40 protein-coding genes (1 of these 40 running past the window's edge) are annotated in these 57,671 nt (G+C 41.7%); 28 read left to right on the top strand and 12 right to left on the bottom strand.

From position 1 onward, the window contains the following. From ACUNWA_RS16425 to ACUNWA_RS16435, 3 genes are all read right to left on the bottom strand, one after another. The coding region (locus ACUNWA_RS16425; RefSeq protein ID WP_445593017.1) for an ISL3 family transposase at window positions 1–383 on the bottom strand (383 nt) is incomplete at its 3' end. A gap of 179 nt (window positions 384–562) precedes the next feature. Beyond that, window positions 563–1,813 carry an ROK family protein gene (locus tag ACUNWA_RS16430; protein ID WP_445593018.1) on the bottom strand — a complete coding sequence of 417 codons (1,251 nt, stop codon included), beginning with the start codon at window positions 1,811–1,813 and terminating at the stop codon, window positions 563–565. Between the two features lie 352 nt (window positions 1,814–2,165). Continuing rightward, window positions 2,166–2,549 (bottom strand): VOC family protein, encoded by a 384-nt coding sequence (locus tag ACUNWA_RS16435; protein WP_445593019.1) that lies wholly within the window; start codon window positions 2,547–2,549, stop codon window positions 2,166–2,168. 138 nt (window positions 2,550–2,687) lie between these two features. Here ACUNWA_RS16435 and surE point away from each other — a divergent pair, with 138 nt between their 5' ends. The 7 genes from surE (at window position 2,688) to ACUNWA_RS16470 (ending at window position 10,219) form a co-directional block, all read left to right on the top strand. After that, on the top strand, window positions 2,688–3,449 hold the full coding sequence (gene surE, locus ACUNWA_RS16440) for a 5'/3'-nucleotidase SurE (protein WP_445593020.1): 762 nt from the start codon (window positions 2,688–2,690) through the stop codon (window positions 3,447–3,449). Continuing rightward, complete coding sequence (locus tag ACUNWA_RS16445) at window positions 3,450–3,749, top strand: hypothetical protein (protein WP_445593021.1); 300 nt, start codon at window positions 3,450–3,452, stop codon at window positions 3,747–3,749. Between the two features lie 3 nt (window positions 3,750–3,752). Beyond that, window positions 3,753–4,886 (top strand): lipid-A-disaccharide synthase, encoded by a 1,134-nt coding sequence (lpxB, locus tag ACUNWA_RS16450; RefSeq protein ID WP_445593022.1) that lies wholly within the window; start codon window positions 3,753–3,755, stop codon window positions 4,884–4,886. Between the two features lie 39 nt (window positions 4,887–4,925). After that, a complete protein-coding gene (gene gldG / locus ACUNWA_RS16455) occupies window positions 4,926–7,340 on the top strand; it encodes a gliding motility-associated ABC transporter substrate-binding protein GldG (protein ID WP_445593023.1) in 2,415 nt (804 codons plus the stop codon). 130 nt (window positions 7,341–7,470) lie between these two features. Next, window positions 7,471–8,601 (top strand): DNA polymerase III subunit beta, encoded by a 1,131-nt coding sequence (dnaN, locus tag ACUNWA_RS16460; RefSeq protein ID WP_445593024.1) that lies wholly within the window; start codon window positions 7,471–7,473, stop codon window positions 8,599–8,601. Window positions 8,602–8,723: 122 nt separating this feature from the next. Beyond that, a complete protein-coding gene (locus tag ACUNWA_RS16465; protein ID WP_445593025.1) occupies window positions 8,724–9,527 on the top strand; it encodes an exonuclease domain-containing protein in 804 nt (267 codons plus the stop codon). A 77-nt stretch (window positions 9,528–9,604) separates the two neighbouring features. Beyond that, a complete protein-coding gene (locus ACUNWA_RS16470) occupies window positions 9,605–10,219 on the top strand; it encodes a fumarylacetoacetate hydrolase family protein (RefSeq protein WP_445593026.1) in 615 nt (204 codons plus the stop codon). Between the two features lie 293 nt (window positions 10,220–10,512). Here the strand turns inward: ACUNWA_RS16470 and ACUNWA_RS16475 are convergent, their stop codons facing one another. From ACUNWA_RS16475 to ACUNWA_RS16515, 9 genes are all read right to left on the bottom strand, one after another. Beyond that, the gene (locus ACUNWA_RS16475) at window positions 10,513–12,060 is read right to left on the bottom strand and encodes a beta-N-acetylhexosaminidase (RefSeq protein WP_445593027.1); all 1,548 of its coding nucleotides are present in this window, start codon (window positions 12,058–12,060) and stop codon (window positions 10,513–10,515) included. A gap of 123 nt (window positions 12,061–12,183) precedes the next feature. Next, on the bottom strand, window positions 12,184–13,545 hold the full coding sequence (locus tag ACUNWA_RS16480; RefSeq protein WP_445593028.1) for an alanine/glycine:cation symporter family protein: 1,362 nt from the start codon (window positions 13,543–13,545) through the stop codon (window positions 12,184–12,186). A 332-nt stretch (window positions 13,546–13,877) separates the two neighbouring features. After that, on the bottom strand, window positions 13,878–14,933 hold the full coding sequence (locus ACUNWA_RS16485; RefSeq protein WP_445593029.1) for an NAD(P)/FAD-dependent oxidoreductase: 1,056 nt from the start codon (window positions 14,931–14,933) through the stop codon (window positions 13,878–13,880). Between the two features lie 40 nt (window positions 14,934–14,973). Next, the gene (locus ACUNWA_RS16490; protein WP_445593030.1) at window positions 14,974–15,807 is read right to left on the bottom strand and encodes an endonuclease/exonuclease/phosphatase family protein; all 834 of its coding nucleotides are present in this window, start codon (window positions 15,805–15,807) and stop codon (window positions 14,974–14,976) included. An 11-nt stretch (window positions 15,808–15,818) separates the two neighbouring features. Next, window positions 15,819–16,772, bottom strand: coding sequence for an alpha/beta hydrolase (locus ACUNWA_RS16495; RefSeq protein ID WP_445593031.1), 954 nt, complete (start codon window positions 16,770–16,772; stop codon window positions 15,819–15,821). Between the two features lie 267 nt (window positions 16,773–17,039). Further along, window positions 17,040–18,281 (bottom strand): [FeFe] hydrogenase H-cluster maturation GTPase HydF, encoded by a 1,242-nt coding sequence (hydF, locus tag ACUNWA_RS16500; RefSeq protein WP_445593032.1) that lies wholly within the window; start codon window positions 18,279–18,281, stop codon window positions 17,040–17,042. A 213-nt stretch (window positions 18,282–18,494) separates the two neighbouring features. Beyond that, window positions 18,495–18,719, bottom strand: a complete 225-nt coding sequence (locus tag ACUNWA_RS16505; RefSeq protein ID WP_445593033.1) for a hypothetical protein — start codon at window positions 18,717–18,719, stop codon at window positions 18,495–18,497. A gap of 148 nt (window positions 18,720–18,867) precedes the next feature. Continuing rightward, window positions 18,868–20,265, bottom strand: a complete 1,398-nt coding sequence (gene hydG / locus ACUNWA_RS16510) for a [FeFe] hydrogenase H-cluster radical SAM maturase HydG (protein ID WP_445593034.1) — start codon at window positions 20,263–20,265, stop codon at window positions 18,868–18,870. A gap of 1 nt (window position 20,266) precedes the next feature. Continuing rightward, on the bottom strand, window positions 20,267–20,524 hold the full coding sequence (locus ACUNWA_RS16515) for a TM1266 family iron-only hydrogenase system putative regulator (protein ID WP_445593035.1): 258 nt from the start codon (window positions 20,522–20,524) through the stop codon (window positions 20,267–20,269). Window positions 20,525–20,859: 335 nt separating this feature from the next. On the opposite strand from ACUNWA_RS16515, the gene ACUNWA_RS16520 reads away from it, so the two are divergent. The 21 genes from ACUNWA_RS16520 to ACUNWA_RS16620 all read left to right on the top strand — a co-directional run. After that, complete coding sequence (locus tag ACUNWA_RS16520; RefSeq protein WP_445593036.1) at window positions 20,860–21,423, top strand: RNA polymerase sigma-70 factor; 564 nt, start codon at window positions 20,860–20,862, stop codon at window positions 21,421–21,423. A gap of 58 nt (window positions 21,424–21,481) precedes the next feature. Further along, entirely contained in the window at window positions 21,482–22,468 is a 987-nt protein-coding gene (locus tag ACUNWA_RS16525; protein ID WP_445593037.1) for a FecR family protein, read from the top strand. Window positions 22,469–22,552: 84 nt separating this feature from the next. Continuing rightward, window positions 22,553–25,939: a TonB-dependent receptor gene (locus tag ACUNWA_RS16530; RefSeq protein WP_445593038.1), complete on the top strand. Its 3,387-nt coding sequence runs from the start codon at window positions 22,553–22,555 to the stop codon at window positions 25,937–25,939. A 12-nt stretch (window positions 25,940–25,951) separates the two neighbouring features. Then, window positions 25,952–27,535, top strand: coding sequence for a RagB/SusD family nutrient uptake outer membrane protein (locus tag ACUNWA_RS16535; RefSeq protein WP_445593039.1), 1,584 nt, complete (start codon window positions 25,952–25,954; stop codon window positions 27,533–27,535). A 132-nt stretch (window positions 27,536–27,667) separates the two neighbouring features. Next, window positions 27,668–28,501, top strand: coding sequence for a phosphatidylinositol-specific phospholipase C/glycerophosphodiester phosphodiesterase family protein (locus ACUNWA_RS16540; protein ID WP_445593040.1), 834 nt, complete (start codon window positions 27,668–27,670; stop codon window positions 28,499–28,501). Window positions 28,502–28,510: 9 nt separating this feature from the next. After that, the gene (locus ACUNWA_RS16545; protein WP_445593041.1) at window positions 28,511–31,717 is read left to right on the top strand and encodes a GH92 family glycosyl hydrolase; all 3,207 of its coding nucleotides are present in this window, start codon (window positions 28,511–28,513) and stop codon (window positions 31,715–31,717) included. Between the two features lie 11 nt (window positions 31,718–31,728). After that, on the top strand, window positions 31,729–32,874 hold the full coding sequence (locus ACUNWA_RS16550) for an alkaline phosphatase (RefSeq protein ID WP_445593042.1): 1,146 nt from the start codon (window positions 31,729–31,731) through the stop codon (window positions 32,872–32,874). 4 nt (window positions 32,875–32,878) lie between these two features. Then, the gene (locus ACUNWA_RS16555; RefSeq protein ID WP_445593043.1) at window positions 32,879–34,345 is read left to right on the top strand and encodes a metallophosphoesterase; all 1,467 of its coding nucleotides are present in this window, start codon (window positions 32,879–32,881) and stop codon (window positions 34,343–34,345) included. 9 nt (window positions 34,346–34,354) lie between these two features. Further along, complete coding sequence (locus ACUNWA_RS16560) at window positions 34,355–35,188, top strand: ROK family protein (protein ID WP_445593044.1); 834 nt, start codon at window positions 34,355–34,357, stop codon at window positions 35,186–35,188. 21 nt (window positions 35,189–35,209) lie between these two features. After that, window positions 35,210–36,832, top strand: a complete 1,623-nt coding sequence (locus ACUNWA_RS16565) for an MGH1-like glycoside hydrolase domain-containing protein (protein WP_445593045.1) — start codon at window positions 35,210–35,212, stop codon at window positions 36,830–36,832. A gap of 72 nt (window positions 36,833–36,904) precedes the next feature. Next, a complete protein-coding gene (locus ACUNWA_RS16570) occupies window positions 36,905–37,900 on the top strand; it encodes a metallophosphoesterase (protein ID WP_445593046.1) in 996 nt (331 codons plus the stop codon). A gap of 991 nt (window positions 37,901–38,891) precedes the next feature. Next, window positions 38,892–41,984 (top strand): glycoside hydrolase family 2 TIM barrel-domain containing protein, encoded by a 3,093-nt coding sequence (locus ACUNWA_RS16575; protein ID WP_445593047.1) that lies wholly within the window; start codon window positions 38,892–38,894, stop codon window positions 41,982–41,984. A gap of 195 nt (window positions 41,985–42,179) precedes the next feature. Next, the gene (locus ACUNWA_RS16580) at window positions 42,180–44,942 is read left to right on the top strand and encodes a GH92 family glycosyl hydrolase (protein ID WP_445593048.1); all 2,763 of its coding nucleotides are present in this window, start codon (window positions 42,180–42,182) and stop codon (window positions 44,940–44,942) included. A gap of 24 nt (window positions 44,943–44,966) precedes the next feature. Beyond that, a complete protein-coding gene (locus ACUNWA_RS16585) occupies window positions 44,967–47,267 on the top strand; it encodes a GH92 family glycosyl hydrolase (RefSeq protein ID WP_445593049.1) in 2,301 nt (766 codons plus the stop codon). Between the two features lie 170 nt (window positions 47,268–47,437). After that, window positions 47,438–48,931, top strand: a complete 1,494-nt coding sequence (locus ACUNWA_RS16590; protein ID WP_445593050.1) for a sulfatase — start codon at window positions 47,438–47,440, stop codon at window positions 48,929–48,931. Between the two features lie 196 nt (window positions 48,932–49,127). Continuing rightward, entirely contained in the window at window positions 49,128–49,733 is a 606-nt protein-coding gene (locus tag ACUNWA_RS16595) for an RNA polymerase sigma-70 factor (protein WP_445593051.1), read from the top strand. A gap of 52 nt (window positions 49,734–49,785) precedes the next feature. Continuing rightward, a complete protein-coding gene (locus tag ACUNWA_RS16600) occupies window positions 49,786–50,772 on the top strand; it encodes a FecR family protein (RefSeq protein ID WP_445593052.1) in 987 nt (328 codons plus the stop codon). Window positions 50,773–50,869: 97 nt separating this feature from the next. Next, window positions 50,870–54,202, top strand: coding sequence for a TonB-dependent receptor (locus ACUNWA_RS16605; RefSeq protein WP_445593053.1), 3,333 nt, complete (start codon window positions 50,870–50,872; stop codon window positions 54,200–54,202). 14 nt (window positions 54,203–54,216) lie between these two features. Further along, window positions 54,217–55,797: a RagB/SusD family nutrient uptake outer membrane protein gene (locus ACUNWA_RS16610; RefSeq protein ID WP_445593054.1), complete on the top strand. Its 1,581-nt coding sequence runs from the start codon at window positions 54,217–54,219 to the stop codon at window positions 55,795–55,797. A 97-nt stretch (window positions 55,798–55,894) separates the two neighbouring features. Beyond that, the gene (locus ACUNWA_RS16615) at window positions 55,895–57,376 is read left to right on the top strand and encodes a sulfatase (RefSeq protein ID WP_445593055.1); all 1,482 of its coding nucleotides are present in this window, start codon (window positions 55,895–55,897) and stop codon (window positions 57,374–57,376) included. A 225-nt stretch (window positions 57,377–57,601) separates the two neighbouring features. Then, window positions 57,602–57,671: the beginning of a RagB/SusD family nutrient uptake outer membrane protein gene (locus tag ACUNWA_RS16620; RefSeq protein ID WP_445593077.1), read on the top strand. Its footprint extends 287 nt past the window's final position; 70 of the gene's 357 nt are visible here — the first part of the coding sequence; it begins with the start codon at window positions 57,602–57,604; the stop codon falls past the right edge of the window.

The following is a 57,671-nucleotide window of genomic DNA, read 5'->3' on the forward strand; positions in this document are numbered from 1 at the left end:
TTAGCATTATTCCGGTCATTGGTTTCTTCATCAATGGCATCCCATCGGTGTTTTATACGTATTTCCTGCAAGGCATCAAGAGCAAGTTTCTGAACATGGAAACGATCGATAACACGAGTTGCTTTAGGGAAGCATTGCTTCGCAATTTGCCCCATCGAACCGGCCATGTCAAGGGTTATTTCTTTGACTTTACGGCGAGCTCTGAGAGAGATGGTTCTTAATGACTCAATTACATCTTCTGCCTTGGTTCCTTTAATCATGGCTATCAATGCACCTTTCTTCCCCTTAGCTGCTTTGTTGGTAAGGATCGTGTAAAGCTCTCCATTAGACAACGATGTTTCGTCAATACTTAAATGAGTGCCAATATTGTCAGGGAAGATCATCCAGATCCACTTGAATTTTCTTCTCGGTAATTTTTATGCCTGTTATCTCAAAATATTGAAATAAGTCTTTGGGGAGAAAAGCCTCCACCAATGCTCTGTATTGATTTTGCTGTGAGTTCATTGATCGGTAAAAAAGAATATAAAGCAAAGATGATAATAATTTTTACTCCACCCGAAATTTATACTGATCTGTCTGTATGGGGATCTGCTGACTTGTCGCGGAATAGCTTCTGAAATACCATGACTGCCACGCCCTTTAGGCCGGAGTGCTCACCGAGTTCGGATATTTCAATTCTTACGTCATTAATGATGTTGTCCAGGCAGTATTGATTTAAGGCCTGTTGAATAGGAATTAGAACGTATTTTCCCGCTTGTGTGATTGGCCCGTTCAGAACAATGAGTTCAGGGTTGTAGAGTTGGATGAGGATGGAAAGTCCCCAGCCCAGGTTAGAGCTTAATTTGTGCAGCAGTGCAATGCATAGTTCATCTCCTTTTTTTGCACAGTCAATAATTGCTGCAATGTTCAGTAATTCTGGCTTGTTTGTACAGAGGCTGGTTAGTTGTGATTGGTTTCCCTTTTCTATTTCCTCGCGTGCCATGTCCAATAGGGTTTGAGAGGAAGCGATGGTTTGTAAGCAGCCTTGTTTGCCGCAGGAGCAAAGTTTGCCTTGCGGTATTATTCGAAGGTGACTGAATTCTCCAGCACAGCCATTTGATCCTTGGTGGATTTGCCCATCCAGGATCATGCCTAATCCTAATCCCCAGTTCCAGTTTAGCACCAGCGTATTTTTTGTGTTTCTGGCTTTGCCGAAAACGAATTCTCCCAGGGCTTGCATGCGGGCATCGTTTTCGATATAAATGGGCATGTTGAAATGCTGGACGAACCTTTTTTTTACGACTTGTGCTGTTGGGTCTTTTATCGTTTGGTTGACGCCACTCTGGGAATCAATTAGGCCCGGCATGCTTAAACCTATGGCAGCTATTTTTTCTTTTGTCAAACCTGATTCTGCTAGCAACTCATCGAAAACAGCTTCAGTATGTTCTTCAAGTAGGGGGTCATCAATATTTGTGGCATATTCATGTATGGCCGTTATTTCTTTGTTGTGACTATTGAGAAGTAATGCTTTGGCTTTGTGGTGCCCAACTTCAATTGCCATGATGAAGTATGAATCTTCTAAGAGGCTGTAGATTGTAGGTCGGCGCCCTCCTTTGGATTTGCCCACTCCGGATACACAAATGATTTTCTCTGATATTAATTCGTCTAAAACTGATCGAACAGTTGGTAGGCTAACATGTGTTTTTTTACTGAGGTAAGATGCTGGTTGTGGCGATTTTTTATACAGGTAGCGAATAATCTGCATTCGCAACTTATAGTGTTTCAATTCGCTGATCTGCATTTTGTCAGTATCTTCTTTTATGCGCAAAACCATGGTCGGTTTAGTTAATTAGGTTTAATGTTGTTGCTTTAGGAAAAGTGAACTCACTATTTGAATCGGGAGTTGCTAATTTATAAATAGGAATCTAATTTTAAAAATATTTTATGATTTTTTAACTAGTGGGTATAGACTGTTTGTTTTTATAGTTTCCTTATTGTCAGTCTTTTTGAAGACTAAATTTGCTTTTTCTTTTGTTTATCTTGAACGTTGTTTTTCATTGTTTCTGGCGCGAGGCTTTTGCGTGCCGGATTATAATGCTGAATTGATAGAGGTGATAAATAGCCATGAAGGATTAGAATAGAGCAAGATGAATTTCAATCATTGAAATTCATCTTGCTCTATTTCGCTATTTCACAGAGTGCAGGCAAATATGGTTGCCTTCGGTATCTTCAAATACGGCGAAATAGCCAATTTCGTCCGTGATTTTTGTTTTGGCTTGAATGATTTTGCCATCGGCCAAATTCACACGGTCGAGTATCTGGCTTAAATCACTTCCGCCGTTTAGGTAAACTTTGGTGCCTAACGCGCTTGGCGTGTAGCCCTGTCCCTGAACGATGGCTCCGCCAACACCCTTCGCTTGTGGCTCCATGGGGAGAAAACCCATGCGATGCGAACCCATCATTTCTTCGAGCATGTCGAAGTCAAAAATTTTGGAGTAGAAGGCTTTCGCCCGGTCGAAATTCAGGACGGGTATTTCGGCCCATACAACGGCATCTTTTATTTTTTCCATAATCTGACGTTTTAATAATTGTTTAACGAATCTACTAATCAGTTGGTTTGTTTCGTTTGAAAATAGCGTTTGAATTTTTTAGCCATTCAAGGGGATAAGATTATCTTTGTGTTTTGCAAAAAAGAAAGAAAATAACGAATGAAAGAGCGTCCGCTAATATTTATTACCAATGATGATGGGATTCAGGCCAAAGGCTTGAAAGAATTGTCTGAGGTGATGCGTCTTTTTGGAGATGTGGTAGTTGTTGCACCGGAAATGGCCATGTCGGGCATGTCGAATGCCATTTCGGTGGATAAGCCTCTACGAGCCACCAAGGTAGAGGAAGAAGAGGGATATATTGCCTACAAGTGTAGTGGTACTCCGGTTGATTGCGTGAAGTTGGGATTCAACCACCTGGTGGATCGGCTTCCTGACTTTGTGATCTCCGGCATTAATCATGGCGCGAATTCATCCATCAGTGTTGTTTATTCCGGAACTATGGGAGCGGCTATCGAAGGCTGTCTGCACGGGGTGCCGTCGATCGGTTTTTCGCTGTGCGACTACGCGCCTGATGCTGACTTCTCGAAAGCCAAAATGTGGGTTGCCCGGGTTTTTCAGTCGGTGTTCGAAAAAGGCTTGCCGCCTTTTGTCAGCCTCAATGTAAATATTCCGAAAGGAAATATTGAGGGAATTAAGGTGTGTCGTCAAGCTGCGGGGAAGTGGGTGGAAGAGTTGGAAAAACGCACCGATCCGCACCAAAGGGAATATTATTGGCTGGCTGGTTATTTTAAAAACTTTGAGCCCGATCAGGAAGGAACCGATATGCATGCTTTGGATAACCAGTTTGTGTCTATCGTTCCGGTTAATGTGGATATGACCTGTCGGGAGACCTATGAACGAATGAAAACTTGGAAATTCTAAATGGCAGGAATTGGAACCAATATCAATAAATTGAAATTCGGCTTTTGGCCGGGTTTGCTATTGCCAGCCATCATGTTTCTGGTGATGTATTTGGCACGCTACAGTGAAATTCGTTTTGAAGAATATGTTCAAAATTTATGGCGATTTAATATGTTGGTCAAGTTGCTTACCCTTTGCGTGTTGCCCAATCTGCTGCTTTTCCTGCTGCTCATCAAACGAAAATACGACCTGGCCGCGCGGGGCGTTTTGATGGCCACTTTTTTATATGCTTTTTTCGTCATCATATCAAAGGCTCTTTAACTCATGAAATACTATTTTATAGCTGGCGAAGCTTCAGGAGATTTACATGCTTCGAACCTGGTTGCCGAAATTGTAAAACAAGATGTTGATGCGCAGTTAAGGGGATTTGGTGGTGAACGGATGGAAAGTGCCGGAATGCATTTGACCCGACATTATCGCGCAATGGCTTTTATGGGGTTTTTGCCGGTTTTGATGAACCTGCGAACCATTCAAAAGAACTTTAAAACCTGCGAAGAAGATTTGCTAAACTTTCAGCCTGATGTGCTGGTTTTAGTTGACTATCCGGGCTTTAATCTGCGCATGGCCGAATTTGCGAAAAAACATGGTATCCGCGTTTTCTACTACATCTCTCCAAAAATCTGGATTTGGAAAAAGCACCGGATAAAAAAGATTAAGGCCTTTGTTGATGAGATGTTTACCATTCTTCCTTTTGAAACTAATTTTTACAAGGAACTGGGCTATGAAGTCAACTATGTAGGAAACCCTGTTTTAGATGAGGTGACGAGTATGCCTCCGAAAGTCGATTTTGAGACCTTTGTTGAAGAGAATAAATTGACAGGCAAACCAATCATTGGTCTGTTGCCAGGTAGCCGCTTGCAGGAAATTAAATCATTGCTGCCCCGAATGCTCGAAGCGGCTTCTAGCTTCACCAATTGTCAGCTTGTGGTTTCCGCTGCTCCCAATATCGATCAAGCTATTTATGATGGATTTCTTAAACAATATCCGGAAGTAAGCTTGCTGTACAACCAATCGTACGAAATTATGCAACAGGCGCGAGTTGCCGTGTTAGCTTCCGGAACGGTTTCTCTTGAAGCTGGTATTTTGCACTGCCCACAGGTTGTGCTGTACCGGATGGATGGGGGAGCACTTTTTTACTGGATTGGTCAGCATATTGTGAAAATTACCTGGGTCTCGCTGGTTAACCTTATTTTGAGGCGTATGGCCGTTAAAGAGCTTTTGCAACACCAATGTTCGGTCAAGAATATTCGGGAAGAATTGGAGCGGCTTTTAACTGATGAGAATCACCAGCGAGAAGTACAGCAAAGTTACGACGAACTAAGTCAACAATTGGGTGAGCCCGGAGCCTCAAAACGTGCTGCCTCAATGATGATCAAGAAACTAAACGAATTCAGCTAATCTTTTTTATCTTCGTTTGAGCAAACAACGAAAAAATACATGTATAGTTTATTTCGAAAGGAAATCACCACATTTTTCGGTTCTCTCACGGGCTATTTAGTGGCCTTTGTTTTTTTAATTGCCAATGGCTTGTTCCTGTGGGTTTTTCCCGGTAATTACAATCTGCTGGATAATGGTTATGCCACGCTGGATGGCTATTTCTCTTTGGCGCCCTGGATTTTTCTTTTTCTGATTCCTGCTTTGACCATGCGGTTGTTTGCCGAAGAAAAGCGGTCGGGAACACTCGAAATTCTGGTGACCAGGCCCGTGTCTTTGTTTCAGCTGGTTTGGGCCAAGTACCTGGCCGGACTGGTGCTTGTTCTTTTGTGTTTATTACCAACCGTGGTCTATTTTTACTCTGTTTATAGCTTGGGCAATCCGCCAGGAAACTGGGATGCCGGGGCAGCATGGGGATCATTTATTGGTTTGTTTTGCCTGGCTGCGGGCTATGTTGCCATTGGTCTGGCCGCCTCAGCCACAACGGATAATCCGGTGTTGGCTTTTGTGCTGGCTTTGTTTGTTTCCTTTTTGTGTTACCTGGGATTTGAATTTGCTGCTGACTTAAATTTCTCGCCAGCCATCAGCGAAATGCTGATTCAACTTGGAATCAATGAGCATTATTTATCCGTTAGCCGTGGAGTGGTTGATTCGCGCGATCTGATTTATTTCCTTTCTCTAGGCTTTTTCTTTTTGGTGATAACCAGTGTTTTGCTTCAGTATAAACAAAAACATTGGAAGCAACAATCCAAAAAGCTGGGGATGCTTGTCGTTGGCTTGATCGTGCTGAGCTATTTGTCCGGTGCCTGGTTTTTTCGACTTGACCTCACTGCAGAAAAGCGTTACAGTTTGTCGCCAATTTCAAAGCAGCTCATTCAGCAATTGGATTCGCCTATAAAAGTAGATGTGTTTTTGGGTGGTGAATTGCCTCCGGGATTTCGTAAGTTACAGCAAGCGTTGGTGGAGAAAATACAAGATATCAACGCTTATTCGGATTACCGCATTCATTATGAATTAATCGATCCGTATGAACTGGTTAGCACTTCCGAAGAACAAAAAAAGTTGTTTGATCGCTTGGTGAGCTTGGGGCTTCGCCCAACCGACCTGCGCTTACAGCGCGATGAAGGAACCGTTACTAAGTTGATTTTTCCGGGAGCGATCGTCAAGTACAAGGATTATGATGTTGGGATTAATCTGCTGAAAAATAACCCATCTTTGTCGCCAGAAGTTAACCTGAATCAGTCGGAGGAAACGCTGGAGTACGAGTTGATGCGGGCATTAAATTCCTTGATGGCTGATGCTAGTCCACGCGTGGCTTTCTTGCAGGGGCAGGGCGAATTGACTGAGCCGGAAACCCGCGACATTCGGCAAACGCTGTCCGAGAACTTTCAATTAACGGATCTCCATGCCAGCGAATTGTTTCAGAAAGAGGACTTGCCTGATGCACTGGTGATTGCTGATCCTAAGCAGGCTTTTTCGGAACAGGATAAGTTTTACATTGACCAATACCTGATGCGTGGCGGTAACTTGCTGTGGCTGGTCGATCCGGTGCGCGTCAGTCTCGACAGTTTGAGCAGGGGAGAGACAGCGCTGGCTTTTCCGCGCGACCTGAATTTGAATGATCAGCTTTTTCGCTATGGCGTTCGGGTAAATACCAACCTGGTGCAAGATGTGGAATGCCTGATGATTCCGGTGAATACTTCGCCGGTGGGCAGTGCTCCCAAATATACGCCGGCGCCTTGGTATTATTCGCCCTTGTTAAAACCATCGCAATCGCATGTGTTAAGCCGCAATCTGAATCAGCTGAAGGCCGAATTTGTGAGTACGATAGACACCGTCGGGAAGGATCCTGCCATCCAAAAGTATGTGGTTTTGCAGACTTCCAGCTATTCACGGAAAATTCAGACTCCGCTGGAAGTTAGCTTGCAAAGTATTAATCAGCCGCCAAGTGAAAGCGTGTTTAACGAAAAACACTTGATGATCGGCGTCTTGCTGGAGGGGCAATTTTCATCGGTTTTTCAGAACCGGATGTTAGATGATTTCAACACCCAGAAAATAGAGGTCATGAATCGGTCTGAACCTGCACGGATGATTGTTTTGGCGGATGGCAGCCTGATTGCAAACCAGGTTTCGAGGCGAAATGGACAAATTCAAACGTTGCCGTTGGGCTACGACCGCTATTCGCAACAGACCTTTGGCAATAAAGAATTTTTAGTCCATGCTATTAGTTATCTGTGCGACGAAACCGGAATTATGTCTTTACGGTCGCAGGCGTTTAAAATCCGCTTGCTGGATAAAGTGAAAATTCGGGAAAACCGGCTGTTCTGGCAGCTCTTTAATGTGCTCGTTCCGCTGGTGTTTATTTCCTTGTTGGGCTTGATATTCAGTCTAGTACGAAGGCGAAAATACAGTCGTTAATTACTTTGTATAAAATCTGACTAGAAAGCATAGGTTAAAAAAAGCAAAGTTTGTATATTCGTATGATTGTGCTTAAAAGATTGTTCTGTAAAGGCACACGAAAAAGATCAAAAATTTAAAATAGATATCAATGAAATTTGTTGTTTCCAGTACCGAATTACTGAGTCATCTGAATGCCATCAGTAAGGTGATTAGCTCGAAAAATACATTACCTATCCTGGATAATTATTTATTTCAACTGGAAGATAATCGGTTGACGATTACTGCCTCGGATTTAGAGTCAACTCTAATTACCAGTCTCCATTTGGACAATACGGAGGGGAATGGGGATGTTGCTATTCCAGCCAAACTACTTAATGACACCTTGAAGGAATTTCCGGAGCAACCTCTGACTTTCCAGATTAATGGAGATACATCGGCCATTGATATTTACTCCGAAAATGGTAAGTTTAGCATTGTGGGCCAAAATGGGGACGATTTTCCAGAACTTCCGGCTTTGAAGGAAGAAGCCGCAGCAACCATTGAAGTAAACCACGATGTTTTGTTGAACGGTATTTCGAAAACCTTGTTTGCCACTGCTGATGATGAACTTCGTCCGGTGATGAACGGAATTTTCATTGAATTGGGGAATGATGATTTGACTTTTGTAGCTTCTGATGCGCATAAACTGGTACGCTACAAGCGTAGCGATGCTAAGGCAGAAGTAGAATCATCTTTCATTCTTCCGAAAAAACCGGCAGCCTTGTTGAAGAACTTGCTTCCGAAAGAAGAGTTTGATGTGAAGCTGCAGTTTGATGATAAAAATGCGTTTTTCACCTTAAGTAATTATAAGTTGATTTGCCGCTTGGTGGAAGGAAATTACCCTAGCTACAACTCTGTTATTCCGAACAATAACACCAATAAAATGATTGTTGATCGTTTGGAATTGTTTAATACGGTGAAACGCGTGTCGGTTTTTGCCAACCAAGCCAGTAACTTGGTGAAATTGCATATCGATGATAACCAGTTGGTGGTTTCGGCGCAGGATGTCGACTTCTCGATTTCGGCTGTCGAGCGTTTGAAATGTCAGTATGAAGGTGATGAAATTGAAATCGGGTTTAAATCCACTTTCCTGTTGGAAATTCTAGCAAACCTTTCATCGGCTGATGTCAAGATGGAGCTGTCAGATCCAACGCGAGCCGGCTTGTTACTGCCAGCCGAGAGGGAGCATGAAGAAGAAGATGTCTTGATGCTGCTGATGCCGATGATGATTAATGCATAAATTGTAGCTGAATAACATATTGAAAACCTAACAAGAGTTGTTTTGTTAGGTTTTTTTGTTTGAAGTAACCCAAAACATTGCTTTCCGCGTAAGTGTAGAAAGCCAAATTGAAAAATAAGCAGATGAATTTAAATTTAAAGAACCCTTTGGTATTCCTTGATTTGGAAACAACAGGTATTAATATTGTCACCGATCGTATCGTGGAAATTGCTTTACTGAAGATACATCCGGATGGAAGAGAAGAAGAGCGGGATTTAAGGATTAATCCGGAAATGCCCATCCCGGAACATGTCAGTAAAATTCATGGTATTTATGATGAGGATATTAAGGATGCACCTACTTTTAAAGAAGTGGCTAAATCCTTGGCTAAATTTCTGGAAGGCGCTGACTTGGCCGGTTTCAACTCGAATCGTTTTGACATTCCTTTGTTGGCTGAAGAGTTTTTGCGCGTTGGTGTTGACGTCGATTTCAAAAAGCGTAAGTTTATCGATGTTCAGGCCATCTTCCACAAGATGGAGAAGCGAACACTTGCTGCTGCTTTTAAGTTTTACTGTCAGCAGGAATTGGTAAACGCCCACAGCGCCATGGCCGATACCAAAGCGACCTATGATGTGTTGAAAGCACAGCTGGACGTGTACAAGGAAACCGAATATGCAGATAACAAAGGGGTTAAAACAACTCCCATTCAAAATGATGTGAATGCCCTGAGTGAATTTTCATCTTATGATCGGAATGTTGATTTTGTAGGCCGCATTGTTTACAATGAAGATGGCGTAGAGGTCTTTAATTTTGGCAAAAACAAGGGCGTTCCGGTTGAAAAAGTGTTGCGTGAGCAACCAGGCTATTTTGGTTGGATTATCAACAGTGAATTTCCTCTTTACACCAAGAAAATGCTGACAGCCATTAAATTGAGAATGAAAGATTGAAGAAGTAGTGATTAGCGAGCTGGGTGTAATTTCCTACCTGCTCGAACCTTGCTACTCATGACTCAAAACTCGTTTTTATGAAAATCATTTGTATTGGACGTAATTACAGCGAGCATGTTCGCGAACTAAACAATGAAATTCCGGAGGAGCCGGTTATTTTCATGAAGCCCGATTCGGCTTTGCTGCGCAACAACGACGCTTTTTATATCCCTGATTTTAGTCAGGAGGTGCATTATGAGTGCGAGTTGATTGTCCGCATCAATCGTTTGGGGAAAAATATTGAACCCCGCTTTGCCAGCCGGTATTACGATGAAGTTGGATTGGGCATTGACTTTACAGCCCGCGACCTTCAAAACCAGCTGAAAGCGAAAGGGCTGCCTTGGGAGAAAGCAAAAGGCTTTGACCGCTCTGCAATGATTTCTTCCGAGTTTTTGCCCAAGAAACAACTGCCTGACGTGAACTCCATCAAGTTTCAATTGAAAAAGAATGGGGATTTGGTTCAGCAGGGAGATACGGCTTACATGCTTTTTTCGATTGACGAACTGATCAGCCAGGTGTCGAACTATTTCACTTTGAAGATTGGTGACTTGATTTATACCGGAACGCCGGCGGGTGTCGGCCCGGTGGCTATTGGCGATCGGCTGGAAGGCTTCCTGGAAGGGAAAAAACTATTTGATTTCGACGTGAAATAATCCGGAGATAAAAGGAAAGAACCTTAACAATAGAACAAGCCGAATTTTCAAGCCAATACAACAGGTTTGAGAGTTCGGCTTTTGTATTTCTGGGCTTGCTGGTTTCTTGCTAAGGTTTAGGGCGTCTTGCTAACGTATGGGGGGCTCCCTGCATACTTTTTTGCGGTCCTGCATAACTTTTTGCTTTCCTGCGCTGCAGGGGTAGCTAATTTTACTGCAGAACGGTAAAAAAAGTAGCAGGAACTTAAAAACTAAAAAAGGCTGTCTAAAAAAGACAGCCTTTCGTTATTCTTTTATTCGTTCCACGGAACACGTGTTGATCGGTAGTAATTAATTCCCCAACTGTCGTATTGATTGCCGTGTGAGGCCAGACGTACTTTGTACTCGTCCCAGCTGCGGCCTGCTGTTGGCGACCAGCCAATTTCGGCATAACCAGCCAGGCGTGGGAATACCAGGTATTCCATATCTGCCCGGTTGGTAACGGTTTCTGTCCAAAGGGGCGCTTCGATACCCAGAATATTATCGCGGCCAATTTCCTTTTCCAGTTTGGCGGGATCCCAATCGTAGCCAGTATCCACTTCAACATAGCCTGCCCAGTGCAGTCCGAGAGGTGAGATGGAGTCGTACTGCATGTCGAGGTAAGCTTTGGCAGCTGGCGACATGATTACTTTTACGCCTTGCGCCACTGCATTTTTCGCATTTTCGGCACTCGCCCAGTATTGCGCAATGCTTCGTTTATCCAGTTTTGCCAGGGTAACTTCATCCCAGCCAATCATGGTTTTGTTGTGCGCATAAACAATGTCTTGAACCCGCTCAATGAAAGGAATGTAGTCTTCCTTTTTGGTGACGTGTGATTCATCGCCGCCAATATGGATGTATTTTCCGGGGGTCATTTCGGCCAGTTCACCAATGACATCATCAATAAATTCATAGGTAATTTCTTTGTCGGTACACAAGGTGCTGAATCCAACTTCAATTCCGGTGTAAAGCTCGGTGGCTTTGCCATCGCAGTTCAATTCAGGATAGGAAGCCAAGGCTGCGTTGGTGTGTCCCGGCATGTCAATTTCAGGAATGATGGTAATGAAGCGTTCGGCTGCGTAGGCAACTAGTTCGTTATAATCTTTCTGGGTGTAGAACCCACCTTCGCCACCGCCAACTTCAGTTTGGCCGCCAATCTCTGTAAGTTTGGGCCACGATTTGATTTCGATTCGCCAGCCTTGGTCATCGGTTAGGTGCAGGTGCATGACGTTGAATTTATAATAAGCCATCAGATCGAGGTAGTGCTTGACATCGTCGACGCCTAAGAAATGCCGGGCAACATCGAGCATTGTTCCCCGGTATTCATACTCAGGATAATCCTGGATGGTTCCGGTAGGGATGATCCAGTCTGTTTGCTGCACTGTATTCTTTTCAATGTCAGCGGGTAGTAGCTGTCGGATGGTTTGGATGCCACGGAAAGCACCTGCGGGACTGCTGGCTTTTAGGGTGAGCAATTTGTTGTCAATTTGCAGTTCATACGCTTCATCGCCTGTCGTCTTTGGGGTCTCAAGATCAAGGTAAATGCCTGATGCAGGTGCATTCTCCGTCGTTTGTACGTTGAGACTAAAACCAGTAGCTGGTTTCAACTTACTGCTGAGGTACTGTGCTGTTTTCAGCAGCTCGGGCGATCCGTCTTTAACAAAAATGCTGGTTTTATCATTCAGTTTAAAGGACTTTCCGGTGGCCGTAATCGATACGGGCTTAGGAATCACCGTGTTTTTTGTCAGGTCGGTTGGCGTCTCTGGGGTGCAGGATAACAGGCCTGTAATAATTGATAGGAATACTAAAATTTGTTTGTTCATAGTTCAATGTTTCAATAATTTAGATCGAATTTATTTTAGGCTAAAATAGCGAAAACATTCTGAATGAAATAGAGGCTTTGGCAGGGATAAGCATTGTTTTCCTAATTTCAGCTAAACGAAAGACTACCGTCGGGTGTCTTTTAACTGCTTAAAATAAACTTTGGCAGCTTCTCGTACCCTTCCGGAAAGCAGGATAGCACTAATCATGGTTGGGAAAGCCATCATGGCAAAGGCCAGATCTAGAAAGCTTACCACCACCTGAAGTTGCGAAACAGAACCAATTACCACCAAGATAACCACCGCGTAGTGATACCAGTTTTGATACCGGGCACCCGCCACAAAACCCAGACATTTGCTACCATAATAGGGAAAGGCAAACATCGTGGAAAGAGCAAAGAAAATAACACAGATCGTCAGGATGTAACTGCCAAAGGGAATAACCTGGTCAAAGGCTTCGGCTGTTAAGGTTATACCATTGGAATCGCTGTGTTTCCATACGCCGGTAATGATGATGGCCAGGGCTGTCATGGTACAAACAATAATGGTATCGATAATGGGACCAAGCATGGCTACCAGTCCTTCGCGAATGGGTTCGTTGGTTTTGGCAGCGCCATGAGCCATGGGCGCGGTACCCACACCGGCTTCATTGGAAAAGGCAGCCCGGCGCACTCCGGTAATAATAATGGCTCCAAGCGATCCACCAAGAACAGCTTTGCCGGTAAAAGCATCGGAAAAAATTAGTTTTAAGCTTGGAATAATTTCACTGGCATTGGAGAAAATAATGTACAAAATAGTGACCACATAAACGACAATCATAAGGGGGACAACGCGTCCGGTAACCTTCCCAATACGTTTGACTCCGCCTAAAACGACCAAGGCGACAATAATAGCCAGTAGCAGGCCAATGATCAAATTGCTGCTAAAGGAAACCGATATGCCATTGGGTTGTAAAATAACATCGCTGATAGCTTGCGTTAGCTGGTTGGCTTGAAATATTGGTAGTACGCCGAGCATGGCCGTGATGGAAAAGAAAATGGCCAGCGGTTTCCATCGCTTACCAAGGCCTTCGGTGATGACATACATGGGTCCACCTTGTATTTCGCCGGCACTGTCTTTTCCCCGGTACATCACGGCCAGCGAACAAGTGAAAAACTTGGTCGAAATTCCGAGCAGCGCGGAAACCCACATCCAGAAAATAGCGCCCGGACCACCGGTGGTAATAGCAATAGCCACCCCGCTAATGTTGCCCATTCCTACGGTTCCAGCCAGAGCAGTTGCCAGCGCCTGGTAGTGTCGCAATTGTCCGGCTTCCTCCGGATCATCATATTTTCCACGCAAAATTTGAATGGCATGGCCGATGTATTTGATGGGAGCCAAACGGGAGAGCAATAAAAAATAGAGTCCTCCGCCTAAGAGCAGGATTAGGATGGGTGCTCCCCAAATCAGGTCGGAAAGGGTGATGATAATTTCTCCAAATGCTTTCAATCTGTTATTTTTTTAAGATTACTATTAACATCAGTTTGATATAGATCAAATGAAATTTCTTTTAAATTTTTAGTACATTCAACATTTTCAGTTACAGAAAACGGTCGAAGGCTATTGCGTACCATGGGAAATAATTCTACTGGACTATTTCGACTTACCTTTCGTAGTTTTAAAGTTCGTTCTTTTTTAGGTAGATAGCTTGAGGCATTGAGTTTTAGATCTCACGTTTAGGTTGAGCACAGGGCGTTAATATACGCTTTTTTTATTTTTTTTAAGGTTGGAGGTTTTTCTGCCGTAGCCAGCGTATTGGCGGTTGGGTTGCGCTGATCGTACTAATTTCTTTTGGGGAAGTAGCGGCTAATGCTTACCTCGGGATGAATCTGCCCCAATTTTCCGCAGAGAAAGTCGCTAAGCTGACGAGCAAAGTAAGGGCCAAGCATTGCGCCTTTGGAGCCCAAGCCGTTGAGAATGCCAATTGCGGGGTACTCGGGGTGAAGTCCCATGACAGGTCGCCGGTCGTGCGTGGTGGGGCGAATACCTGTTTGCTGATCGATAAGCTGATAGGTATCGGTAAAGATTTTGGCCAGCTTGTCCTGCAACTCTTCTCTCGCTTTGGCGGTGGAGCTTAACGACAAATCATCCCAACTGTAAGTGGCTCCCAGTCGATAGTATTGCTGGCCTTCCGGCATTAAAAATATCGCTTTGTTTAGAATGAAGTCGGCGTTATATTTTTCCGGTTTGATGCGCAGCACCTCGCCTTTGGTGTGTCGAAAATGGATTTGGGTGAAGAATGGGTTCGCAGATGCTGCATGTCCTTCACAAAAAATGATCTTGTCAGCCCGGATATCCTTGTAGTTGACCTGCTGATCGGTGAGCGTCAAGGCATTGAAATCGAACTTCTCAAACCGGATCATTTGTTTCTGAATCAGGTGAGCTTGCATGGATTCTATGAGTAATTTCAAATCTACCCGCCCGCTTTGAGTAACAGTACCCATACCAAAGTCGGACTGAATAAACTCATGAGGCTGTTCGTCCGGCTTAAAGCTGATATAGTTTTGGAGCTCGTTTTTCAATCCTTTTTTCTGCCAAAAGTCAGTTTCGTCTTCACCTAATACTTTCTTAATCTGCAGTGGGTAGTAAAACTGAATGCCAAATAATTCTTCCAGTTCGGCATAGGTTTTCAGTAGCCGGAAGAACAAGTCATCAATCAGCCAGCTTTTGGTCAATCGTCGAAATACAACGGGATTAATCACGCCAGCAGCTACATCCGACGCTTTAGCCTGCAGTGGATCATCTACTACCAAACACAATTTTCCGGCCTTCTCCAGTTCATGAACCAGCAAGCTGCCTGCCAATCCTTGTCCCACAATGAGGTAGTTAACATTCATTGCCTCTTAAGACAGCAGAAAACAGGAAATGTTCAGTGTCTTAGAATTCAAGTTCGACCAGAACCGGCAAGTGATCTGAAGGATAGCGTTTTTCGAAAGAGTCGGTGAGTACGCCATATTTTTTCACTTCAACTTTCCCTTTTACAAAAATATAGTCAATCCGGTTCTTGAGCGGACTGTTGAAGTCGAATCCATTGAAGGTTCCTTCGGGTCCGTAAGGTAATTGAGCAGAAACCTTTTTGCTGTCATACAGTTGCGTTTCGATTCGCTCAATCGGTTTTGAATCAGGAGTGAGGTTAAAATCACCCATTAAAATTACCGGATCTTTTTTGGTATTTAGCGAGTCTATGTTTTGTAAAATAAGTTGGGCTGAGTTGATTCGGGCTTCATCTCCTACGTGGTCGAAATGGGTGTTGAAAACCCAAAAGGTTTTTCTTTTATCATAGTCCTCAAACCAAGCGTAAGTGCAAATGCGTTTGCAGGCGGCATCCCATCCCATGCTTGGAGTGTTGGGCGTTTCAGATAGCCAAAACCAGCCATGGTCTTTGAGCTGATATTTGCGGCTGTTGTAAAAGATGGGAGAATACTCGCCCTTGGCTTTGCCATCTTCGCGGCCAACGCCAATTTGATCAAAGCCCGGCAATTGAAGCGAAATGTCGGTTACCTGGTCGTACAACGCTTCCTGTAAACCAATGATGTCGGCCTCATGGAAACGCAACAGATCAGTTACCAGGTACTTGCGGTTAGACCAGGCATTCTCGCCGTCTCCCGGGTTGTTGTAGCGGATGTTGTAGCTTACTACCCGGGCGGTTTGTGCTAAAACAGAACTGGTCGCTGATAGAAGAATCATAGCTAGAAGAATCGAGGTTCTCATTGGTGCTTAATTTAGTTTTGACAATAGTCTAATTCAGGATATTGGCAGGCGTGTTTGCCTGGTATTACGGTATGTATTTGGTTTTTTGACTGATGAAGAACAAAGTCATAGCAAAAGCTTATGATCTCGTCAAACTGCTCAGTCATGGGCGACCCGGCAATCCGGTGATTTTCCCCACAAAGGGTATAAAGCCAATAGGGTTTATCGAGCTGATGTAAGCGGTTGGCAACGGTTTTTGCGCCGTGCAAAATCAGGTAACCTGGTTTATCTTCGTTACAGTAATGGTGTGGCGCGGTGCCATAAGGCACCAGGTTGTCGCAGGTGCCATGAAACAGTAAAGAAGGAACTGCTGATTCAGCGTAAATTTTTGTGGTGTCGGGGATGGCACCAGCCATCGAAATAACACCGGCATAGTTTACGGGTCCCTTATCCAGATCGTAGCAATAGGGCGGCTGGTAAGCTGTCATCAGTGCAGATTCAGCTCCGGCACTGCTGCCCGAAAGAATGATCTGATAGGGATCGATCCCCAGTTGTTCCCGGTTTTCGATTAAGAAATAGGTGGCATCCTGAATGTCTTCAACGGCAGCACGAAAAGTGGCCATTTTTTCCTCTGTCGGGCAGTCGCAGCCAAAGCCGGTTGGCGTGCCTTGGCGTGTAAGGCGGTAGCTGATGGAAACTGCTACATAGCCACGGCGGGCTATTTTTTCACAGAACTCAATCGTACTTGCTCCGTTACGTGTGCCACCGGAAAAGCCGCCGCCATGAATGTATAACAAGACTGGCCGTGAGTAGTGATTGTCGAAAGCAGGTGTGTAAACATCCAGTTTCAGGTTTTGACCGTCTTTCTGAATATAGGTGAAAGTATCTGTTTGTACCGAGTCGGCTATTTCTTCCAGGTAGCGTTGCTGGGCAAAAGTTGTAAACGTAATAAATAGCAGGATGAAAGACTGCATTAATTTCTTCATGTCAGTTCTTTATGTTGATTTATGATCAGCTCGTTGAAATCGATGCTAAATTAGCTAAAAAAATAGAATCGGGCCAATGGTGTCGGATTGGTTCGTTGAGCTAGGTGCTTCAAGCATTGCCCGAGATAAATGAGAGTGGCAGACGATTGCTGTTAGAGCATTTACGTCTTGAAAATTTCTATTTTACTTCGAGTAACCTGTGTATGAAATCGTATGGACTTTCTGCCGATATCCAGTTGGAGCCTAAGATAGTTTTTGGCTCGTCTATTATTGCTGAGTATTGGTTTCTAAGTGATCTCTGTAAATTTTCAGGGCTTCGGGAAACGGTTGCAGAGCTCGTTCAAAAATGCCCAATGAATACGCAATGGTCAATCCATAGTTGGTGATGGGAACGCCAGCCTGTTGCGCTTTTAGGATGCGTGAGAGCATTTCGCGTCGGTTCCACATGCAGGCTCCGCAATGAATGATGAGCTTGTATTGGCTAACATCATCAGGGAAGTCGCGGCCACGGGCATGTTCAATTTGTAGTTTGCCACCCACGTATTTGTTGAGCCAGTTGGGTATTTTTACGGTACCAATATCTTCCTGGATGGGGTGATGCGAGCAGGCCTCGGCAATGAGAATCCGGTCGCCGGCTTTCAGCTGGTCAATAGCCATAGCGCCGCGCACCGTGGCTGTGAGGTCGCCCTGAAAACGAGCAAAGAGAATGGAGAATCCGGTGAGTGGGATTTCGGGTGGCGTGAGCGCGGCAACTTTTGTAAATGCCTGGCTGTCGGTAACCACCAGCTTGGGAGGTGTATTCATTCTTGATAGGGCTTCGGGGAGTTGCTGGTCTTTCACCACCATACAAAAAGAATCGCCATCCAGTAAGTCGCGGATACTTTGTACTTGTGGCAGGATGAGACGCCCTTTAGGTGCCTCTTTATCAATCGGAACAACCAGAATGGCTGCTTCGCCCGGACCGACTAAATCAGCAACAATGGCCGGACGGTTGATGTAATCGTCCGGCGCTGTTTTGAGGATGGTTTGTCGTAGCATGTCAATTCCGGCACGCTTAGTGGCTGAGGTTTCAACAACCGGTATTTTATCGGCCGATAAGCTGTTGAGCATGCAAGCTTGTGGCTGGTACAGGTCGGCTTTGTTGAATACCACGATCATTGGAATTCCCCGTTCTTTTAATTCGCGTAAGGTTGCTTCTTCAAAATCACCCCAAGTTTCGCTATTCGAAATCAGGATTCCCAAGTCCGTCCGGTCAAAAACCGCCTTGGTTTTCTGTACCCGCTTTTCACCCAGCGAGCCAACATCGTCCATGCCAGCCGTATCAATAAAAAGTACCGGGCCAAGCGGTAGCAGCTCCATCGGTTTTTCAACCGGGTCGGTGGTGGTGCCGGCTACTTCTGACACAATCGATACTTCTTGTTGGGTGAGGGCATTGAGCAAAGAGGATTTGCCCACGTTGCGACGGCCAAAAAGACCAATATGTAAACGAAAGGATTTCGGGGATTTCATGTGAATGTAATTAGGGCCCAAAAGTACGAAGGATCTGTTTTTTACGCAATGTTTTTGTGAAATAAATCGCTGATCTGTGCAGCGGAATGCCCATTTCTCCTCGTTCAAGTTAGCAGCGATAGTTGCTTCCTTGTGAACGAACATCCCTCATCACAAGGCATTAAAAAAGCCGACTAAAAAGCCGGCTTTTGTTAGGTATGAAAATACGAAGATTTACTTCTTGTCACCACAAGTTTTTTTCTGGCTGCAGCATTTCTTTTCGCCCTTCGTAGCACATTCTTCTTTCTTCTCAGTTTTTGCAGTTTTCTTTTCTTTTTTGTCTTTTTCAACAGTACTAACTTGTTCTGTTTTTGTTCCTTTTACGTCAGAAACAGAATTTCCTGCATAAGTTACACCGAAAGCGAATACAATTGCTAATACTAAAACCAATTTTTTCATAATTTCTATTTTAGAGTTTATAACGAGAGCAATTTATTAAGAATAATTCTAAATAAAAACACCCTTAACACTTATTTAGAAAAATATAAATTGGTTTATCCTAATTGTATTTGAGTGTAGTAGCTCGGTTTTAGAGATAATATAATGATTAGCAAAACATATCTTTTTGTCCCTGTTTTACCCGATCAACCAGCTTACGGGCACGTTCAGCGGGTAGGCCATCCATTCCGCCAATGGTACGTTCAATTAGTTGAATGCCGGTTTCGTAAGTTTGCGGTGACGCGTAATTGTTGAGGTATTCCATAAAGCTTGACAAAGCGTTTGGTCCGCAGTGTGCTTTAATGGCACCGGGTTTGGCCAGGTCCATAAAGTCTTGTCCGGTACGTCCCAGTCGGTAACAACCTGTACAGAAAGACGGAACATACCCCATGTTGGCTACATCGCGAATCACTTCATCTAACGGACGATGGTCGCCCAGACTGAATTGACCGGAGACTTCGTCTTCTAATTCTTCCTCATAACCGCCAGGATTAGTGCGGCTGCCTGCCGAAATTTGAGAAACGCCCAAGGCAAAGGTCTCCCTTCGCATTTTAGCTGTTTCGCGGGTCGACATGATGATGCCCGTGTATGGAACGGCCAAACGTAGGATAGCCACCAGCTTGCGGAACTCCAGGTCGGAAACCGGAAAGGGGGGGTGGGACGCAACATCCGATCCGGTGGCTGGTTCCATGCGCGGAACGCTGATGGTATGCGGACCGACACCAAACACACGTTCCAATTCAAACACATGCTGCATCATGGCCAGCAGTTCGAAGCGGGCATCGTTAAGTCCGAATAGCACGCCGATCCCCACATCATCGATGCCTGCTTCCATGGCCCGGTGGAGTGCAGTGACCCGCCAGTTGTAATCCATTTTTCGTCCCCCGATGTGCACCTTTTTGTAGGTCTGCTGATGGTAGGTTTCCTGGAAGAGCTGGTAGGTTCCAATATTTTCAGCTTTCAGTAGTTTGAATTCTTCATCGGTTAAAGGAGCTACATTCACATTCACGCGTCGTATTTCGGCATCGTTGTGGCTTGCGGCATAAACCGAACGAACGGAGTCTAACACATATTGAAATCCTTGTTTCGGATACGATTCACCAGCTACCAGAAGCACGCGTTTGTGCCCTTGTTTGATGAGTGCCTCGGTTTCATGTATAATTTCGTCCTGATTTAGCGCCCTCCGAACAATAGCCTTATTCTTGGCGCGAAAGGCACAGTAGGTACATTCGTTGGCGCACAGATTGGAAATGTAAAGGGGGGCAAACAGCACGAGCCGCTTTCCGTAAATAGTGTCTTTAATATGGTTGGCTGTTTGAAACAGTTCCTCCAATTGCTGCGGATCGCTGATTGCGCTTAATATGGCAACATCCTCGAGCTTGAGCCCTTTCATTTCGTTTGCCTTGGCTAGCACGTCACGTACCTGAGTAAAATCGGGCTGACTGTGTTTTTGCAGGATGTCGTTTATTTCCTGTTCGTTGATAAATGTTTGTGTTGCTGTTTTCATGTTACTCATTTTTTGCCATTCCTGATTTGACCTGTACTCCTTTAATTGCTCCTAAACGCCCGTTTAGTTTACCCAACTCATCGGTTGTACAGTCGACTACCAAGGTAATAACCGATGTTTGTTCCTTGGCTCGAGGAATGCCGGTGCGGGCCAGAATAAAGTCAGCGTGTTTACTCAGCAGTTCATTCACCAAAGTGGCACTGTTCGTTCGGTCTTCGACAATAATTCCTACAAAACCCAATCTTTTTTCGGCAGTCATTTTTATGTTTTTGGGCGGGAAAAGGAAAGAAAGAGAGGTGCCAGCCAACAAGCTGTAGTATACAGTAATTGATCGGAACACGAATTTCGTATGATTCTTCCCTTGAAGTCAGTCGATTGACCTTCCCGCAGGTTGCGTGGCAAACTTACAATTGTTTGATGAGAAAAAACAAAACGAACAGCAGGTAAGCGGTTATTTTTAATGATTCTTTATTTCATGGCTGACCTGTTCCCTGGAGATGCCATTTGATGGCAGAGATAAAGAACCTAAGTTCCGTTGCGAGTTTTTAGTACTTATTTTTATTTCATTAGATTTGACTTTCGAAAACGAAAAGGATGTCTGATTTTGATACGCTTTTTAAGAATTACCATCACTCGCTATTTGTGTATGCACTCAAATTTGTGGCGGATGAAGAGTTGGCTTTAGATCTGGTGCAGGATGTTTTTGCTTTGATTTGGGAAAAGAAAAAGCTAAGCCTGGATGATGAACACTTGAAAGCTTATCTGTTTCGATCCACTCGAAATGCTTGTCTAAACCATCTGAAGCATCAGCAGATTGTTAGTAAGCATCAAAATCAACAACTTTCGGCACTTGGTGAAATGGAGTTGTCGTACTATCGCGATGGTGAAAAATCATTGATTGAAAAGGAAAACCTGGAGAAAATCTACCAAGCTATTCGTTCGTTAGCTGAAATTCATCGCGAAGTGATTGAACTCAGCCGTTTTGAAGGCTTGAAGAATAAAGAAATTGCAGAGCGATTGAATGTTCCAATTCGTACTGTCGAAACCCGATTGTTCCGGGGCTTGTCTGCTTTAAAAGAGAAATTGTCGGGAAATTTGTTTCATATCTTGCTTAATTTCTGTTGTTTGAAAAATGAAGAAAAAAAAGGTTCCAGCTGATGACGTAATTTGGGTTGATCAGTTGTGTTGATAGTAAAAGACCTAAAAATGGTTGGATATGAGCGATGCAACAGATAAAGACCAATTGATAGCCCGGTATTTGAATGGCGATTGTTCGCAGGAAGATGAACGGAATCTCTTGGCTTGGATTAATGAAAGCCCTGATAATAAAAAAAAGTTTCTGGAACTAAAAGACACCTGGGATGCCAGTCTGAAAACTTCTTCACGCGAAACCGAGCAGCTTTTACAATTCTATAAACGACAAGCTTCCAAAAAGCAAATCCGAATTATTCCTACATGGGTTTATGGGCTTTCGGCAGCTGCTATCCTGATGCTGGGATTGTTGATTGGCGGCATTTTGCCCTCCAGTCTTTCTCCCGGAATTAAACAGCAAGTTGAATCGTTTTACGTCCCACAAGGTTCACGTTCCGAATTAATCCTGGCGGACGGCACGAAAGTAAAGCTGAATGCTGATAGCCGCCTGACTGTGAGCCCGGATTTTTCAGCTAAAAACAGGTTGGTTCGTTTAGAGGGGGAAGCGTATTTTGAAGTGCAGTCGGATAAAGCGCATCCTTTTACCGTGCAAACCGATAAATTTGATGTGCTGGTTACCGGAACCAAATTCAATATAAGCAGTCATGCCGAAGATCGGCAGATAAGTACAACGTTATCTGAAGGAAGCGTGCAGCTTTCAACTATCAACAAGCAAGTTATTTATTTAAATCCCGGAGAAAAAGTCAGTTTTGATCAGAAGACGATGAAGCCAATGCAGGAAAAGGTTAGTGTTGAAGCAGAATTGGCATGGGTTAATGGGGACTTTGTTTTTAAAGGAATACATTTTGCGGATCTGATTAAACGTCTGGAACGCTGGTACAATGTGAAGCTGAATTATCAGTCAACAGCGCTCGAAGCCATGGTTTATTCGGGAAGTTTCAAAAATCAGGAAACCATCTGGCAAGTGTTGGATGCCTTGAAGCTGACCAGTCCAATCGACTATAAGAAAAAAAACTTCAGAGAGTTTGAACTAACTTATAAGCCTATGTAATTATAATAAAGAAGACGAGATGTCGCCACAACATCCCGCCTTTTAAAACAATCAAATTAATAATTGTCTAAACATTTCAAATTTATGAAAAAAAAACGAACCTACAGGGGGCACGGCTCATGGGCTGACATCCCTAAAACTTATCGAATTATGAAACTAGTTTGTTTGTTTCTGTTGGCAGCTTTGGTGCAGGTTTCTGCAGCAACGTATGCGCAAAAAACAAAATTGAGTGTGTCGGGGCAAAACCTAACCATCGAACGGGTGTTGGGCCAGATTGAAGACCAATCGGAATTTTCGTTCTTTTATAATAGCCAGGAGGTTGATTTAAGTAAGGTTGTTAGTTTAGATCTGAAAAATCAAACGGTTGATCAAGTTCTGGATTTCCTGATGAAAGAGTCAGGATTGAGCTATACCGTTAATAACAAGTTGATTATTGTTCATAATGAGCAAGATTCCAGATTCAAAGAGTTGACCACTCAAGTGAAGGATGTTTCTGGTAAGATAACCGACTCGTCCGGACAACCGCTTCCAGGAGTGACTGTTAGGGTGAAAGGTACCACGCAGGGAACGGTGACCGATTTTGATGGGAACTATTCTATCTCTGATGTGCCAACAGGTGGAACTCTGATTTTCTCTTTCGTTGGAATGCGAACACAAGAAGTTGTTGTGGGGGACCAAGCATCTATTAATATTAAGATGCTTGCTGATGCAATTGGGCTTGATGAGGTTGTTGCAATTGGATATGGAACGTCAAAGAAATCAGATCTGTCGTCATCTATAGCTACTGTTTCTGGTCTGGATAAGATTAATAGTCGGGCTATTACAACACCTCAGGATTTTCTTCAAGGAAATGTAGCAGGTGTAACCGTTGTTCAACAAGGTGGTGATCCAACTCAAAGTGCAAAGGTTGTCATTCGAGGTGTTGGTTCAGTAAACTCTGAAACTCCTCTTTGGGTAGTTGATGGAATGCCATATTACGGAGGAGCACTTAATCCGAATGATATTGAAACAATGGCAATTTTGAAAGATGCAGCGTCAGCTTCTATCTATGGAGCTCAAGCATCATCCGGGGTAATCGTTGTTACAACGAAAAGTGGTAAATCAGGGAAGCCAAAGATAAATGTTGATGTTTTTGCTGGCTTCCAGCAGGTTACAAATACGCCAACACCTCTTACTGCCGAGCAGCAAAGTTGGGCCTATAATACAGCAACCGATAATGCCGGTCTTTCAAGATTACCCGCACACGATGCTAGCCAAAATCCATGGGGGGCAACAACCCGCACGAATTGGATTGATGAGATATTTAGAGATGCCTTTGTCTATAATGTAAATTTCTCACTTTCGGGTGGTGGTGAAAAGGGACGCTATATGTCTTCTTTCAATTATCAGGACAAGGATGGTACATTACAGGGAACCAATTCAAAGAGGTTTACATTCAGAATGAAAGGAGAATATGATCTAACTGACAATATTACTATTGGTGAGAATTTCTTCCTTGCAAGAACTGAAGCTGTTGGGACAAATACTTCATCAAGTTATTCTGGAGCCATCATAAATGCAATGTATATGCCTTCCGCAGCTCCGGTGTATGACGATAATGGTGCGTTCCATGGTGTTGCTCCCGAAGGTTCAGCATTTGCTGGAGCTTATGGTGATGTTTACAACCCCGTTGCTCTTTTGTTACGTCCTACTACAACTAGCCCGGTAACCAACTACAATGCGAATGTTTACCTCGACTACGAAATTATAACGGATTTAAAATTCCGTTCTTCTTTTTCAGTTGATATTCGTAGCAGCGATTATAAAAAATTCACTCCACGTATCCCCGAATCAGGACGCCGTACAGATATGAATTATTTGGGGCAGTCCTGGTCTGACAGGAATAAATGGATTTGGGATAATCAAGTAAGCTATGCTAAATCATTTGGAAAACATAATTTGGATCTAACTGCTGTTTATTCATCTCAATATACAGATTATGAATATAATGACGTGGAAACACAAGATTTTGCAAGAGAAGAGAATTGGTATCAGTATATTGAGAATGCCGCTGAAATTTTAGAATGGAATAGTAATGTTTATGAGGATGCTCTAACATCGGCAATTGGTAGATTTCGCTACAATTTTGATAATAAGTATTTCATTTCAGCAAGTATCAGGAAAGATCAAACTTCGCGTTTGGCAAAAGAAAACAACAGTGATATATTTTCTTCACTTTCAGGAGCTTGGAGGATTTCTTCTGAGTCGTTTATGGAGGATGTTGATTGGGTTAACTCATTGAAATTACGCGCATCATGGGGACAAATTGGAAATATCCAATCTGTAGGCTATTATGCCTACAATGTTCCAATGAGCTCACACCGACCTTATTTGGGTGAAGATCCAGCTTATTTACCAGGCTACTATGTTGCTCAACAATCAAACAGAGATTTGAAATGGGAAACTTCGGAGACCTATGACCTTGGTCTTGACGCAAGTCTTTTTAATGGAAGAATCGAGATAACTGCAGATTATTTCCAGAAGTTAACAAATGATATGATTCTAACCAACGCTGCTGATCCACATACTGGTGTTACCGAAGGACCTACATCAAATGTTGGGAGTGTAAAAAATGAAGGATTTGAATTTTCAACAAATTATCGGAATAATGACAATGAGCTAAAATATTCAGTTGGATTTAATATAACAACTATAAAGAATGAATTGAGGGACTTAGATGGGTATACAAGCGATTATGTTTATCACAGTAACAATGTTCGTTCGTCACTATTTCCTTATCGTTCAGAACCAGGTCAGCCTTTATATTCATATCACTTGATTACCTGTGAAGGAATTTTTAATTCTCAGGCAGAAATTGATGCATACCAATTAAATGGTACGCCTATTCAACCAAATGCCAAACCTGGTGATTTGAAATTTACTGATTCAAATAACGATGGTAAGATATCTGATGAGGATCGCATATTCCACGGAAATGCTTTTCCTACATTTACCTATGCTTTTAACATCAATCTGGAATACAAGGGATTTGATCTTTCCTGTTTGATTCAAGGTGTTGAAGGAGCTGAAGTATTTAATGGCTATAAGTATTCGACTTACAATATGAGTGAACAAACTTACAATCGAGATAATCGGATACTGAACGCCTGGACTCCTGAAAATAAGAATACAGATATTCCTAGACTATCCACAGCTGATGACAATCGGAATTTCGGAACCAATTCAACATGGTACTTGGAAGATGCTTCTTACATTCGTTTGAAGAACATCACAATTGGTTATTCTTTACCACAAAGAACGTTAAGCAAGTTTGTAAATGGCTCTTCTCTCAGATTATATGTTACAGCAGAAAATCTATTTACTATAACTGATTATTCCGGAATGGATCCGGAAGTGGGAGGAATTGGCTTTGATGTTGGTTCTTACCCTGTTTCACGAATATTATCAACAGGTTTGTCATTTTCATTTTAAACATAAATAACTATGAAGAATATTCGATTTGTAAATTATATAGCCGCTACAATTATGTTTTTAATAGCGGTAGGGTGCTCCGAGAGTTTTACTGACCTGACACCTAGAGGAAGTGCAACCGAAGGGAACTATTGGCAAACAGATGCAGATGCTTTGGCAGGTGCTAATTCGATGTATTACTACATGAAAGATGAAGATATGTTTACCCGTGGGTTTATGTGGTACATTAATGCTTCAGATGATATGATAACCGGCCGTACCAATGCAAAAGCTGATGCTGCAGTTTATTTTACCTTGAGTGGAGATGAAGGTTATTTTAGCTGGATGTATCCTCAATGCTATAAGATTGTTCGCCGTGCAAATGATGTGTTGACGCATGTTCCGGATATTGAAATGGATGCTACTTTGAAAAATCGTGTTTTGGGTGAAGCCTACTTTATGAGGGCATTTCATTATTTTTGGTTAGCGCATACCTATGGAGATAATGGACCTAATGGAGGAGTGCCAATTGTAACAGAAGAAAATATGTATGATGATCACTTCACACGTCCTGAAAGTGTTATTGAAAACTATGCTCAAATTATCTCTGACTTAGAAAAAGCGGTAGAATTACTTCCTCTTTTCACTACATATGCGTCGACTGATTTAGGACGTGCTCATAAAGATGCAGCCTTAGCTTATATCGCAAAAACCTATTTGTATTGGGCACAATACGACGATACAAAATGGTCTAAAGTGGCTGAGTATTGTGATAAGGTAACAAGCTCTGGATCAGGACGGAAATTGTTGGATACGGATCATCCTGAAACTGATTTTCATGACTTGTTTACTTTTAATCAGAATTTCGGTTCAGAGTATATCTGGTCTGTTGTTTCCGGAACCGATGCTGGAAGTAAGTTGCCTGGTGTAATGCTTGAGAATAAAGGTTGGGGCGATTACAATGGCTGGGGATATTATCAGCCTACACTTGAACTTTATGACGCATTTGAAGCCGGTGATAATCGTAGAAAAGAAACGATCTTAGAATTTGGTCAAGAATTTGAGTGGTTCGGAGAAACACGTAGATACACTTCTCAGAATTCACAATCTGGTTTCCAGTTTAATAAATATATGGATGCCTATGGTTATTCTAATCCAGTTGGAACAACGATTAATCCAAATGGAAACGATCCTACAACCATTGCTGATGTCCCAATTCTTCGCTATGCAGAAGTTCTTTTAATGAAAGCCGAAGCATTGATAATGCAAGGGGAAAATGCAGATCAAGAAATTAATGCCGTACGCAATCGTGCTGGACTTGATCCGTTAACGAATGCAGATATGGATGATTTGAAACACGAACGCCGAGTGGAGTTTGCCGGTGAATTTGCAAATCGTCATTTTGATCTGGTTCGCTGGGGAGATGCTGATGAGGTTTATGCTGAACCTCTGCATGGAAGAGATCATTCGGACAAAACAGATCCTGATTCTTCATTTACCATTAGAGAAGTTCGTGCCTCGCGCCCTCAATTCGATCCCAATGTACACCATGTTTGGATTATTCCAAATGATGACGTTGCTATTTCTGGCATCCCTCAGAACAAGGGTTGGAATTAATAAAATACTCAATAGAAAGAGGCTCTGAGCATAGGCATCAGAGTCTCTTTCTATTTAAAATATGATTACTTAGTAGTTGAAGGATTCATTAATAGACTCATTTTTATTATTGAATCACAGAAGTATAGTACTATGAAAAATAAGAGGGATGGCATAAATCTGGTGTTATTATTTTTTTTCGTTTCACTAAACGCTTGCAATATTTCAAATAGTAAAAAGGATTCAATTATCATAGCCCATTCACATAATGATTATGAAAATACCCGACCGCTTTTTGGCGCCTTGGATTACAATTTTGGAAGTATTGAAGCCGATGTTTATTCTATTGGCGATTCACTTTTTGTAGCGCACGATTTTGATAAAATAAAACCGGGACAAACGCTGCGAAACCTCTACCTGGAGCCGCTTCGAAATCAAATTGAGAATAACAGGGGTTCGGTGTATGGAAATGGAGAAGAGATAATCTTGTTTGTCGATATTAAGGATGACGGACTATTGACCTACAGATTGTTACATGCAATTCTCGAAGATTATAAAGCTGATTTATCAGTGTTTGAGAGTGGGATAAAAAAGAGGGGGAGTATTTTAGTGGTTGTTTCGGGGGAGCGCCCGATTGAATTTATGCAAAATCAGGTGCAACGTTTTGCCGGTTTCGACGGACGAATCGATAATCTTGATTCGGATATTACGCCGGAACTTATGCCGGTAATAAGTGATAACTGGAAGAAATATTTTGCATGGGACGGAACGGGGAAAATGCCCGAGCAGGAAAAGATATTGCTCAAAAGTTTTGTGGAAAAGGCGCATGAAAAGGGATATCTCCTTAGATTCTGGGGCACACTAAACAGAACAGTAGAACAACGTCGGGCAATTTGGTCAGAGCTTATAGATGCAAATGTTGACATAATCGGTACCGATCATTTGAAAGAGTTAAACGAGTTTGTTTCAGTTTCTAATAATAAATAAAGCTGATAAATGCGAATTTTTATCCTTACTGTTTTTTTATCTATTGTATTGGCCTGTAACGGAAAAAGGAAACTTGAATACGTAAATCCGTTTATTGGTGCATCGCAAACTTCGCATGTTTCAAATTGGGAAGGACATGGTCGTACCTATCCCGGTTCGGTAGCTCCATTCGGATACATACAGCTAACTCCTGAAACTAGTGTTGGTTCGTGGAAAGGATATGAGTACCATACAAAAAGCATTTATTTTTTTAGTTGTTTCGGGCACCCCAGTGGTTATCCCGATGGTTCTTCCGGACGCTGTTTTGTTATGCCGGTTGAAAATATGAATTTCTTTGAACTTCTAAAAAGTAGCCGTCCGTTTTTGCATGATAAAGAGAAAGCAGAACCGGGGTATTACAAAGTGAAATTTGAGGATAACGGAACTCTGGTTGAAACAACAGCTTCCACGCGTACCGGAATGTTCCGGTTTACATTTGGTGAGGGAATTACACCAAAAATATTTATAGGTGATATTGGTGAATTTGAACTGGTTTCCAATTCAGCAATAAAAGGAAGTACCCGGAATGTATGGTTTGATTTTAATATGGAATGGAGCCGCATTGAAAAACAAAACGATGGGGTAATCTTGGTTTTTGATAAACCGGCAAGTGGTTCAGTATTATTAAAGGTAAGCAGCTCTTCGGTTAGTTCACAAAATGCCAAAGAGAATATTGACACCGAGATTCCCGGTTGGGATTTTGATGCAACAAAAAATAGAACGCAGGATTTGTGGGAACAACATTTATCCCGAATTGAAGTTGATGGAGGATCAACTAGCGATAAAATCAAATTCTATACAGCTTTGTATCACTCATTACTGTTCCCCTGGATTATTTCAGATGTGAATAAGGAGTATAAAGGTCGCGATCAGCAAATATACCGTGCAAAAGGAAGCTGTCAGTATGATTTCTTCTCTCCGTGGGACACATTTCGGTCGCTGCATCCGCTGTTTTGTCTGATAGCTACGCAACGGCAAAATGATATGATTATTTCGATGCTTGATGTATACAGGCAGAGCGGTAAGTTGCCTACAGATCCAATGACAGGCTATCATGCAATCCCGATTATTGTCGATTCATATTTGAAGGGAATTAGAGGATTCGATAAAAAGCAGGCTTACTGGGCAATGAAAGAATCGTTGATGAATGCCCCTTTTTTGTATGAAGATATGCCGGCATACATTTCGAATGGGTATGTTCCTGCCTCTTTTTCCGAGTCGGTTACCCGAACTGTGGAGTATGCTTATAACGACTGGGCTATGTCGCAGTATATTCGAAAAGTAATGAAGAATACTGATGACTATTCCTATTGGCTACAACGAGGTTTGAGTTATCGTAATTTGTTCGACCCTAATCAGCTTTTTCTTGTCCCCCGCGGAAAAGATGGATTCTTGCAATCGCATGGTAATTTCGGATTTAAGGAAGGCGATAAATGGAATTATTCCTTCTTCGTTCCTCATAATCCGAGAGACTTAATTAACCGAATGGGTGGAGATGAAGCGTTTACCGATTTACTCGACAGTGCCATTTTGAGCAAGCGAATTTTGTTCGATAACGAACCAAATTTTCATATTCCATATTTGTTCAATTATTCCAAAAATCCTGCAAAAACGCAGAAATGGATTGCGCATATTCGTGACGAATATTTTGATTCAACCGAACGCGGATTACCCGGAAATGACGACTTAGGCTCCATGTCAAGTTGGTTTGTTTTTAATGCTTTGGGTATTTATCCGGTTTGCCCGGGTGTACCGGAGTATAATATAGGAACTCCAATGTTTAAAAAGGTTGTCATTCATTTAGATAACGAAAAGGAATTTGTAATCAATGGTGAAGAGGTCTCTGCGGAAAACAAATACATTCAGTCAGCCACATTAAATGGGGAACAGTTTAACCAGCCATATGTAAGTCATGCGTTGCTTACTGATGGAGGGGAACTGACTTTTAGTATGGGCAAGTATCCGTCTGACTGGGCTGCAAATTCCAAGCAAGAAGCTTATTCGGCAACAAAAATTAAATCTCAAATAGAGCTTGATTCGGTTTCTGTATCTTCGGAAACGGTTGATCCGGATGAGTTGTTCTGGTTGAAATTCAGGCTTGTAAACAAAGGCGCTGAAGGGGTGAAAATTATTCGCTTAAATGTTGAAGAACGAGAGGTAGCTTCATCTAACTTCTTTGTTGACGAAAAAGCAATAGTTGTCGATTCGTTAAGTTGCCGCCTTTACAAACCTGGCTTGATCGAAATACGTTTTAAAGGCTCAGAAGAAAAAGTGGAAATAACTGTTAATGAATCTGAGCTGAGAAAAATTGAATATTCGCAATTGTCATTTTTTCCGATGATAGAGCCCGGCGAGAAACAGAAAATCAGTTTTTATGTGAAAAATGCAGGAGGAAAAAGCGATGAACCTGAGTTGAAAATTGTACAAAACGGGGTATTGGTTAAAACGGATAAAATTTCACTGAAGCCGGGAGAGAAGATAAAATTGAAATATGAATTATCGGATTCTAAAGCAGGTTTAAACAAACTAAAAGTTGGCTCCATGACAGGTAATTATAAAGTGTATACCGATAATCTATCTGCCATTTTGGTTGATCTCGATTTTCAAAAAGAATGTGATGGAAAACTTTCCGATAAATCTGGTTTTTCAAATGATGGTATAATAAAAACGAATACTCCGGGGGTGTTTCTGCAAAATGGATTTGATGATGATGCATTTGTGGAAATTAAACAAAATTCATCGTTTGGCTCACTTAAAAACAAAATTACGTTAATGGCTTGGATTAAAGCCTCCGAAGAGAATTCTGTATTAAGCTCTGTAATAACCCAGGGAGATCACAATGTAATTCAGGTAATTAATAATCGCCAAATCGAATTTTTCACAGGCGGTTGGGGAAGAGGAATTTGCAATGCAGAACTGCCTGCCGACTATTTTGGGAAATGGCATCATATTGCCGGTATGTGTGATGGTAAAAGTTTGAAATTATTTGTGGACGGAGAATTAAAAGGAACAGCAGAAATAAGTCGCGAAGTTCCTTTAAATACGCACGGGAATTGGAATTTGGGGAGAAATGAAGAATTTCCGAATAAGAGAATTTATTACGGCGAAATGAAGGGAGTGAAAATTTTTGCATCCCCCTTATCTCAGCAGGAAATTAGAAGATTAATGTGTAATTAAAAAAAAGGATTATGAAAAAGGTTTTTAGTCTTTTGGCTGGAGTCGTGTTATTGATTTCAGTTCAGGCACAAAATACATATGAGAGTAGTAACAGAGAGGTTGAATGTTTCGCCAAAGGAACAGAGGTTTACCCGGTTAAAAGCATAAAACCCACGACAGGGAAAAAAGTTAAGAATGTAATCCTAATGATTGCAGACGGAATGGGACTTTCACATTATTCAACGGCATGGATAGCCAATAAAGGACATATGAATATTGAGAACTGTATGTACTCCGGATTGGTAAAAACGTATTGTGCCAATAAATTAATTACCGATTCAGGAGCTGCAGGAACAGCAATGGCTACTGGGCAAAAAACAAATTATCATGCTATTGCGGTTGATGTGAATAATAATGAACTTAATTCTCTTACCGATTTGTCTATAGAAAAAGGACTTGCTACCGGAATTGTTGTAACCTGCGGATTAACAGATGCTACTCCGGCAACTTTTTGCGCAAATAATCCTGATCGTGATGAGGAAGAGGAGTTAGCCACTGATTATTTGAATTGCGGGGTTGATTTTATTTTTGGCGGTGGCCGAAATAAGTTTCACAACCGGAAAAGCGATACGCGCGATTTAGTCAGTGAAATGAAAGCACAGGGTTATGCGGTTTGTAACACTCTGGAGGAAACGTTGGCAACACAAAACAATAAAGTTTTTGCTGTATTGGAAGATGGTCAGCTACCTTTAGCCAACAAGCGTGGCGATTTATTCCTGAAAGCAACAGAAAAGGCCTTGGATGTTTTAGGTACGAACAAGAAAGGCTTCTTTGCGATGGTTGAAGGTTCACGTATTGATGATTGTGGGCACTGGAATAAATTGCAAGAGTTGGTTGAGGAAATTGGTGATTTTGATCGAACTGTAGGGCAGGTTTTAGAATGGGCTGAAAAAGACGGAAAAACCTTGGTTGTTATTCTTGCCGATCATGAAACCGGAGGGCTTTCAATTGTAGGAGGAGATATTTCGAAAGGTGAAATAACAGGAAGTTTTGCCAATAAAGGGCACTCCGGTATTTTGGTTCCGGTATATGCATATGGACCACAGTCTTTTCAGTTTAGTGGACTGATGGAAAACACGGAAATATTTGGAAAAATAAAAACAATCTTAAATCTATAAACCGATGAATTCAAATAAAATAATTCTGCCAATCTTTATTTTATATTTATTGAGCATGGTTTTCGGTAATACGCCGGTGGCTGCCCAAAATTCCAATCAGTTAAAATTTGGAAAGGATAAAACGTTCAAAATTGCCCAATTTACTGATGTGCATTGGGATAACAACTCGGAGAATTGTGTTAAAACACTCGAAACAATTCGTTTTGCTTTAAATGAGGAAAAACCTGATTTGGCAATTCTGACAGGAGATCTGGTAACCGATGTTCCGGCTGTAGATGGATGGAAAACTGTAGCAAAACCATTTATTGAAGCTGAAGTTCCATGGACAGTAACACTTGGAAACCACGATGCTGAACCGGGCATTACCCGCGATGAAATATTTGAACTGTTACAATTAATGCCATATTTCGTGGGGAATAAAGGTGCTGAACTTACTGGTTGTGGAAACTATATCCTTCCTGTACAATCGTCTGATGGAAATAATACAGCTGCCAGTATCTATTGTTTCGATTCCAATTCATATTCAATAAATAAAAAACAAAGTGACTACGACTGGATTCATTTCGACCAGATTGCTTGGTACCGCGAACAAAGCCAAAAGGCCACGGCAGCAAATAATAACAAACCACTGCCATCGCTTGCCTTTTTCCATATTCCTTTACCTGAGTACGAAGATGTAGTGGGCAAGGAAACTACTGTTGGCGAAAAATTTGAAGGAATAGCTTCGGCCGATGTTAATTCGGGTTTGTTTGCATCTATGCTGGAGATGAACGATGTAATGGGCGTTTTTGTGGGACACGACCATAACAATAACTACATAGGCATTCATAAAAACATTGCCCTAGCATTTGGTCAGGTAACCGGTGCTGATGCCTACGGTAAACTGGAACGTGGAAGCCGGATTATTGAGTTGAATGAAGGCGAATACAGTTTCGACACCTGGATACGTACCCCTGGCGGTGTAAAATTTAAATACAATTACCCGGCAGGTTTAACATACAACGACAGCAACTTGGAGTACTCTCCGGGAACTAAAGTCAGCAACGTAATTTCTGGGGTTTTATATAAATATTTCGAAGGCGAATTTGAATCGGTAAAAGATCTTGCACAGGCAAAGGTTTTGCAAAAAGGACAGCTTGAAAATTTCGACATTAAACAGGCCAAAAAAGACGACTATTTTGGTTTTGAGTTTGAGGGTTTTATCAAAATTGGCAAGAAAGGTGTTTACCGTTTTTATTCCTATTCTGACGATGGTTCTCAGGTGTTTGTCGATGATAAACTGGTAGTTGATAATGACGGATCGCACAGTGCCCGACGCAAAGATGGAAGTATCGCGCTCGAAGCGGGGTTTCATAAAGTTAAGGTGTTGTATTTTGAGAGTTACATGGGAAATGAACTGGAGATTGGAATATCGGGTCTTTCAATACGCGAAACCAAAATCCCGGCAAACATGCTTTTTATCAACAAATAACGGATAGATATGAGGGAAGTTATTGGTGTTGATTTAGGAGGAACTGGAATTAAAGCGGGACGGATTAAAAATGAGAAAATAGATGCACATGTCGTTTGTCCTACTCCCAAAACCGATACAGCCGAGGAGGTTATTGATAACATCATCGATGTGATTAAACAGTTAATACAACCAACCACCGAAGCTATTGGAATTGGGGTTCCCAGTGTAGTTGATGTTGAAAACGGAATTGTTTATGATGTAGCAAATATACCATCGTGGAAAGAAGTACACCTGAAAGATTTTCTGGAGGCTGTATTTCACATTCCCGTGCACATAAATAACGACGCCAACTGTTTTGCTATTGGCGAAAAAATATATGGAGTCGGGAGAAATCAACAAAACTTTGTGGCCCTTACTTTGGGCACCGGTTTAGGAGCAGGAGTTATTCAGGATGGGCGCTTGCTGAAGGACGCCAATTGCGGTTCGGGTGAGTTTTGCATAGTTCCGTATTTAGATGGCGATTACGAGCAATATTGTAGTGGCATGTTTTTTCAGAAGTTGGGAAAAGATGGAGTAGAACTCTACAACCTGGCAACTGCCGGAGAGACCTCTTCGTTAAAGCGTTTTGATGATTTTGGACTTCATATTGCTCAACTCGTTAAGCTCGTGGTGGCAACTATCGATCCGCAAATGATTGTTTTTGGAGGTTCCGTATCAAAAGCATTTCCTCTTTTTGAAAAGTCAATGAAAAAAGGGATTCAGGATTTTGCATATCCCAATTCAATTAAAAAACTTCAAATAAAGGTTTCCGAAATTGAAAATCAGGCTGTTTATGGAGCAGCGGCATTGTGCTATCAGTAAAACCAATTAAAACTAAAATAAATGAAAACAAACCGCAGAAAATTTTTGAAGGCCGGTGCTGTGGCTGGCACATCGCTTATTTGTTCTCCTGTATTGGGAGCATCAGAAGAAAATAAGCCGGTTTATAAACTTCCGTATAAAAATACCTATGTAAAGAATAGTTTTGTTGCTGAGAATGATTTTCGGCGCGATACCCCCGAGTTTTTAAACGCTCCAACATATGAAAAAGCGAAGGAAACCTTACCTTCTCCTTTCTGGCAAGGTCATCAGGATGCTATTGATATGTATTGGAAAGCTTGGGAAATTGGTATTAAGAACATTCGAAAACCATCTGAAGAATCAGGTTTTGTTTCAACCTATATCGATACGGCATACAACGGCAATATTTTCATGTGGGATTCGGCATTTATTACCATGTTTGCTCGTTATGGTTCCCGGTTATTTCCATTTCATAAAACCCTGGATAATTTTTATGCAAAACAACACCTCGATGGTTTTATTTGCCGCGAGATAAAAGGAGATACTGGGGAAGATTGTTTTCATCGTTACGATCCGGTTAGTACCGGGCCAAATATTATTCCGTGGAGTGAGCTGGAATATTATAAACAATTTGGCGATTGGGATCGTGTGAACAAAATTTTTCCGGCTTTGGCTGCATTTAGCAGATGGTTACGTCTGAACCGAACATGGCGAGACGGCTCGTATTGGACAAGTGGGTGGGGCTCTGGTATGGATAACCAGCCTCGTGTGCCTAAAAAGTATAACATGATTTACAGTCATGGGCATATGGTTTGGCTTGATGCCTGTTTGCAACAGTTAATGGTGGACCGCATTTTACTGCAGTTTGGTTTTGCCCTGGAACGCTGGCAGGAAATTGAAGACATTGAAGATGAGATTGGTTTCCTTTCAAAATATATCAAGGAAAATTTATGGGATGAAGAAAGTGGATTTTTGTACGATTTGCACGCCGATGGAAAACTGAGTACGATGAAAGGTATCAGTGCATTTTGGGCTTTGCATGCCGATGTATTGGATAAACCGCAACTGGATAAACTGGTGAATCACCTGAAAGATCCGGAAACATTTAACCGTACCTTCCCGGTTCCTTCGTTATCTGCCGATCATGAAAAGTATCAGGATGACGGACGCTATTGGCAAGGTGGTGTTTGGGCTCCTGCAAGTTATATGGTTATAAAAGGCCTTCAGAAAAATAATTACCATGATCTGGCTTTTGATATTGCAAAACGACATCATGAGCACATTCTTGAGGTATTTAAGAAAACCGATACTTTTTGGGAGTATTATGCCCCGGAAAGTGCGAATCCGGGATTATTGGCGCGTCCTGAGTTTGTAGGATGGACAGGTCTTCCCCCAATTTCTGTTTTAATTGAAGTTCTGTTTGGAATAAATGCTGACCTTGGAAAGAAAATCATAGAATGGAATATAAATTTACTGGAAGAACATGGTGTAGATCGTTATCCAATGGGAGAAAAAGGTGAATTAAGTTTCAAATGTTTTGCACGGCAGAATGAGAAGCAACGGCCTAAAATAGAGATATATTCCAATATCCCGTTAAAGTTAAAACTGAACTGGAAAGGCGGGCACGAAGAATTGGATATTATTGCAGGAGAAAATAAATTTTAGTTTGGGAAATTAGTTTGAAAAGGTGTCGGGAAAATTAATTTTACCGACACCTTTTTTATAATGATATAAGGTATGAAGAGACGAATATTTATTCGTAATTCTGTTTTGGCAGGCACTGTTTTGGGACTTGGCGCATGTTCGCTTGGTGGGGATGAACTGGATGTCACTTTTTTTGTGGCTGCCGATACACATTTTGATCCCCCACCAGACTCTGACACATATTATCATGTTCGGGCAATGAACCGAATTCCCGAGGAGGTGAGTTGGCCGGCAGAAATAGGGAATAAAACCACTTCTTTTTATAGTGCTGGGGAGAAAATTAATAATCCGGCAGGAGTTATTTTGGCTGGCGATATTTTGGATAAAGCAGATGAAGCAGCATTGGAACTTCTCAGAACCCGTTACGAACAAGGGGACGGCAGTAAACAAATAAACTACCCGGTTTATCTGGGTTTGGGCAATCATGATATCAATCCGAATGTTGGAGAAAAAGAAAAATTGGAAGGCCGGGAGCGAATGTGGCGTTATGTTGAAATGCGGCATAAAGGAGCAAATGCTCCTGTTCTGGTAGAAAACTTTCATAATGACAGCCGTAATTTTTCCTGGAATTTGGGGAAGCTACATCTGGTTCAATCACATCTTTTTGCCGGTGCTACAAGTGATAAACTAACCAGTAGCCTCGACTGGTTGGAAAAAGATCTTGAAGAATTTGCATCCAAAGGGGAGCCGGTAGTTATTTTTCAGCATTATGGTTTTGATAAATGGGCTTTGAAGTGGTGGACAGATAAAGAACGAAAGGACTTATTTGATGTTCTGAAGAAATACAATGTCGTCGGCATATTTGCCGGACATACTCATTTTGCTGAAATTTTGGAATGGGAGGGGATCCCTGTATTTCAGGTTAATAATGCGTGGCCGGAAATCGGAAATGGAAATAATGATGGCAATGGATCTTTTGCAGTAGTTCGAATCACAAACAAATTTATAGACATGGTTACTTGTCGCTGGCTAAATGGCGAAGGTGATGTGGAATTGGTAGCTCCTTTTTATCGTAGAGAATTTAAATAGATGGTTTCGAATGGAATGCCTTATTTTCAAACTAACGCTAACGAGCTAAATATTTTTTTGCTACAAGATCAATGGGAGAGTGAGTCCTATGGTGGTGAAAATAAATGCTATATATTGATTGTTTGTGCAATGTCATCGTTGTGATTTTTGTTGGATTGTGGGTAACTCAATAGGAGTTATTCATTATTTCAATAAAATCAATTTTCTATTAGCCTTATCAATAATAAGGCCGTAAGTTAACTGTCAAATTCACCAAGGCAGGAAGCATACTCAAAATAGTAGTTCATCTTTTGGCTGCAGACTGCTTCTGACTATTATCGAAATCGCAGAGCTATTATTGGACTTTAATTTCTGCACATTAGTAGGGGCCCGGTCTTGACGGATAGGATGGATGTCAGTTTGAATTGTGGGTACCCAAGTGACAGTCTAAAGCGAGAGTGCTTTTGGGAAGTTCCAATACATTCAGCCGTTTTTCCAACTCAAAAGGAGATCAATCCAGCTCGGGAGAGGATCATTTATTAAAAAATGAAATTATTCCTGACCTCTTGGCTGTTAGGATTGGCTTTTGATGCATATCTTATTAATGAGTGAGATATGCTTTTCGCTTAATTCTGGAAATCGATTGTATTTACAGCCTTCTTTTCGTTATTTTTGATAAGCTTGTAGGCCGCTTCTGAAATTGAAGCGGCTTTTTGTATGACCAAGTCATAATTTTCTCATTCTGCCTTTTGCTTTTCAACTGCTGGTTGGCTCTTTTTTTTCAATAGTTCCTAATTATATTCAAGCTTTTCGTCTAAGAATTTGACTGAATTGAAGTGATATATATGGCAGATTAAATCGGTGTTAGCAGTAACCGAAAAATTCTCGTTTTAAAGTAAAACGTTTATTCCTTTATCGTTTAATACTATTATTTTTTTATCTTTAACAGCACAGTACAGCACAGTGTCTAGTCTGTGGTATTATAGATTTATCAAACCATTAATAATAGATCATGAATAAACGTTTTATTTTAGCTTTTAGCTTTTTTGTTCTGACATTTTGCGCAGTAGGCCAGTCATTTACAGAATGGCACGACCCCGCTGTTAATTCCATAAACCGTGCTCCCATGCATGCTTCGTATTTTGCCTATGAGAGCACAGAAAAGGCATTTGAGGGTATGAAAGAAAATTCTGAAAATTATATATCGCTCAACGGATCATGGAAGTTTAACTGGGTAAGGGATGCCAACTTGCGGCCTCAAACCTTTTTTGCTGTCGACTTCGATGATAATCAGTGGGATAAAATGGAGGTGCCCGGAATTTGGGAAGTTAATGGCTATGGCGAGGCCGTTTACGTCAATTCTCGTTTCGCGTGGGACTACATTATGAAGCCTGAACCCCCTAAGGTTCCCGAAAAAGAGAATTATGTGGGGTCATACCGGCGAACGGTAAATGTCCCTGCCAACTGGGATGGCAAAGAGGTTTTTATAAACCTGGGAGCCGTTTCATCTTGTGCTTATTTGTGGGTAAACGGACAATTTGTAGGTTATAGCGAAGACCGTAAGTTGGAGCCTGAGTTTAATATTACACCGTATCTGAAAAAAGGAGAAAATCTTATCGCATTCCAGGTATTCAGATGGTGCGATGGAACCTTTGTCGAGTTGCAGGATTTCTGGCGTTTGGCAGGAACATCGCGCGATATTTACCTGTATGCACGCGACCCTTTTCATGTAAAAGATATCACCGTTGTTGCCGATCTTGATCAGAACTATAAGAATGGATTGCTGAATGTGATGGTTGATTTTGACAATGAAAAAGCCATCGACCAGCAAGGTGCCAAGGTCGAATTCGAGCTGAAAAACAAAATAGGGAAAACGGTATGGAACACGACCAAAGCATTGGGTGAAACGTCCAGCGTTGAGGCTACTGCTAGCTTGAAAAATGTTGCGCAGTGGAGCGCTGAACTTCCTAATCTTTATAACTTAACAGTTACACTTAAGAATAAAAGTAATGAGACGATTGAGGTCATTCCGCAACAGGTCGGATTCCGAAAGGTAGAGATTAAAAAAGGGCTTCTGCTTGTTAACGGACAACCAATTCTTATAAAAGGAGTAAATCGTCATGAGGTTGATCCTGATCATGCGTATTATGTGTCGAAAGAACGTATGGAGCAAGATGTGCGAATCATGAAAATGAATAATATCAATGCTGTTCGTACCTGTCACTATCCTAATGATCCTTACTTTTATGAATTGTGCGATAGATATGGACTTTACGTAGTTGATGAGGCCAATATTGAAGCGCACGGTTATGAGAAAATTGCGCAAATGGAGGATTGGATCCCAACTCATCTTCAACGTGCGACAAGGATGGTGCAACGAGATAAAAATTCTCCCTCAGTAATTATCTGGTCTATGGGGAATGAATCGGGTGATGGTATCTGCTTTGAGGAAGCTTACAAGGCCATGAAAGCCATTGATTCAACCCGCCCGGTTCAGTATCAGCGTCCGGGAATGAAGATGCATACCGATATTTATGTGCCATTTTATGTGGGGTATGATGGGCTTGAAAATTATGGCAAAAAGGGCGATCAGCGTATGCCACTTATTCAGTGTGAATATGCTCATGCGATGGGTAATTCGATGGGTGGATTTAAAGAGTATTGGGATCTGTACCGGAAGTATGATAACCTGCAAGGTGGCTTTATCTGGGATTTTGTTGATCAGGCGCTACGTGAATATCGTGATGGAAAAATGATTTATACTTATGGAGGTGATTATGGGAAAGGGCTTCCATCGGATAATAACTTTAACAGTAATGGCTTAATAAATCCTGATCGTGAGCCAAATCCTCATTTTTACGAAGTGGCCATGGTGCAACAATCAATTTGGACTACACCAGTCGAGCTTGAAAAAGGGAAAATAAAAGTCTATAACGAAAACTTTTTCACTTCACTTAAGAATATCCAGCTGAACTGGCGTTTGCTCGAAGAGGGAACAGTGATTGAGGAAGGCGTTGTTAGCACATTGAACGTTGCTCCTCAGAAAACGGAATCGCTGCAATTGAACTACGAGCTAAAACCGTCAACGAAGGAGCGTTTTCTTCAAGTTTATTACAAAACGAAAGTACAGGAAGGTATGGTGCCTGCTGGTCATGTTGTGGCTCGTGAGCAATTGCCTATTACAAGCTATTATTTTCCGGATTTGGCATTGGCAAAAAGCAAATCGGAGGTTGAGGTAGAAGAAACCCGCTACCTGATTTCAGTAAAAGCCGGAGATACAAGCATTGAATTTGATCAGCGGACAGGTTTTATTGTTGGCTACGCAAATAAGGGGGAACAGTTTTTAAAGGAGGACGAAAAAGTGAAACCCAACTTCTGGAGAGGCGGAACAGATAATGATTATGGCGCCGGTTTGCAAAACAAGCTCTCGAAATGGAGAAAACCTCAGTTGAAATTGAATGAATTAGAGGTATCTAAAGAGGACGGCAATGCAATGGTTAATGCACATTATTCGCTATCTGAACTTGACGCGAAGCTGGAGCTAAGCTATGAGGTGAATGGTGAAGGAAAGATGAAAGTTACTCAAAAACTGATTGCTTCGACGGATAAGGATAAAAAACCGATGTTGCCGCGATTTGGGCTTCAGTTCCCATTCGTGAAGTTATTTGATCAAATTGAATATTACGGTCGTGGCCCGGTTGAGAATTATGCTGATCGGAAAACAAGTGAGTTTGTAGGGAAATATCAACAAACTGTTTCAGAACAGTTCTTTCCATATATCCGACCTCAAGAAACAGGAACAAAATCAGACGTTCGCTGGTGGACGTTGACTCAAAAATCGGGCATGGGGGTGAAAATATATGCATCTGTCCCATTTAGTGCTTCCGCCCTGCATTTTACCAACAATGATCTGGACGACTTTGAACGAAAAGAGCAACGCCATTCGGGAGAGTTGGTAGAACAAGATATGACGGTACTTTCAATCGATCTTGAACAAATGGGGCTGGGATGTATAAATACCTGGGGGGCATTGCCTATGGAAAAATACCGAATTCCTTATCAGGATTACGAGTTTACGTTTATTGTTGAGCCCACATGCAAATAAATATGGATTTGCTATGAGACTATTACTTTTCATGGCACAGTTGTGTTTTGTTCAGCAGAAAGTCAGATTAATGTAAATGGCAAACAGGAGTTAAAGGTCCGCGCATCAAAATTAATACGATAGAGGTAGAGCAACTAATACTGACTCCTGTTCAGGAATAGAGAATTTTAACCGTACATCTAAAAAGAAATGACAATGCTAAACTTACAACTCAAGTGTGTTCTTTTATTGGGATTTATAGTTTCTCAACTTTGTCTGTTTGCCGGACCAGAAAATATTGCCTCAAAAGCTAAGGTCGTGGCCAGCTCTCAGGATGGCTATGAGTTTTCGGCCGATAATGTAATTGACGGAAAGGTAAGGGTGTTTGATAAGGGAGAATGGGCTTCAGGAAGTGAAATGACATTTTGGGGCTTGATTCAATATCCTTGGGTTCAACTTGATTGGAATACACCACAAAATATAAACAAGGTGATCGTTTATGATCGTCCTAATCAGAAGAGTCATACCGCTGGAGGAACCTTACATTTTAGCGATGGTTCCCGTATAGTTGTTTCTGCCATTCCCAACGACGGAAGCCCAAAAGTTATCAGGTTTCCTTCAAAAGAGGTAGACTGGATACGTTTTGAAGTTACCGATGGTGATGGGTTGAACCTGGGATTGTCGGAGATTGAAGTTTTTCCGTCGCCCGAAGCTTATCCGGATTTTGTTTCAAAAGTAGACCCTTATATAGAATCGGCGCGAGGGCGTTATTTCTTTTTTGTAACTGGTAGCCAGCCCTTGGGGATGATTGGGGCTGCGCCTATGACACGTAACAAAAATCAGTATGGAGGGGGCTATAATTATAATTCGCGCGAAATATTGGGTTTCCCACAGGTGCATGGCTGGATGCTTTCTGGTGTTACACTGATGCCTACTACCGGAAAAATTGATCCTACACTGGGAGAAAATGGTTGGAAATCGGCATTTTCTCATGATGGGGAAATTGTACAACCCGGATATCACCGCCTCTATTTGGAGGATTATCATACTTGGGTGGAACAGACTTGTACCGATCGGGTTAGTTTTTACCGCTTTCGTTATACCCGCGATGACGTGACAAATATTTTGCTTAATTTGGGTGGCTATGTTTCTACATCGACCATGACCGATGCAAAACTCACTAAGGTAAGTGATGCCGAATTGCAAGGATCAGTAAACACAACAGGACGCTTGTGGGGTGGGCCGGATAATGTGGAGATATTTTTTGTAGTACGTTTTGATAAACCTTTTGAGCAATTAAACAGCTGGAACGATAAGGATATAAGCGAAAATATATCCAGTTTGAAAGGGAAAAAAGGAAGTACTCCCCGGAATGAAGGCATGAGCTATCATGATGCTCCAACTGCTGGGGTAAACGCTGTTTACAATGTAAAAGCCGGAGAAGAAATTCAGGTGAAGGTTTCTGTTTCGTATACCAGCATTGAGAATGCCCGGAAGAACATGAATACAGAGTGTGATCAGTGGAACTTCGAAGCTGTTCGGAATGCATCTCAGAAAGAATGGAATGAGTGGTTGGGCCGCATCGACGTTAAAGGAGGAACAAATGAACAGCAGATCAAGTTCTATACCGATTTGTGGCATGTATTACTTGGCCGCCATAAACTGGATGATGTTTCGGGTGATTATCCCGATTATACGCAGGGCGAACGAAGAGGCAGCCATACAATTAATGCACAACGAAAAGTACGAAAGCTTCCTAAGGATAAGGCAGGTAAGCCGATGTTTCATATGTATAACTCGGATGCTTTTTGGCTAACCCAATGGAATTTAAATGTATTGTGGGGATTGGCCTGGCCTGAGGTGTTGGATGATTTTGCTGCATGTTTGGTACAATATGCCGAAAATGGAGGGTTGTTGCCACGAGGTCCCAACGCAGGTGGCTATTCTTATATTATGACCGGATGCCCGGCCACCAATCTGATTGTGAGTGCCTATCAAAAAAATATGGTGACAAAAATACCCGTCGAAAAAGCCTACAAGGCCATGGTTCAAAACCATGAACCTGGAGGAATGATGGGCCCCGAGAATGAGCTTCAGTTCTATATTGATAATGGCTATTATCCGGGGAATGCAGGTATTACGCTTGAAGCTGCTTTCCAGGATTGGTCGCTGGGACAAATGGCGCTTAAAAGAGGCAAAAAGAAAGATGCCGGTTATTATCTGAAACGCTCAGAAGGTTGGACAACATTGTATCGTCCGGAACAGCAACTTATTTTTCCGAAAGATAAAAATGGCCAGTGGTTGCATGATGATCCCTTAAAAGGGCACGGATGGATTGAAGCTAATGCATGGCAAGGTACGTGGTCAGTGTCGCACGATATTTCGGGCTTGGCAGAACTTATGGGCGGAAATGATATCCTGTGCAATAAATTGAATCACGCTTTTGAACAGGCTACCTCTGATGATTTTGTTTTTGGATATAGTGGCGGGCATGTTAGTTATGCCAACCAGCCCGGATGTTCAAATGCGCATGTTTTTAATTATGCAGGCGAACCCTGGCTTTCCCAATATTGGGTACGCAGAGTCAATGAGCAAGCATATGGGGCTACAACGCCTGATAGCGGATACGGAGGTCATGATGAAGACCAGGGACAAATGGGTGGGGTGAGTGCGCTTATGTCCTTGGGCGTTTTCAGTCTGAAGGGAACCTGTTCAGTAGAACCGGTTTATGAATTGACCAGTCCGGTATTTGATGAGATTACGTTTAAACAGGATTCAAATTATTACAGCGGGAAAAGTTTTGTTATAAAAACTCATGCCAACTCTAAAGAAAACTGCTATATCCAAAAAGCCATGTTGAACGGAAAAGAGCTGAATAAATTTTGGTTTTACCATGCCGATTTTGCCAAAGGAGGAGTGCTGGAAATATGGTTAGGGCCGGAGCCCAATAAGGATTGGGGGACGCAAAAGGCTGATTAATAAATTAAATCTCAAAAGCAGAATATGAAATTTTATAATGTTTTAAGGATTATCTCTATATTCATCGTAATGGGAGTATTGGGTTCCTGCTCTGTTCATAAATCCAAACAGCCCGTTGACTATATTAACCCGATAATCGGGGCCTCAACATCAGCCCAAGCAGGGAAAAGCGGACACGGTTTGGGGAAAACGTTTCCGGGGGCAGCCACACCGTTCGGATTGGTACAGCTGAGTCCAGATACGCGCACTGGTGGAGACAATGGACCGGGTTATTCATGGCATCACCAAACCATCGAGGGGGTCAGTTTTACGCACATGAGTGGGATTGGATGGTACGGTGATTTCGGAAATTTTCTAACCATGCCCACTACCGGTGAGCTGAAAACGGTAAAGGGGCGCGATGGGTTTCCTGAAGAGGGATACCGTTCGCGTTATTCTCATGATACTGAAATAACAAAGGCTGGTTATTATTCTGTTATGCTGGATGATTATAATATAAAAGCAGAATTGACTGCTGCGCCACGTTCGGGTATTATTCGTTTTACCTATCCCAAAAACGAACTCTCCAGGATACAAATCGACTTGTCGCGTAGAGTAGGCGGTACTTCTGTTGAGCAGTACGTAAAAGTAGTGGACGACAATACCATTGCAGGCTGGATGAAGTGCACTCCCGAAGGAGGTGGCTGGGGTAATGGTGACGGAAAAGCCGATTACACGGTTTATTTCTGGTGTCAGTTTAGCAACCCACTAAGAAAGTACGGTATGTGGACTGCAAATATTCCAGACAGTTTGAGTCGAAAACGACAAAGTGTTACTAGCGACTATTATCAGCAAATTGTGGCCGATGCAAAAGTGGTATACGGACAAAAGGAAGCCAGAGGGAAACACCTGGGGTTTTTTACCGAATTTGAAACAGAAGAGCAGGAGCAGGTGGTTATGAAAAGCGGTATCTCATTTGTCAATATGGAAGGGGCAAAAGAAAACCTGGAACACGATATTTCCGGCTGGGATTTTGATGATGAGCTTGAACAAAACCGCCAACTTTGGAACAATGCAATGGAGGGTGTTTCCGTTGAAGGAGGAACCGAGGATGAGAAGACCATTTTCTATACTGCCCTGTACCATACCATGATCGATCCACGTAATTTCTCGGACGTAAATGGAAATTATGTAGGTGCCGATAAAAACATTCACAAGGCAAACGGATTTACTTACCGCACTATTTTTAGCGGCTGGGATGTTTTTCGCAGTCAGTTTCCTTTGCAAACCATTATCAATCCACAAATGGTGAACGATGAGATTAATTCATTCATCCAGATGGCTGATTTAAGCGGTAAAAAATATTTTCCACGCTGGGAGATCGTAAATGCTTACTCGGGTTGCATGTTGGGTAATCCGGCCGTCTCGGTGGTGGTTGATGCGTATGAAAAAGGAATACGAAATTTTGATATTGAAAAGGCGTATACTTTCAGCAAAAACAGTGTGGCTGAGTTTGGGAATGGAGAAAGAGGTTATACCCCATACAGTATTTCGCACACCCTGGAGTATGCTTATACCGATTGGTGTATGGCACGGTTTGCCGAATCGTTGGGAAAAGAATCGCTGGCTCAAACTTATTATGAGAAAAGCAAGGCCTACAGAAATATCTGGAACAATGAAGTGAAATGGTTCCGTGCCAAAAAGGATAGTGATTCCTGGTTGGATTGGAAAGGGAAAGAAGTACACGGGCAAGGTTGTACCGAAAGTAATCCGTATCAGCAAGGCTGGTTTGTTCCGCACGATATTACTGGCTTGGTAGAGCTGATGGGGGAAGACTATTTCACTAGCGAACTGATAGCGTTCTTCGAGAATGCACCGGACGATTTCTTGTGGAATGACTTTTACAATCATCCCAATGAGCCGGTCCATCATGTGCCTTTCCTGTTCAATGAAGTTGGAATGCCTTGGTTGACGCAGAGATGGACCCGTGAGATTTGTGAGAAAGCCTATGGAACTGATGTGCTTGGCTTATGCGGAAATGAAGATGTGGGGCAATTATCGGCCTGGTATGTGCTGAGTTCTATTGGAATACATCCCATTTGCCCCGGAGATAATAAGTATCAAATCACAAGTCCGGTGTTCGATAAAACAGAGATACGTCTGGATGAAAACTATTATCCTGGTGGGAAATTTACAATTATCGCTCACAAAAACTCAAGTGAGAATATTTACATTCAGTCTGTTAAGCTGAATGGCGAGCCTTTGGATCGTTATTATATCACGCACCAGGAAATTGTGGAAGGCGGAACTCTTGAATTGGAAATGGGAGCTAAACCTAAAAAGTAATTAGGTGAACGTGGATGTTCTGGATGTTATACACTTGTTACCAATTTCGACATCGGGATTCTGCAATGAGAAATTCAAGACTGAGGTTGAAAACGATAATAGATTAGCTATCTTTGATAAGTTTATAGGCCGCTTCTGAAATTGAAGCGGCTTTTTAATGCCACTAAACGATGAAAAAAATAAACTGTTTCTGCTTATGTGCTTTGGCTTTGTTTTCATGTAAAAGCAAGAGTTCTGAGCCTAAGACGACTACGATTCAAAACAACGAACAGCCAAACGTTCTGTTTATCTGTGTTGATGATCTCCGGCCTGAGTTGGGCTGTTACGGAAACGAGTATATCCATTCTCCCAATATCGATAAGCTGGCTCAATCCGGTGCGGTATTTACCAATCATTTTGTTTCTATTCCAACCTGTGGCGCATCACGAAGTAGCATGTTAACAGGCCTGCTTCCGCGAACCAAAGCCCATTTATCCAATGAGGTAATTCACAATCTAATATCAGGGCAGCCAGAGAAAGAAGCACCTGAAACGTTTATTCATCATTTAAAACGGAACGGGTATTATACCGTTGGAATCGGCAAGATCAGTCATTATGCCGATGGGCTGTTGTACGGTTATACTGACTCCGTCGGAACCGACTTGGAGTTACCTTACAGTTGGGATGAAATGTTGTTTGATGCGGGAAAATGGGACACTGGTTGGAATGCTTTCTTTGCTTATGCTGATGGTGAAAACCGGCAAAGCCTGAATCGGCAGGTTAAACCATATGAAAAAGGAGAGGTTGACGATACGGGCTATCCTGATGGATTAACGGCTAATTTGGCCTTGACGAAGTTGAATGAGTTGGCTAAAAAGAAGCAGCCCTTTTTCCTTGGAGTTGGTTTCTTTAAGCCTCACTTGCCGTTTAATGCTCCCGCCAAATATTGGGATTTGTACAATGAAGATGATATCCCTTTGTCGCCTAATCCCGGCATTCCGACAGATGTCAATAAAGCAAGTTTACATGCCAGTGGTGAGTTTAATGGCTACCAACTGGGCGATGAGCAAGCCTCTCTTGAAGGACCAGTTTCTGATGCTTACGCCCGTAAACTCCGGCACGCTTATTTCTCTTGTGTTAGCTATGTGGATGCCCAGATAGGGAAACTGTTGGATGAATTGGACGAATTAGGCTTAGCCGAAAATACCATTGTTGTGCTTTGGGGCGATCATGGCTGGCATCTGGGCGATCAGTTGGTTTGGGGTAAACATACCATTTTTGAACGCGCGCTTAAAAGTGCCTTTATTGTCCGTGCTCCGGGCATAACGGATGGACAAGCTATTGATAACATAGTCAGCACTGTTGATTTATATCCAAGCATACTCGATTTATGTGGAGTAGAAATGCCTCACCAAACCGATGGAAAAAGTATGGTTCCGCTGTTGCAAAGAAGCGAGTCTAAATGGGATAATTTGGCATTTAGCTATTACCGAAATGGGATTTCGCTGCGAACAGATCGCTATCGACTAACCAAGTATTTTAGGAAAGAACAACCGGTGATTGAGTTGTATGATCATACGATTGATCCGAATGAAACTAAAAATATTGCAGCTGAGAATCCTGCAATTGTTAATGAGCTAATGCCACTTTGGGAAAAAGGAAATACCGGATTGTATGTGCCTTGATCGTTAGGCTTTTTATCAACCGAGTTTTCTATAGGAGATAGCTTTCAAATTGCAATGACTTCAGGTCGAAATGTAAACTGGAGGCAATCGCCCCGTTAGTTTGGTAACGAAATGCGATAGGCAAAACCCTTGCTGAATTCTTATTTTCGGTCGATTTAGAAATTATTTTTCTAAATTGTCGGGCAAAACCATTTTAATGGACACTAACCGAAATAAATCGTTATACGCTGCTGATGGGCATTTGAATCTCAATCAAGTGTTTCTTCAATATAGTGAACCTTTATTTTATTTTGCCCTGAAATTTGTAGATGAGGAGCTTGCTAAAGATGTGGTGCAAGATGTGTTTTTTAAGTTGTGGGAAGATAAAAGTTTAACAGTTAAGAGTTCAGTGAGTGGTCTTTTGTTTACCATGGTGCGTAATAAATGCCTGCAGCATCTGGAGAAGCAGAAAGTTCGAAGTCGCTACGAAGAAACAGCCAGTATCGACTTACGGCAAGATGAAATTTGTTTTTATTCAACGGGTGCTTCGAGTTTAATTCAGCAGGAATTACAAGAACAACTACAACAAGTAATTGATCAGTTGCCGGAGAAATGTCGCGAAGTTTTTGTACTCAGCCGTTTTCATGATAAGCGGCATAAAGAAATTGCAGCCGAACTTGGAATTAGCATAAAGATGGTAGAGAAGCACATTTCCAGGGCTTTAAAGGTCATTCGCATCGAGCTAAAAGATTACCTTCCTTTGTTGTATCTGGTGCACACTTGTTTCACGCATCAAAAAAATCAAGATTTTTTCATTTCATGAGGTAGGGGTGAAGTCGACTTACCGATCAACTAGGTAAACATACCTGTTTGAAATGGGAACGATTGAAGAAATAAAATCAAAATACATTCGAAGAGAATCTACCAGAGAAGAAGAAGAGATACTTCTCAAATGGTTAAAAGAGTACCCTGAAGAGCGGAAAGCGTTTTATCAGGAGAAAGATATTTGGGATGCTTATGCTTTGGAAACGAACTCGAAAAACTATTCTCCTGAAACTGAAATTAGAAAGCTGCAGAAACGAATTGACAAACCTAAGACCCGTACTTTCGCTGTTCCTGAATATCTTAAGGTGGCTGCTGTTTTCGCTTTGGCCTTTGTGTTTAGCTGGTTTGTTCAATCTCAGTTTGGAAGTTTGGAAAGGCTTGCTGAAAAAGTAGAGCTGAGAAAAGTGGTTGTGCCAAAGGGGCAAATAAATCAAGTTTTTTTGGCTGATGGATCACGGATTTGGATCAATTCCGAATCAACTATTGAAGTACCATCTGTTTTTACTGGTGATGAACGTGTGGTTACACTCAGCGGAGAGGCTTTCTTTGAGGTGGCTGAAGATGCCGATCATCCCTTTAAAGTTAAGGTCGAAGGGCAAACGATTGAGGTTTTAGGTACTTCGTTTAATGTTCGTGCTTACCCCGATGCTGCGGTGGTTCAAACGACTCTGAAAACAGGAAAGATTGAACTTCAAACCCAAAAAGAGACGTTGACTCTTTCTCCTGGATACCAAACTGAACTGAATAAACTAACCGGAGAGCTAGCACTTAAAAAGGTTAATTCATCCAATTTCGATTCATGGAAGGAGGGACGCTATGAATTTATCGATGCCGATTTGGTCGACGTATTTCAGGTAGTTGAACGATGGTATGATGTTGATTTGGTATACAACGAAGATGATTTCAAGCAGATGAACTATTCGGGGGTCATCAAAAAAACGAATTCGGCTCAGCATTTTTTGACCTTGCTGGGACTTTCTATCCCGATTAGGTATGAAATAGAATTAGAGAAAATAACAATCGAAAAAATAAAGTAGGCCTATGATCTAAAAACTAAGGACGGTGAATGTCCTACCATCCACCGTCCTGAATTCAAGTCATTTTAATAACTTAAATTTTAAGCACTTCAAATTTATGAAAAAAATGTTAATCGGAACCCTTCCTTTTGATAGGAATAGGTTTCAAAAAACCTGGCTAATTATGCGCCTGACGATTTTTCTTACACTAATTTTTGTGTTTCGTGTTTCAGCTTCGGTTTACTCGCAGCAAACCAAGCTTAGTCTGAAATTGGATGAAGTATCGCTTGAACGAGCTTTTACCATCATCCATCAACAAACGGGCTACGATTTCTTTTATAAAACGGATCAAATTCCAGTTGATCGTAAAGTTTCTGCCGATTATAAAAATCAAAAGGTAGAGGTCATTCTTGATAAAATTTTGCAAGGGACAAATCTCTCCTTCTATGTTCTGGATAAGGATATTGTTATCAGTCCAAAGCGTGAAAATGGAGATATGATGAGTCAACAGATTAAGACAGTTACGGGAAAAGTAACTGATTCGGCAGGGGAACCGCTGCCCGGAGTTACCATTTTGGTAAAAGGAACAACGCAGGGAACTGTGTCTGATTTTGATGGGAACTATACAATCTCAGAAGTTCCCACAGGTGGAACTTTGATATTTTCTTTTGTTGGAATGCGAACAGAAGAAATAGTAGTGGGGAATCAATCTTCAATTAATGTGATGTTGGAAGAAGATGCAATCGGTTTGGAGGAGGTAATTGCTGTTGGTTATGCAGTACAGGAAAAGGTGAGTTTAACAAACTCAGTGGCACAGATCAAAGGTGATGATTTGGTTAAACGACCTGTTGCAAATGTTGGACAATCATTGCAAGGAATGGCGCCCGGAGTAATTGTGACGGATAATGGCGGACGTCCAGGTAGCTCAGATGTAAACATTCGTATCAGGGGACTAACATCATTGGGAGATAAATCGCCGTTAATTATTGTTGATGGAATTGAGCAACGTATGAGCGACATTAATCCGGATGATATTGAAAGTGTTTCCGTTTTAAAAGATGCTTCATCAACTGCGATTTATGGATCAAGAGCAGCTAATGGGGTTGTTTTAATTACGACCCGAAGGGCAAAAACAGGAGATGTTGATATTGCTTATCATGGATATGTTGGTATTCAAAAGGCCACAAATACTCCAGAACACCTTAACCTAAGGTCTTATTTTGAATTGGAAAATGTTGCTCGGGTCAATTCAGGTGCAGAACCAAAATATACAGAAGAATACATTGATGAATATGTAAATGCAACTGACAGGGAAAAATATCCGTTGCCTTTTCCTTGGTTTGATAAGGGAGTTATGCTTAAAAATGCTCCACAGCAAAACCATACACTTTCGATTAGTGGAGGAAACGAATTTTTGAAGGCAAGAGCAAGTATAAGGCACCAGGATATTGGGGGTATAGTAAGCAACTTTGGCGATAAGAGAAATGAAGTAAGGGTGAATACAGATTTTAAAGCAAGTGAGAAATTAGACTTTTCATTCGATTTAAATTTCCGCGCATCTGAAAACAAGCAACCTTATGCAGGAGTATATAATGTGTTCAATTATATGCTTCATGCAACTAAATTTTCGGTCCCACAATATGAAACAGGAGAATATGGTCTTGGACCACAAAACAACAATCCGCTTATCTTTGCTGAATTATCGGGGTTAACTACCAGTAAAAACGATTATTTTATAGGGAAGGGTAAGGCCAACTATGAAATTGTTAGTGGATTGAAATACACCTTTGAACTTGGTGTAAGAAATTCGTCGACACAAACTTCAGCGTATAAAAATAAGTATAGAAATGAAGATCCATATACCGGACGTATACGAGAAGTCCCGTTGAATTCACTTTCTGAATCGAGAAGTAATTTTAGAGAATATACTCTTTCTCATTTATTGAATTACTCAAAGTCATTTGAGCGTCATAACATAAACTTTCTGTCGGGATATTCTACGATTGCAAACCGTCAAAATAGTTTATCCGGATTTCGCCAGGATTTCTACAATAATGATATCCAATCCTTGAGCTCGGGATCGGAAGAAAATAAAGATAATGGAGGAAGTAATAGCGAGTATGGTTTACGCTCATATTTTGGACGTGCAAATTACAATTATGCAAAAAAGTATTTTGTTGAAGTAAATGCCCGTTACGATGGTTCTTCACGGTTTAGTTCAACGAAGCAGTATGCTTTCTTTCCATCATTCTCTGGAGCTTGGAGGATTTCTCAGGAAGATTTCTGGAGTGACTATTCCGTTGTTGTAAATGAGTTTAAACTACGTGCTTCATGGGGATTGACTGGTAATCAGGCAATAAGTCTTTATGAGTTTTATCCGGCACTTTCAACTGTGGATTACGCTTTTAACGAAAATCCGGCACAAGGCTATACTCAAACTCAATTTGTTAATAAAGATCTTACTTGGGAAAAAACGGAACAATGGGATATCGGAATTGATTTGGGCTTTCTTGATAATCGAATAAATTTCACTCTTGATTACTATGATAAGCTTACCAAAGATATTTTATTACAATTGCCAATCCCTGCCACAATTGGATTAAACCCATCGTACCAGAATGCAGGAGTTGTAAGTAATAAAGGCTGGGAAACTGGTATTAACTACCGGGGAGGTAATAAGCTAAAGTATAATTTAGGGCTTAATGTTAGCCGTAACAAAAATGTAGTAGAAGATTTGCTTGAAACAGGCCCTTATATTTCGGGAGGTGGTGCAAATCAGACCTTCATTATTCAGGAAGGAATGGCAATGAATAGTTTATGGGGATACCAAACCGATGGTTTTTTTCAAAGCGAAGAGGAAGTTGCTAATTATCCAACGTTGCAGGCAAATACGAAGCCCGGGGATGTTAAATATCTGAATCTGAATAATGATGATGTAATTAGTCCGGATGACCGTGGCTTTCTCGGTTACAGTTTCCCAATATACAATTATGGAGCAAATATGAACTTTAGTTATTTCAATTTTGAATTGTACATGCAATGGCAAGGAGCTAGTGGTCATACAACTCAAGTTGCGGGAGGTTTAGCACATCAAGCAACATACGAGGCTTTTACCCATAAAATTCATGCAGACTATTGGACTGAAGAGAACCGAGATGCAAGGTGGCCGCGACCAATTAAATCAAATTTGAGAAACTTGCAAGCATCCGATTTACTTACTATTGATGCAGATTACCTCCGCTTAAAAAATATTATGCTTTCGTACAATTTGCCGGTGATTATATTGTCAAAACTTTCGATAAGCAAAGCCCAGGTTTATGTGAATGCAACAAATGTTTTAACCTTTTCGAAATTGAACGAATGGGACCTTGATCCAGAAACACCACCCGGAAGGGCAAATTACTATCCTCAAGTTAGTTTATATACGGTTGGTTTAAAGTTGAATTTCTAAAAAAAAATAATGCGATGAAAAAAATAATAGGTTTACTATCAATCGTTTCCTTTCTATTTTCCTGCCAAGAAAGTTTGTTGGATACGGTTCCTGATGACCGTATTTCTACTGAAATTTTCTGGCAGACAGAAGATGATGCCATATTAGGGGCTAATGCTCTTTATCCAACTCTGGACGGAAATCGTTTATTTTCTTATGATGGAATTACTGATTTAGTTCATACGAATCGCCTTTTTGAGGATAATTCAATTATTGAAGCTGGAAATGCTGATGCAAGTTTCTCTCGTTTCCTTTCGGAGTGGGATGCAGCTTATACTGCGATACGCAGGGCCAATGATTTTTTTGAGAATATTGATCGTGTTGAGGCGGATAATACGACTCTTATTAGTCAATTAAAGGGAGAAGTACGAACCATTCGAGCTTACCATTATCTTAAACTAGTAATGCTTTTTGGCGATGTTCCATTAATTACAACGAGTATAAATGTTGACGAAGGAAATGTATTAACTCGTGACCCTGCAGCGGATATCTGGGATTATATTTCTACAGAATTAACAACTGCCGCAGGAGAGCTGCCAGCAAGTTACTCAGGGAATGACAAAGGGCGTGTAAGTAAAGGAGCTGCATTAGGTTTAAAAGCCAGAGGAATGCTTTATGCAGGGCGTTATGCCGAAGCTGCGGCTGCGGCAAAACAAGTGATGGATCTTGGAGTATATTCCCTCTATAATTCTTATGAAGACTTGTTTCAGTATGACGGAGAGAACTGCAATGAGATAATTCTTGATCGTCAATTTGCAAAAGATGTTCTTTCAAACAACTATTACAATACACTTGGCCCTTGGAGCTTGGTGCCGGGAAGTGTTGGTAGTGTATATGTACCAACCAAAAAATTGGTAGATATGTATGAAATGAACAATGGATTGTCTATAACTGATTCAGAAAGTGGCTTTGATCCATATAATCCTTATGATAACAGAGATCCACGTTTAAAACAATCGATCTTTGTTACTGGCATGGAGTTGCCCAATGGAAAGATTTATAATACACTACCCAATGACCCGAATGCAACCGATCCGGTTGGTGGAACACTTTATACAACGACTACAGGTTGGAATATTAAGAAGTATATTGCCGATAGTGATAACTCAACACCTGGTAATTCGGGAATTAACCTAATATTATTAAGGTATGCGGAGGTGCTCCTTACTTATGCTGAAGCAAAAATTGAATTAAATGAAATCGATAATTCGGTTTATAATGCAATTAATCAGGTTCGTGGTAGGGTTAGTGTTAATATGCCAGAGATTGCAACAAATTTATCGCAGGATGTTTTGAGAGAAATTGTTCGCAAAGAAAGAGCAATTGAGTTAGCTTTTGAAGGAACTCGCCTTTTTGATATCAGACGCTGGAATATAGCACATGAAGTAATGCCCGAAACTGTTTATGGAATGACCTATGAAGAAAATGGTTCATTGGTTACAATTGAGATTACCGGATATAACAGAGTCTTTGATGCCAGTCGTGATTATCTGTGGCCAATTCCTCAGAAGGAAAGGGAATTAAATCCAAATTTGGATCAAAATCCAAAATGGTAAAACATATTAATTACTAGATTATAATAAATTCAGCCATACAACAGCATCGTCAGGTATGGCTGAATTTTTTGTTTAAACAATATTTTATTCTAAAATTATGAGAAAATATCTTGCGCTGGCAGTCATAGTCTTAATTTCGACATTTAGCAATTGTACGAAGGCCGGGGAAGCTGTGGCTGCTGCGAATGACGAAGTTATGAATCCGGGAAACAGGCTAAATGTTCTTTTTATAATTGCTGATGATCTAACAGCTAGTGCGGTATCAGCCTACGAAAACAAAGCCTGTCACACGCCAAATATTGATAAATTGGCAGGAGAAGGAATGCGATATACCAAGGCTTATTGTCAGTATCCGGTTTGTGGACCATCGCGTGCTTCGTTTATGTCGGGATATTACCCAAATGCAACTACAACCTATGGGTACGTGAGCGGACGCGAAAACATAGGTCCTGAACGAAAAACCTGGTCACAATTGTTTAAAGACAATGGTTATTACACAGCCAGAGTCAGTAAGATATTTCACATGGGTGTCCCCATTGATATTGAACTTGGGAGTGATGGTACCGATGACCCAGCTTCTTGGAACGAAAAATTTAATAGTAAGGGACCAGAATGGCTTGCAGCAGGAGAGGGGGAATTGGTACAGGGGAATCCGGATGGGAACTTACCTATAAAAGGAGGTAACGTCATGACCATTGTCAAAGCTGATGGCGACGACCTTGTTCACGCTGACGGGAAGACTGCAAAAAAGGCATGTGAACTAATTCGTCAACATAAAGATAAGCCGTTTTTTTTAGCGGTTGGCTTTGTGCGGCCTCATGTTCCGTTTGTTGCACCAAAAGAATATTTTGGTCCTTATCCTTTTGAAGCTGTTGATGTACCTGAGAAGGTGGAAGGAGATTGGGATGACATTCCTACGCGTGGGATTAACTACGTTACCAGTGTTAATGGTAAAATGAACGAGGTGCAGGAAAAGAAGGCCGTGGCGGCTTATTATGCATCTGTATCCTATATGGATGCTCAAGTAGGTAAAGTGTTGAATACGCTAGAAGAAGAAGGATTGGACGAGAATACGATTGTTGTGTTTACTTCCGATCATGGATTCCATTTGGGAGAACATAGTTTTTGGATGAAGGTGAGTTTACATGAAGAATCGGTGCGTGTTCCTTTGATCATTAAAGTTCCTGGCAAAAAGCCAGCTGTTTGCAACTCTTTTGCCGAATTAATAGATTTGTACCCAACTGCAGCCGAACTGGTCGGATTGGAATATTCAGAGCATATTCAGGGAAAGAGTTTGGTTAAAACACTGGATAATCCTCAAATATCGGTTCGTGACATGGCTTTCTCAGTTACCCAAGGTGGCAAGTCTTTTTTGTTGAGAACCAATAAATGGGCATTCATCCAGTACAACGAGGATGCCAGTGCCGGGAGTGAATTATACGATATGGAGAACGATCCAAAGCAATATACCAATCTAGCAGAGCATCCGGATTATAAAACTGTTGTGGTCGATTTTAAAAGAATACTTCGCGATAAACTATCTGAAGTAAGGACGAATGATTTAAATAAAACATATTAGGCATTTCTTGTTGTGGAAAGCGGTTTTTTTTATTGGTTGGACCAATAAAAAAACAAAGCACGCCATTTAAAAAATGCTTGACTAACTAAAAAATATCAAGAGCGAGTTTGTCTGATTTGGAAAGGCTTACTCTTATATTGATCAGTTTTTTGTTGCTCTTCAGGGAAGAAACAACTTCTTGATCCAATCAGCCAATTTTGCTTAGATCTAAATTGATCTGAATCCATCCTTCATGAAAAATACATCGAGATGCTATTCGAAGGGAAGCGCTTCTGGGATCTTCGTCGTCATCGCA

The organism is Sunxiuqinia sp. sy24, assembly GCF_052677165.1.

Bases quoted from the DNA above. Each gene is read 5' to 3' on its own strand.
- ACUNWA_RS16465 (WP_445593025.1), top strand. From the start codon at position 8,724: ATGAATTTAAATTTAAAGAACCCTTTGGTATTCCTTGATTTGGAAACA.
- ACUNWA_RS16530 (WP_445593038.1), top strand. From the start codon at position 22,553: ATGAAAAAAAAACGAACCTACAGGGGGCACGGCTCATGGGCTGACATC.
- ACUNWA_RS16475 (WP_445593027.1), bottom strand. From the start codon at position 12,060: ATGAACAAACAAATTTTAGTATTCCTATCAATTATTACAGGCCTGTTA.
- ACUNWA_RS16550 (WP_445593042.1), top strand. From the start codon at position 31,729: ATGAAAAAGGTTTTTAGTCTTTTGGCTGGAGTCGTGTTATTGATTTCA.
- ACUNWA_RS16580 (WP_445593048.1), top strand. From the start codon at position 42,180: ATGCTAAACTTACAACTCAAGTGTGTTCTTTTATTGGGATTTATAGTT.
- ACUNWA_RS16600 (WP_445593052.1), top strand. From the start codon at position 49,786: ATGGGAACGATTGAAGAAATAAAATCAAAATACATTCGAAGAGAATCT.
- ACUNWA_RS16470 (WP_445593026.1), top strand. From the start codon at position 9,605: ATGAAAATCATTTGTATTGGACGTAATTACAGCGAGCATGTTCGCGAA.
- dnaN (WP_445593024.1), top strand. From the start codon at position 7,471: ATGAAATTTGTTGTTTCCAGTACCGAATTACTGAGTCATCTGAATGCC.
- ACUNWA_RS16570 (WP_445593046.1), top strand. From the start codon at position 36,905: ATGAAGAGACGAATATTTATTCGTAATTCTGTTTTGGCAGGCACTGTT.
- ACUNWA_RS16445 (WP_445593021.1), top strand. From the start codon at position 3,450: ATGGCAGGAATTGGAACCAATATCAATAAATTGAAATTCGGCTTTTGG.
- gldG (WP_445593023.1), top strand. From the start codon at position 4,926: ATGTATAGTTTATTTCGAAAGGAAATCACCACATTTTTCGGTTCTCTC.
- surE (WP_445593020.1), top strand. From the start codon at position 2,688: ATGAAAGAGCGTCCGCTAATATTTATTACCAATGATGATGGGATTCAG.
- ACUNWA_RS16435 (WP_445593019.1), bottom strand. From the start codon at position 2,549: ATGGAAAAAATAAAAGATGCCGTTGTATGGGCCGAAATACCCGTCCTG.
- ACUNWA_RS16485 (WP_445593029.1), bottom strand. From the start codon at position 14,933: ATGAATGTTAACTACCTCATTGTGGGACAAGGATTGGCAGGCAGCTTG.
- ACUNWA_RS16560 (WP_445593044.1), top strand. From the start codon at position 34,355: ATGAGGGAAGTTATTGGTGTTGATTTAGGAGGAACTGGAATTAAAGCG.
- ACUNWA_RS16610 (WP_445593054.1), top strand. From the start codon at position 54,217: ATGAAAAAAATAATAGGTTTACTATCAATCGTTTCCTTTCTATTTTCC.
- ACUNWA_RS16535 (WP_445593039.1), top strand. From the start codon at position 25,952: ATGAAGAATATTCGATTTGTAAATTATATAGCCGCTACAATTATGTTT.
- ACUNWA_RS16495 (WP_445593031.1), bottom strand. From the start codon at position 16,772: ATGAAGAAATTAATGCAGTCTTTCATCCTGCTATTTATTACGTTTACA.
- lpxB (WP_445593022.1), top strand. From the start codon at position 3,753: ATGAAATACTATTTTATAGCTGGCGAAGCTTCAGGAGATTTACATGCT.
- ACUNWA_RS16605 (WP_445593053.1), top strand. From the start codon at position 50,870: ATGAAAAAAATGTTAATCGGAACCCTTCCTTTTGATAGGAATAGGTTT.
- ACUNWA_RS16520 (WP_445593036.1), top strand. From the start codon at position 20,860: ATGTCTGATTTTGATACGCTTTTTAAGAATTACCATCACTCGCTATTT.
- hydG (WP_445593034.1), bottom strand. From the start codon at position 20,265: ATGAAAACAGCAACACAAACATTTATCAACGAACAGGAAATAAACGAC.
- ACUNWA_RS16505 (WP_445593033.1), bottom strand. From the start codon at position 18,719: ATGAAAAAATTGGTTTTAGTATTAGCAATTGTATTCGCTTTCGGTGTA.
- ACUNWA_RS16595 (WP_445593051.1), top strand. From the start codon at position 49,128: ATGGACACTAACCGAAATAAATCGTTATACGCTGCTGATGGGCATTTG.
- ACUNWA_RS16575 (WP_445593047.1), top strand. From the start codon at position 38,892: ATGAATAAACGTTTTATTTTAGCTTTTAGCTTTTTTGTTCTGACATTT.
- hydF (WP_445593032.1), bottom strand. From the start codon at position 18,281: ATGAAATCCCCGAAATCCTTTCGTTTACATATTGGTCTTTTTGGCCGT.
- ACUNWA_RS16490 (WP_445593030.1), bottom strand. From the start codon at position 15,807: ATGAGAACCTCGATTCTTCTAGCTATGATTCTTCTATCAGCGACCAGT.
- ACUNWA_RS16525 (WP_445593037.1), top strand. From the start codon at position 21,482: ATGAGCGATGCAACAGATAAAGACCAATTGATAGCCCGGTATTTGAAT.
- ACUNWA_RS16545 (WP_445593041.1), top strand. From the start codon at position 28,511: ATGCGAATTTTTATCCTTACTGTTTTTTTATCTATTGTATTGGCCTGT.
- ACUNWA_RS16430 (WP_445593018.1), bottom strand. From the start codon at position 1,813: ATGGTTTTGCGCATAAAAGAAGATACTGACAAAATGCAGATCAGCGAA.
- ACUNWA_RS16615 (WP_445593055.1), top strand. From the start codon at position 55,895: ATGAGAAAATATCTTGCGCTGGCAGTCATAGTCTTAATTTCGACATTT.
- ACUNWA_RS16585 (WP_445593049.1), top strand. From the start codon at position 44,967: ATGAAATTTTATAATGTTTTAAGGATTATCTCTATATTCATCGTAATG.
- ACUNWA_RS16540 (WP_445593040.1), top strand. From the start codon at position 27,668: ATGAAAAATAAGAGGGATGGCATAAATCTGGTGTTATTATTTTTTTTC.
- ACUNWA_RS16555 (WP_445593043.1), top strand. From the start codon at position 32,879: ATGAATTCAAATAAAATAATTCTGCCAATCTTTATTTTATATTTATTG.
- ACUNWA_RS16565 (WP_445593045.1), top strand. From the start codon at position 35,210: ATGAAAACAAACCGCAGAAAATTTTTGAAGGCCGGTGCTGTGGCTGGC.
- ACUNWA_RS16590 (WP_445593050.1), top strand. From the start codon at position 47,438: ATGAAAAAAATAAACTGTTTCTGCTTATGTGCTTTGGCTTTGTTTTCA.
- ACUNWA_RS16515 (WP_445593035.1), bottom strand. From the start codon at position 20,524: ATGACTGCCGAAAAAAGATTGGGTTTTGTAGGAATTATTGTCGAAGAC.